The organism is Streptomyces sp. NPDC048636, from assembly GCF_040650655.1.
GTDB lineage: Bacteria > Actinomycetota > Actinomycetes > Streptomycetales > Streptomycetaceae > Streptomyces.
The window spans coordinates 1-56564 of the sequence record NZ_JBEZHR010000016.1 but is presented as its reverse complement, the minus strand read 5'-3'; the positions used below and the strand labels follow the sequence as shown (position 1 = coordinate 56564).

At 71.5% G+C, this 56564-nt stretch carries 53 protein-coding genes (1 of these 53 running past the window's edge); 29 read left to right on the top strand and 24 right to left on the bottom strand.

What is annotated here, in order from left to right; translation table 11 throughout:
• Positions 1–805 carry the 3' portion of an FAD-binding protein gene (locus AB0C66_RS30935; RefSeq protein ID WP_362445983.1) on the top strand. The gene continues 572 nt to the left of window position 1, outside the view, so only the last 805 of its 1377 coding nucleotides appear in the window; the start codon falls outside the window, past its left edge; its stop codon occupies positions 803–805.
• Positions 806–887: 82 nt separating this feature from the next.
• Here AB0C66_RS30935 and AB0C66_RS30930 read toward each other — a convergent pair whose 3' ends face one another.
• Entirely contained in the window at positions 888–1454 is a 567-nt protein-coding gene (locus tag AB0C66_RS30930; RefSeq protein WP_362445980.1) for a snapalysin family zinc-dependent metalloprotease, read from the bottom strand.
• 253 nt (positions 1455–1707) lie between these two features.
• Here AB0C66_RS30930 and AB0C66_RS30925 point away from each other — a divergent pair, with 253 nt between their 5' ends.
• The gene (locus tag AB0C66_RS30925) at positions 1708–2256 is read left to right on the top strand and encodes a YceI family protein (RefSeq protein WP_362445977.1); all 549 of its coding nucleotides are present in this window, start codon (positions 1708–1710) and stop codon (positions 2254–2256) included.
• Positions 2257–2362: 106 nt separating this feature from the next.
• Positions 2363–4228 (top strand): DNA helicase RecQ, encoded by a 1866-nt coding sequence (gene recQ / locus AB0C66_RS30920; protein WP_362445975.1) that lies wholly within the window; start codon positions 2363–2365, stop codon positions 4226–4228.
• A gap of 39 nt (positions 4229–4267) precedes the next feature.
• Here the strand turns inward: recQ and AB0C66_RS30915 are convergent, their stop codons facing one another.
• A complete protein-coding gene (locus AB0C66_RS30915; RefSeq protein ID WP_362445972.1) occupies positions 4268–6676 on the bottom strand; it encodes a glycosyl hydrolase family 65 protein in 2409 nt (802 codons plus the stop codon).
• 98 nt (positions 6677–6774) lie between these two features.
• Positions 6775–7230: a lamin tail domain-containing protein gene (locus AB0C66_RS30910; RefSeq protein ID WP_362445969.1), complete on the bottom strand. Its 456-nt coding sequence runs from the start codon at positions 7228–7230 to the stop codon at positions 6775–6777.
• A 374-nt stretch (positions 7231–7604) separates the two neighbouring features.
• On the opposite strand from AB0C66_RS30910, the gene AB0C66_RS30905 reads away from it, so the two are divergent.
• Positions 7605–9185, top strand: coding sequence for a fatty acyl-CoA synthetase (locus tag AB0C66_RS30905; RefSeq protein WP_362445966.1), 1581 nt, complete (start codon positions 7605–7607; stop codon positions 9183–9185).
• Positions 9186–9188: 3 nt separating this feature from the next.
• Here AB0C66_RS30905 and AB0C66_RS30900 read toward each other — a convergent pair whose 3' ends face one another.
• The 7 genes from AB0C66_RS30900 to AB0C66_RS30870 all read right to left on the bottom strand — a co-directional run bounded on the left by AB0C66_RS30900 (position 9189) and on the right by AB0C66_RS30870 (position 18118).
• Positions 9189–10172, bottom strand: coding sequence for an SRPBCC family protein (locus tag AB0C66_RS30900; RefSeq protein WP_362445963.1), 984 nt, complete (start codon positions 10170–10172; stop codon positions 9189–9191).
• A gap of 13 nt (positions 10173–10185) precedes the next feature.
• Entirely contained in the window at positions 10186–10773 is a 588-nt protein-coding gene (locus AB0C66_RS30895) for a hypothetical protein (protein WP_362445960.1), read from the bottom strand.
• 102 nt (positions 10774–10875) lie between these two features.
• Complete coding sequence (locus AB0C66_RS30890) at positions 10876–12021, bottom strand: glutathione-independent formaldehyde dehydrogenase (protein WP_362446222.1); 1146 nt, start codon at positions 12019–12021, stop codon at positions 10876–10878.
• A gap of 206 nt (positions 12022–12227) precedes the next feature.
• A complete protein-coding gene (gene glpK / locus AB0C66_RS30885; protein WP_362445957.1) occupies positions 12228–13745 on the bottom strand; it encodes a glycerol kinase GlpK in 1518 nt (505 codons plus the stop codon).
• Between the two features lie 36 nt (positions 13746–13781).
• Complete coding sequence (locus AB0C66_RS30880) at positions 13782–14630, bottom strand: MIP/aquaporin family protein (RefSeq protein ID WP_362445954.1); 849 nt, start codon at positions 14628–14630, stop codon at positions 13782–13784.
• Between the two features lie 101 nt (positions 14631–14731).
• A complete protein-coding gene (locus AB0C66_RS30875; RefSeq protein WP_362445951.1) occupies positions 14732–17119 on the bottom strand; it encodes a phosphoketolase family protein in 2388 nt (795 codons plus the stop codon).
• A gap of 117 nt (positions 17120–17236) precedes the next feature.
• A complete protein-coding gene (locus tag AB0C66_RS30870; RefSeq protein WP_362445949.1) occupies positions 17237–18118 on the bottom strand; it encodes a universal stress protein in 882 nt (293 codons plus the stop codon).
• Positions 18119–18332: 214 nt separating this feature from the next.
• On the opposite strand from AB0C66_RS30870, the gene AB0C66_RS30865 reads away from it, so the two are divergent.
• From AB0C66_RS30865 to AB0C66_RS30825, 9 genes are all read left to right on the top strand, one after another.
• Positions 18333–19004 (top strand): CBS domain-containing protein, encoded by a 672-nt coding sequence (locus AB0C66_RS30865; RefSeq protein WP_362445946.1) that lies wholly within the window; start codon positions 18333–18335, stop codon positions 19002–19004.
• On the top strand, positions 19001–19903 hold the full coding sequence (locus tag AB0C66_RS30860; protein ID WP_362445943.1) for a universal stress protein: 903 nt from the start codon (positions 19001–19003) through the stop codon (positions 19901–19903). Before AB0C66_RS30865 ends, AB0C66_RS30860 begins: the two co-directional genes overlap by 4 nt.
• A 385-nt stretch (positions 19904–20288) precedes the next feature.
• Entirely contained in the window at positions 20289–20636 is a 348-nt protein-coding gene (locus AB0C66_RS30855) for a hypothetical protein (RefSeq protein WP_362445942.1), read from the top strand.
• A gap of 229 nt (positions 20637–20865) precedes the next feature.
• On the top strand, positions 20866–21720 hold the full coding sequence (locus AB0C66_RS30850; RefSeq protein ID WP_362445939.1) for a universal stress protein: 855 nt from the start codon (positions 20866–20868) through the stop codon (positions 21718–21720).
• Positions 21721–21748: 28 nt separating this feature from the next.
• A complete protein-coding gene (locus AB0C66_RS30845; protein ID WP_362445936.1) occupies positions 21749–22816 on the top strand; it encodes an alcohol dehydrogenase catalytic domain-containing protein in 1068 nt (355 codons plus the stop codon).
• A 73-nt stretch (positions 22817–22889) separates the two neighbouring features.
• A complete protein-coding gene (locus AB0C66_RS30840) occupies positions 22890–23735 on the top strand; it encodes a universal stress protein (RefSeq protein WP_362445933.1) in 846 nt (281 codons plus the stop codon).
• Positions 23736–23802: 67 nt separating this feature from the next.
• Positions 23803–25230 carry a nicotinate phosphoribosyltransferase gene (locus AB0C66_RS30835; protein ID WP_362445930.1) on the top strand — a complete coding sequence of 476 codons (1428 nt, stop codon included), beginning with the start codon at positions 23803–23805 and terminating at the stop codon, positions 25228–25230.
• Between the two features lie 61 nt (positions 25231–25291).
• Entirely contained in the window at positions 25292–25750 is a 459-nt protein-coding gene (locus tag AB0C66_RS30830) for a cyclic nucleotide-binding domain-containing protein (RefSeq protein WP_362445927.1), read from the top strand.
• A 32-nt stretch (positions 25751–25782) separates the two neighbouring features.
• A complete protein-coding gene (locus AB0C66_RS30825; protein WP_362445924.1) occupies positions 25783–26448 on the top strand; it encodes a CBS domain-containing protein in 666 nt (221 codons plus the stop codon).
• Between the two features lie 45 nt (positions 26449–26493).
• On the opposite strand, the gene AB0C66_RS30820 is transcribed toward AB0C66_RS30825, so the two are convergent.
• On the bottom strand, positions 26494–27072 hold the full coding sequence (locus tag AB0C66_RS30820; protein WP_362445921.1) for a hypothetical protein: 579 nt from the start codon (positions 27070–27072) through the stop codon (positions 26494–26496).
• 238 nt (positions 27073–27310) lie between these two features.
• On the opposite strand from AB0C66_RS30820, the gene AB0C66_RS30815 reads away from it, so the two are divergent.
• On the top strand, positions 27311–28054 hold the full coding sequence (locus tag AB0C66_RS30815) for a response regulator transcription factor (RefSeq protein WP_362445918.1): 744 nt from the start codon (positions 27311–27313) through the stop codon (positions 28052–28054).
• Between the two features lie 136 nt (positions 28055–28190).
• Complete coding sequence (locus AB0C66_RS30810; protein WP_362445915.1) at positions 28191–29189, top strand: hypothetical protein; 999 nt, start codon at positions 28191–28193, stop codon at positions 29187–29189.
• Between the two features lie 26 nt (positions 29190–29215).
• Here AB0C66_RS30810 and AB0C66_RS30805 read toward each other — a convergent pair whose 3' ends face one another.
• Together AB0C66_RS30805 and AB0C66_RS30800 are read right to left on the bottom strand one after the other, a co-directional pair.
• Complete coding sequence (locus tag AB0C66_RS30805; protein ID WP_362445912.1) at positions 29216–30928, bottom strand: GAF domain-containing protein; 1713 nt, start codon at positions 30926–30928, stop codon at positions 29216–29218.
• Positions 30929–30988: 60 nt separating this feature from the next.
• Positions 30989–31516, bottom strand: a complete 528-nt coding sequence (locus tag AB0C66_RS30800; RefSeq protein ID WP_362445910.1) for an NUDIX domain-containing protein — start codon at positions 31514–31516, stop codon at positions 30989–30991.
• A 192-nt stretch (positions 31517–31708) separates the two neighbouring features.
• Between AB0C66_RS30800 and AB0C66_RS30795 the strand changes: the two genes are divergently transcribed.
• The 5 genes from AB0C66_RS30795 to AB0C66_RS30775 all read left to right on the top strand — a co-directional run bounded on the left by AB0C66_RS30795 (position 31709) and on the right by AB0C66_RS30775 (position 35505).
• On the top strand, positions 31709–32206 hold the full coding sequence (locus AB0C66_RS30795) for a DUF2267 domain-containing protein (protein ID WP_362445907.1): 498 nt from the start codon (positions 31709–31711) through the stop codon (positions 32204–32206).
• A gap of 33 nt (positions 32207–32239) precedes the next feature.
• On the top strand, positions 32240–32764 hold the full coding sequence (locus AB0C66_RS30790) for a GNAT family N-acetyltransferase (protein ID WP_362445904.1): 525 nt from the start codon (positions 32240–32242) through the stop codon (positions 32762–32764).
• Positions 32765–33027: 263 nt separating this feature from the next.
• Positions 33028–33675 carry a peptide deformylase gene (def, locus tag AB0C66_RS30785; protein WP_362445901.1) on the top strand — a complete coding sequence of 216 codons (648 nt, stop codon included), beginning with the start codon at positions 33028–33030 and terminating at the stop codon, positions 33673–33675.
• A 247-nt stretch (positions 33676–33922) separates the two neighbouring features.
• Positions 33923–34678, top strand: coding sequence for a GNAT family N-acyltransferase (locus tag AB0C66_RS30780; protein WP_362445898.1), 756 nt, complete (start codon positions 33923–33925; stop codon positions 34676–34678).
• A complete protein-coding gene (locus tag AB0C66_RS30775; protein WP_362445895.1) occupies positions 34675–35505 on the top strand; it encodes a lysophospholipid acyltransferase family protein in 831 nt (276 codons plus the stop codon). Before AB0C66_RS30780 ends, AB0C66_RS30775 begins: the two co-directional genes overlap by 4 nt.
• 68 nt (positions 35506–35573) lie before the next feature.
• Here AB0C66_RS30775 and AB0C66_RS30770 read toward each other — a convergent pair whose 3' ends face one another.
• The 5 genes from AB0C66_RS30770 to paaI all read right to left on the bottom strand — a co-directional run bounded on the left by AB0C66_RS30770 (position 35574) and on the right by paaI (position 39483).
• A complete protein-coding gene (locus AB0C66_RS30770) occupies positions 35574–35927 on the bottom strand; it encodes a tetratricopeptide repeat protein (RefSeq protein ID WP_362445892.1) in 354 nt (117 codons plus the stop codon).
• Positions 35924–36913 carry a pirin family protein gene (locus AB0C66_RS30765; protein ID WP_362445889.1) on the bottom strand — a complete coding sequence of 330 codons (990 nt, stop codon included), beginning with the start codon at positions 36911–36913 and terminating at the stop codon, positions 35924–35926. The genes AB0C66_RS30770 and AB0C66_RS30765 overlap by 4 nt, the downstream gene beginning before the upstream one ends.
• A gap of 146 nt (positions 36914–37059) precedes the next feature.
• A complete protein-coding gene (locus AB0C66_RS30760) occupies positions 37060–37641 on the bottom strand; it encodes a TetR/AcrR family transcriptional regulator (RefSeq protein WP_362445886.1) in 582 nt (193 codons plus the stop codon).
• Between the two features lie 112 nt (positions 37642–37753).
• Positions 37754–39013, bottom strand: coding sequence for a phenylacetate--CoA ligase PaaK (gene paaK / locus AB0C66_RS30755; RefSeq protein WP_362446220.1), 1260 nt, complete (start codon positions 39011–39013; stop codon positions 37754–37756).
• 44 nt (positions 39014–39057) lie between these two features.
• Positions 39058–39483 (bottom strand): hydroxyphenylacetyl-CoA thioesterase PaaI, encoded by a 426-nt coding sequence (paaI, locus tag AB0C66_RS30750; protein ID WP_362445883.1) that lies wholly within the window; start codon positions 39481–39483, stop codon positions 39058–39060.
• Between the two features lie 255 nt (positions 39484–39738).
• Between paaI and AB0C66_RS30745 the strand changes: the two genes are divergently transcribed.
• Positions 39739–40278 carry a hypothetical protein gene (locus AB0C66_RS30745; protein ID WP_362445880.1) on the top strand — a complete coding sequence of 180 codons (540 nt, stop codon included), beginning with the start codon at positions 39739–39741 and terminating at the stop codon, positions 40276–40278.
• On the opposite strand, the gene AB0C66_RS30740 is transcribed toward AB0C66_RS30745, so the two are convergent.
• Positions 40279–41751 (bottom strand): AlkA N-terminal domain-containing protein, encoded by a 1473-nt coding sequence (locus AB0C66_RS30740; RefSeq protein ID WP_362446217.1) that lies wholly within the window; start codon positions 41749–41751, stop codon positions 40279–40281. It abuts the gene before it with no gap.
• 88 nt (positions 41752–41839) lie between these two features.
• Positions 41840–42307: a hypothetical protein gene (locus AB0C66_RS30735; RefSeq protein ID WP_362445877.1), complete on the bottom strand. Its 468-nt coding sequence runs from the start codon at positions 42305–42307 to the stop codon at positions 41840–41842.
• A 751-nt stretch (positions 42308–43058) separates the two neighbouring features.
• On the opposite strand from AB0C66_RS30735, the gene AB0C66_RS30730 reads away from it, so the two are divergent.
• The 3 genes from AB0C66_RS30730 to AB0C66_RS30720 are packed head-to-tail and all read left to right on the top strand — an operon-like array spanning position 43059 to position 46151.
• The gene (locus AB0C66_RS30730) at positions 43059–43709 is read left to right on the top strand and encodes a DUF4142 domain-containing protein (protein ID WP_362445874.1); all 651 of its coding nucleotides are present in this window, start codon (positions 43059–43061) and stop codon (positions 43707–43709) included.
• Between the two features lie 13 nt (positions 43710–43722).
• Positions 43723–45237, top strand: coding sequence for a DUF1996 domain-containing protein (locus tag AB0C66_RS30725; RefSeq protein ID WP_362445871.1), 1515 nt, complete (start codon positions 43723–43725; stop codon positions 45235–45237).
• Positions 45237–46151, top strand: a complete 915-nt coding sequence (locus AB0C66_RS30720; RefSeq protein ID WP_362445868.1) for a sigma-70 family RNA polymerase sigma factor — start codon at positions 45237–45239, stop codon at positions 46149–46151. The genes AB0C66_RS30725 and AB0C66_RS30720 overlap by 1 nt, the downstream gene beginning before the upstream one ends.
• Positions 46152–46292: 141 nt before the next feature.
• On the opposite strand, the gene AB0C66_RS30715 is transcribed toward AB0C66_RS30720, so the two are convergent.
• Complete coding sequence (locus AB0C66_RS30715) at positions 46293–47471, bottom strand: helix-turn-helix domain-containing protein (protein ID WP_362445865.1); 1179 nt, start codon at positions 47469–47471, stop codon at positions 46293–46295.
• Positions 47472–48023: 552 nt separating this feature from the next.
• On the opposite strand from AB0C66_RS30715, the gene AB0C66_RS30710 reads away from it, so the two are divergent.
• The 4 genes from AB0C66_RS30710 to AB0C66_RS30695 all read left to right on the top strand — a co-directional run bounded on the left by AB0C66_RS30710 (position 48024) and on the right by AB0C66_RS30695 (position 52082).
• The gene (locus tag AB0C66_RS30710; RefSeq protein ID WP_362445862.1) at positions 48024–48740 is read left to right on the top strand and encodes a hypothetical protein; all 717 of its coding nucleotides are present in this window, start codon (positions 48024–48026) and stop codon (positions 48738–48740) included.
• A complete protein-coding gene (locus tag AB0C66_RS30705; protein ID WP_362445859.1) occupies positions 48737–50248 on the top strand; it encodes an NADH-ubiquinone oxidoreductase-F iron-sulfur binding region domain-containing protein in 1512 nt (503 codons plus the stop codon). The genes AB0C66_RS30710 and AB0C66_RS30705 overlap by 4 nt, the downstream gene beginning before the upstream one ends.
• A 193-nt stretch (positions 50249–50441) precedes the next feature.
• Positions 50442–51434 carry an SCO0930 family lipoprotein gene (locus AB0C66_RS30700; protein WP_362445856.1) on the top strand — a complete coding sequence of 331 codons (993 nt, stop codon included), beginning with the start codon at positions 50442–50444 and terminating at the stop codon, positions 51432–51434.
• Between the two features lie 81 nt (positions 51435–51515).
• Positions 51516–52082 (top strand): hypothetical protein, encoded by a 567-nt coding sequence (locus tag AB0C66_RS30695; protein ID WP_362445854.1) that lies wholly within the window; start codon positions 51516–51518, stop codon positions 52080–52082.
• A 48-nt stretch (positions 52083–52130) separates the two neighbouring features.
• Here AB0C66_RS30695 and AB0C66_RS30690 read toward each other — a convergent pair whose 3' ends face one another.
• Positions 52131–52808 (bottom strand): HAD family phosphatase, encoded by a 678-nt coding sequence (locus AB0C66_RS30690; protein ID WP_362445851.1) that lies wholly within the window; start codon positions 52806–52808, stop codon positions 52131–52133.
• Between the two features lie 333 nt (positions 52809–53141).
• Entirely contained in the window at positions 53142–54074 is a 933-nt protein-coding gene (locus AB0C66_RS30685) for a ScbA/BarX family gamma-butyrolactone biosynthesis protein (RefSeq protein WP_362445849.1), read from the bottom strand.
• Positions 54075–54164: 90 nt separating this feature from the next.
• Between AB0C66_RS30685 and AB0C66_RS30680 the strand changes: the two genes are divergently transcribed.
• The gene (locus tag AB0C66_RS30680) at positions 54165–54857 is read left to right on the top strand and encodes a ScbR family autoregulator-binding transcription factor (protein ID WP_362446214.1); all 693 of its coding nucleotides are present in this window, start codon (positions 54165–54167) and stop codon (positions 54855–54857) included.
• 9 nt (positions 54858–54866) lie between these two features.
• On the opposite strand, the gene AB0C66_RS30675 is transcribed toward AB0C66_RS30680, so the two are convergent.
• Positions 54867–55616, bottom strand: coding sequence for an endonuclease (locus tag AB0C66_RS30675; protein ID WP_362446211.1), 750 nt, complete (start codon positions 55614–55616; stop codon positions 54867–54869).
• Between the last annotated feature and the right edge of the window lie 948 nt (positions 55617–56564).

The window sequence follows — 56564 nt, the reverse complement described above, 5'->3', positions numbered from 1 at the left end:
CGGCCGCCCCGCACCGCGCGAGGAGGTGGTCGACGCGGGGATCGGCTACTCCACCCAGATGTTGCGGCCCGCCGAACCCCTCGAGATGGCGATGGTCGTCGAGCCGCGGCCCAACTGCCCGCGCGGCGCGGCGTGGTCCCCGGTCGAGTACGGCAACTGGCTGCTGACGCTGGCCGGGGTGCGCGGTGAGCATCCGCCGACCGACGGCTCGAAGGTGCTGGACTTCGTGGCCTCGCTCGACGAACCGCATCTGCATGAGCATCTGCGCGGCTGCGAACCGGTGTCCCCGCCGTTCGCCTATCGCGACACGGCCAACCGCCGCCGCTACTACCACGCCCCGGGCGGTGTGCCGGAGGGCTTCATCGCCGTCTCGGACGCCGCGTGCACCTTCAACCCCATCTACGGCCAGGGCATGTCGGTGGCCGCGCTGAGCGGTCTCGCGCTGCGCGAGTGTCTGGCCGAGGGGGGTCCGCGGCCGGGCTTCGCGGCCACGGCGCAGCGTGCGGTGGCGCGTGCGAGCGACACCGCGTGGCTGACCGCGGTGGGCGCGGACCGGCCCTACGCCACGGGGGCGGACGCGACCCCGCCCGGCGCCGCCGAGCGGATCCAGACCTGGTACTTCGGCCGTCTGGTCGCGCGGGCGACGGTCGACCCGGTGGTCGGCGCCGCCTTCCGCGACCTCACCCACCTCGCCGCGCCCACATCCCGGCTGCTCTCCCCCGCCGTCGCGCTGCGCACGGTTCTGCTGCCACGCCGCGGCGGACTGCCGACGCCGCCGCTGCGGATCGAGGGCGCGGCGGGGTGATGCCCGGAGCGGCGTGATGCCGGGGCGGGTCGTAGGGGTCATCCGACCCGCCCCGGCGAACCGCTCGCTGTCAGCGTGCGGGTCAGTCCGCGTACACGGCAGTGGCCCGTGCCGCGCCCGACGTCACCGACGAACCACCGAAGTTGTCCTCGACCTCGGCCTTCTCGGAGGCATCCGGGTTGGGGTTGGTGCACGATGTCCCGGCCGTGGAGCCGGACATCAGACTGGAGCACGGGCCCGGTTTCCTATCGGGCAGCCCCAGGATGTGGCCGAGCTCATGGGAGGCGATCCGCACCGTGTTGTAGCCCTCGTCCACGGCCTCGCGGCCGAAGTAGACCGTGCCGCTGCCCAGTCCGGTGGGCATGGCGCGCGGCCAGCCGTCGTCCGCGACGATGGTGATGTTCGCCTGCTGCCCGGATGTGGCGGGCTCGAGCTGGACGTTGGTCACGTTCTCGTTCCATACGGCCACGCCCTTGGTGACCGCGTCCTTGAACTCGGCCGCCCCGGAGGCGTCGTAGGTGACCACACGGGCGGCGGCGCGCCCGGCCGGCGCGGAAGTGGCGGGGGCGGCCACGGCCTGTCCGCCGGCCAGGACGAGAACCACCGCCGCGGCGGCTGGCAAGGCACGCAACAGTCTGCTGGATGTCACAATCGGCCTCCTTGTGGGGGAAAGGAACCTTTTGACGTATCGGACATGGGCATGGCGAACCGCCATGCCCATCGGCCACCATGCCCACCCCGGCCCCGGTCCAACCGGAAGCCATGCCACCGGGGAGGGATGCCACCAGGAACACACGCCACGGGGAACGTGTGCCGCCGGGCGGAGGAACGCCGCCGCGCCAGATCGCCGCGGGCTGTTTAGCCTTCAGGGACATACGCCGTCTGCGAAGGACGTGAGCGCCATGGCGGACACCGCCGGTACCAACCCCACCGCATCCACCCACCCCGCCGCCCCCACCGCGGGCCTCTGGGACCTGGACGCCGACCGTTCCTCGGTCCGGCTCCGGCACCGGACCATGTGGGGACTGGTCAACGTCAAGGGTTCCTTCACCCGGGTGGCGGGCCAGGGCGAGGTGCGTCCCGACGGCTCCGCGCACGGCACCCTGACCGTCGACGCCGCCTCGCTGGACACCGGCAACGGCAAACGCGACACCCATCTGCGCGGTCCGGACTTCTTCGACGTGGGGACCCATCCGCGGTTGGTCTTCACGGTGACCGAAGCGGCCCCGGAGGGCACCGGCGCGGCGCGGGTCAACGGCGAGCTGACCGTCATCGGCCGCAGCCGCCCGCTCGCCTTCACCGCGCGCCTCGACGAGGCGGTCGCGGACGCCGTCACCCTCACCGCGGAGGTCGTGATCGACCGCAAGGACTTCGGGATGACCGCGAACCCCGGCGGGATGATGACCGGCGCGGCCACCGTCTCGGTCACCGCCCGCTTCACCCGCCGCTAGGCCCCGTGCACCCGCCGCCGGCCGTACGGGCGCCCGCCCGTCGGCCCGGTCGGCGGACCGGGCGCACGCGTGACACGGGCCCCGCGCGGCCCCCTAGAATCGCCTGATGGCTCTCCCGGAAAACGGTCCCGAACCCGGCAACGGTCCCGACGGCAGCGAGGCGGAGCGCGTCCTGCGCCGCGTCTTCGGCTACGACGCGTTCCGGGGAGGTCAGCAGGAGATCATCGAGCATGTGGTGGCCGGTGGCGACGCGCTGGTCCTGATGCCCACCGGCGGCGGCAAGTCGCTGTGCTACCAGATCCCCGCGCTGGTCCGGAAGGGCGTCGGGGTGGTCGTCTCACCGCTTATCGCGCTGATGCAGGACCAGGTGGACGCCCTGCGCAACCTCGGGGTGCGGGCCGGTTTCCTCAACTCCACCCAGGACCTGGACGAGCGGCGCCTGGTGGAGGCCGAGTTCCTCGCGGGCGAGCTGGACCTGCTGTACCTGGCGCCGGAGCGGCTGCGGGTGGAGTCCACGCTGCGGCTGCTGGACCGGGGCACGGTGTCCCTGTTCGCCATCGACGAGGCGCACTGTGTGGCGCAGTGGGGGCACGACTTCCGGCCCGACTACCTGGCCCTGTCCGAGCTGCACGAGCGCTGGCCGAGCGTGCCCCGGATCGCGCTGACGGCGACCGCCACCGAGGCCACCCACACCGAGATCGCCTCCCGGCTGAAGCTCCAGGACGCCCACCACTACGTGGCCAGCTTCGACCGCCCCAACATCCAATACCGGATCGCGCCCAAGAACGACCCCAAGCGGCAGCTGCTGGAGCTGCTGCGCTCCGAGCACAAGGGGGACGCGGGCATCGTCTACTGCCTGTCCCGCTCCTCGGTGGAGAAGACCGCCGACTTCCTGGTGAGCAACGGGATCGAGGCACTGCCGTACCACGCGGGGCTGGACGCGCGGATCCGCGCCGAGCACCAGTCGCGCTTCCTGCGCGAGGAGGGTCTGGTGGTGGTGGCCACCATCGCCTTCGGCATGGGCATCGACAAACCGGATGTGCGGTTCGTGGCCCATCTGGACCTGCCCAAGTCCGTCGAGGGCTACTACCAGGAGACCGGCCGCGCGGGGCGGGACGGGCTGCCGTCCACCGCCTGGCTGGCGTACGGGCTCCAGGACGTGGTCCAGCAGCGCAAGATGATCGACACCTCGGAGGGGGACGACGCCCACCGGCGGCGGCTGGGCGCCCATCTGGACGCCATGCTGGCGCTGTGCGAGACCGTCGAGTGCCGCCGGGTGCGGCTGCTCGACTACTTCGGCCAGCAGAGCGGTCCGTGCGGCAACTGCGACACCTGTCTGACCCCGCCGGAGTCCTGGGACGGCACCGTCCCCGCGCAGAAGCTGCTGTCCACCGTGGTGCGGCTGAAACGGGAGCGCAACCAGAAGTTCGGCGCGGGCCAGATCATCGACATCCTGCTGGGCAAGAAGACGGCGAAGGTCATCCAGTTCGACCATGACGCGCTGTCGGTGTTCGGCATCGGCACCGAGCTGCGCGAGGCCGAATGGCGCGGTGTGGCACGGCAGTTGCTGTCGCAGGGGCTGCTCGGTGTCGAGGGTGACTACGGCACGCTGGTGCTCACCGAGGGCAGCGCCGCGGTGCTGAACCGGGAGCGTGAGGTCAGGCTGCGGCGGGAGCCGGAGAAGCCCGCCCGCGCCGCGAAGTCCGCCAAGACGTCCAAGGGCAAGGGCGCCGAGGCGGCGGCGGAACTGCCCGAGGAGGCGGTGCCGGTCTTCGAGCGGCTGCGCGCCTGGCGCGCGGCCTCCGCGAAGGAACAGGGTGTCCCCGCGTATGTGATCTTCCATGACGCCACCCTGCGGCAGATCGCCACCGAGCACCCCGCGACGCTGGAGGCGCTGGCCACGGTGGGCGGGGTGGGTGAGAACAAGCTGGCGAAGTACGGACAGCAGATCCTGGACACCCTGGCGGAGTAGCGGGGCCGCGAAGCGGGCGGAAAAGGGGCGCCGCGGCCGTCAGCCGGACGGCAGCGGCAGCCAGACGGACTCGCCGGGCGCGAGCGTCAGGGTGCGGTCGGCGAGCCGCACCTCGATGGGCGGCTCCTCGGAGTCCGGCACCCTGATCCAGAGCCGTCCGGAGCGCAGCCGCAGCACGATCCCCCAGTGGCCGCGGTAGCACACGGAGACCGCGTACTCCGAAAGCTCCGGCAGCGGTACCGGGTCCAGCCACAGGGCTTCCTCGCGGGTCTCCAGACCGGTGAGGCCGCGCTGCACCAGATCGAGGGTGCCGCCCATGGCACCGAGGTGGATGCCCTCGCCGGTGGTGCCGCCCTGGATGTCGGCGACATCGCCGGTCAACGCCTCCTGGCAGTAATGCCACGCCTCGGCGCGGCGGGCCCGCGCCAGCACCCAGCCGTGCACCAGCCCGCTGAGGGTCGAACCGTGGGTGGTGCGGCGCAGGTAGTACGCGACCGTGGCGTGCCAGGTCTCGTCGTCGAGGCCGTAGCCGAGCCGCCGGAAGAGCCCGGACAGTTCGGCGGGCGAGAAGAGATAGCCGAGCATCAGCACATCGGCCTGTTTGGACGCCTGGTAGCGGTTGACGGTGTCGCCCTCGGACTCCAGGATCCGATCCAGCCGGCGGATGTCGCCGTAGCGTGCGCGGTAGCCGTCCCAGTCCAGTTCGGCCAGGTCCTGGTAGCCGTCGAACTGGCTGATGACACCCCGGTCGAAGGGGATCCGCAGCCGCCGGGAGACATCCTCCCAGCGCTCCGGTTCCGCGCGGTCCAGGCCGATGCGCTCGAACAGCTCGCGCCGCCGCGGTTCGGGCAGGGTGCGGACCAGCTCCAGGGCGCGGGTGAGCACCCAGGCGGCGGTGACATTGGTGTAGGCGTTGTCGTCGAGACCGGGCTGCCGGGCGCCGGGGTAGCCGTCGTGGTACTCGTCGGGGCCGACCACCCCGCGGATGCGGTAGCGCCCGAGGTCCGGGTCGAGGACGGCGGCGTCCGCCCAGAACCGGGCGATCTGCACCAGCATCTCCGCGCCCTGGGTGTGCAGGAAGTCGGTGTCCCCGGTGGCCTGGCAGTACTGCCACACGTTGTACGCCACGGCCGAGCCCACATGGTGCTGCAACCGTGAGTGATCGGGCAGCCAGCGGCCCGAGCGCGGGTTCAGATGGAGGGTCTGGGTCTCCTCGCTGCCGTCGCTGCCGCTCTGCCACGGGTACATCGCCCCCGCCCGCCCGGCGTCCGCCGCCGCGCGGCACGCCTCCGGCAGCCGTCGGTGCCGGTAGTGCAGCAGCGCCCGGGACACCTCGGGGAAGGTCAGGTTCAGATACGGCAGGACGAACAACTCGTCCCAGAACACATGGCCGCGGTACGCCTCACCGTGCAGACCGCGCGCCGGTACGCCCACGTCCAGCTCCGCGGTGTGCGGGGAGAGCGTCTGGAGGACGTGGAACAGATGGAGCCGCAGGATACGGCCCGCCTCGCCCGGCACCTCCAACGCGCCCTCGCGCCACAGGTGTTTCCAGGCGGTCTGGTGGGAGGCCAGCAGTCCGGCGTAGTCCGGGGCGCGCTCCACCCGTTCGACGGCGGCGCACAGCGGATCGGCGATCGCCGCGTCCCTGGAGGTGTGCACCGCCACCGTCTTCTCCACCGTGACGGGCGACCCGGAGGTGATCGGCACGGTGAGCGCGCGGACGGCGTCGGTCGCGGTGAGCCGCTGTCCCGCGGTGGTGGACGCGCCCTCGGTCACCCGGGTGCGCGCGGCCATGGCCACCCGTACGTCGGAGGCGGCGGTGCGGCAGCTCAGCCACACCGTGTCGGCCGCGGCGGCGCCGGTGGTCAGCCCGGTCAGATGGTGTCCGGCCAGATCGCGGTAGCGGGCCACTCCCGCGTTGGTCACCGCACCGTCGAGCGCTGACTCGATCTCGACCGTGCCGGACCAGCCCACGGCGGTGAAGGTGGTCCGCTGTGCCGCCAGATGGGGATCGCCCATGTGGACCAGCCGCCGCTGTTCCACGACGAGCACCCGGTGGTGGCGGTCGGTGAACCGCAGCCGCCGGGTGAGTGTGCCATGCCGCAGATCGAGGACCTGCCGGTACTCGGTCAGCTCCGCACTGTCGGGGGTGAGCCAGGGTCCGGGGCCGGGTGCGGCGGGGTCCGGCCCGGTGAGGCGGTAGCGCAGCGGGAGCCAGTTCGGCAGGTTGACCAGGTCCTCGTTCTCGACCTGGCGTCCGGCGACCTCCGACACCAGCCGGTCGTAGCAGCCCGCGGCATAGGTGCCCGGGTAGTGCACCTCGTCGGCCGCGGTCTCGGAGGCCGCGCCCCGGGTGGCGATATAGCCGTTGCCCAGGGTGCACAGCGACTCCCGCAGCCGCTCCCGCGCGGGCTCGTAGCCCTCGTACTCCCACACCCAGTCCGACACGGCCGCTCACCGGCTCTCGCTCCTCGACATCCCCATTGTCCTCGGAGGAGGCACGGTTCACCGGTTGGCCGGGCCACCGGGGTGGCCCGGCCCCGTCGTCAGCAGATCTTGTAGTCGGCGCGGCTGCTGTTGTACGCGCAGGTGTCGACGGTGGATCCGCTGCTCTTGCGCAGCGTGGCCTTGTCGCTGGTGTTGTTCCAGACGTAGGCCCGGCGGTCCTGGTACTTGGTGGCGGAGGTGTCCGAGCCGGTGCCGGTGCGCACGGTCACCGTCTTGCCCGCGCCGAGGGTGTAGCTCGAGAAGGTGTACTTGTGGTTGCTGGCGTCCACCAGCACCCAGCCCTTGAGGGCGACCCCGCGCGAGGTGGAGTTCTTGATCTGGACGTACTCGGCGTTGAGGCTGGAGTTGCCGCGGTTGTCGCTGCCGGGAGAGTCGTAATAGATCTTGGACAGGTGGACCGAACCGGCGGCTCCGGCGGGTGCCGCGGGGTACAGCAACGCGGCGGCACAGCCGACGGCGAGCAGGGCTCCGGTGCGGACGGTGGTGCGGGACATACGTCTCCCCCTTGCGTGTGGTGCTGATGAGCGTGATGGCACAGGACGGACGGGCGGCCGCGCCCGAAGATGGTTTGGAGTCGATGAGATGACTCCTTCGGTGCGGCCGCCCGTCCGTCTTCCCCCACTTTGTGTGGGCCCCCAGCCTGGCGTGCCGCCCGGCTTGGCGGCAGGGCTGCGCGGCCCCTGATCCGGGGCCGTCCGGCCCTAGTCCGGCGGGGCGCGTTATGGGCCGTGGTGAGCCGGTCCGGGCCGGTGGGACAGCACGCGGCGGCGTTCCTGTGACACCGTCACTCTTGAAGCCCGCTCCCCGCCGTGTCAGCGTGGCGATCCGTCCTTCCGTCCCATCCGCCCCGCCACCTCGGGAGACACCGGTGACCGCATCCTCCCTGCCCGTGGACATCGTGCGCGCCCGCCGCCACGGCATCGCCGATCTGCTGTCCCGCACCGCGCTGCGGCTGCCGCACAAGACCGCGGTGGTCGACGGTCCGCTGCGACAGACGTTCGCCGGACTCGACGCGGTGGTGGACCGGACCGCGGGCGCGCTGGCCGCGCGCGGGGTGGCCCGCGGCGACCGGGTGGTGCTGTACGCGCGCAACTCCCACGGCTTCGTGGTCGCCTTCTTCGCGCTGGCCCGGCTGGGCGCGGTGTCGGTCCCGGTCAACTTCATGCTGACGCCGCCCGAAGTCGCCTATGTCCTGGAGCATTCGGGAGCCGTGGGCATCATCGCGGGCGCCGATCTGCTCGACGCCGCCGACGCCGCGCTGACGGAGGCGGCGCCGCCACGGTTGGTGGTGCGCGCGGCGATCGGCGGCGGACACGGGGAGTGGGAGGACCTGGCCGAACTGGGCGAGGAGGACGGCCACCGGATCCCCGACCCGGCCCTGACCGATGACGATCCGGTGCAGCTGATGTACACCTCGGGCACCGAGTCCCGCCCCAAGGGCGCCATCATGACCAGTCGCAATCTGATCTCCCAGTATCTGACGGCGATCGTGGCCGGTGATATGTCCGCCGACGATGTCGAGATCCACGCGTTGCCGCTCTACCACTGCGCCCAGCTGCACGCCTTTCTCACCCCGGACATCTATCTGGGCGCCACCTCCCTGGTGCTGCCCGGCCCCGACCCGGCCGTTCTGCTGGCCACCATCGAGGCGGAGCGGGTGACCAAGCTGTTCGCGCCGCCCACGGTGTGGATCGCGCTGCTGCGCCACCCGGAGTTCGGCACCCACGATCTGTCGTCGTTGCGCAAGGGCTACTACGGCGCGGCGTCGATGCCGGTCGCCGTACTGGCCGAACTGCGCCACCGGCTGCCGGGGCTGGCGCTGTACAACCTCTACGGCCAGACCGAGATGTCCCCCATCGCCACCGTACTGAGCCCCGGCGACCAGCAGCGCAAGGCCGGGTCCGCGGGGCGGGCCGCGCTCAACGTCGAAACGATGGTGGTGGACGAGGACGACCGCCCGGTGCCGCCGGGCACGGTGGGCGAGATCGTGCACCGGGGCCCCCACACCATGCTCGGCTACTGGCGCGACCCCGAGCGCACCGCGGAGGCGTTCCGCGGCGGCTGGTTCCACAGCGGCGATCTGGGCGTGCTCGACGACGAGGGGTACCTGACCGTCGTCGACCGCAAGAAGGACATGGTGAACAGCGGCGGGGAGAATGTGTCGGGACGTGAGGTGGAGGAGGTCATCCACACTCATCCGGCGGTCACCGAGGCCGCGGTGTTCGGGGTGGCGCATCCGTACTGGATCGAGGCGGTGACGGCGGTGGTGGTGCCCCGCCCCGGTGAGACGGTGGACGTCGAGGACATCCTCGACCACTGCCGCTCCCGGCTCGCGGGCTACAAGGTGCCGAAGTACGTGGCGCTCGCGGAGTCACTGCCGAAGAATCCCAGCGGCAAGATCCTCAAGCGTCAACTGCGCACGTCCTACGCCTACTTGGGCGACATCTGACCGTCAGCGGCGTGAGCGCCGCCGGGGCGCCTCGTCCTCCCCGTCCTCTTCGTCTTCGTACTCTTCGTCCTCGTACTCGTCTTCGGCGTCCTCGTCCTCGTCGCCCTCTTCGCCCTCGTCCTCTTCTTCGTCCTCTTCTTCGTCCTCTTCTTCGTCCTCTTCTTCGTGCTCTTCTTCTTCGTCTTCCTCGTCGACGACCTCGCTCTCGCGGATCTCACCGCGCCAGCCCTCGATCTCATCGGGGTTGAGCAGCACTTCGGCCATCAGATGGCGGCGGAAGTGCTTCAACTCCAGGCGCACCCGGCGGCCCTGGGCCCGCCAGATGTTCCCGGTGCGCTCGAAGAAGCCCTGCGGGTAGTACTGGAGGACCAGCATGATCCGGGTGAGCTCGGGAGCGATCTCATGGAAGGTGACCGCGCCGTTCACATGGCCCTTCTCGGCCCGTGAGGTCCAGATGATGCGCTTGTCCGGGACCTGCTCGACGATCTCGGAGCGCCACTTGCGGTGCGACCAGAAGACCTGGGCCTTCCATTCCATCTCGGTCTCGGACTCCTGCGAGACGTCCTCGACCTTCTTCATGAAGCTGGGGAAGTCCTCGAACTGGGTCCACAGGTCATAGGTGAGCGACAGCGGCGCGCCGACGTCGATCTGCTCGACGATATTGGTGACCTTGAGCTTCTTGTCGCGGTCGCCGCCCTTGCCGCCGTCCTTGCCCCCGCCGAGGCCCGGGACCACGTCCTCGGCCTTGTCCACCGCCTTGTCCTTGACGGTCTCCAGCCCGGCCTTCACCATCGGCTTCATCGGGACGTCCGGACCCTCTCCGTCCTTGCCGAGCCCCTTCTTACCGAGTTCGGTCACCGAGGACAGGGCCTTCTTGCCCAGGGCGCCGGCAAGGTTCCGCGCCTCGTTCTTCAGGCGATCGATGGGCAGCTCCTGGGCGAGGCCGCCCAGCCCTCCCGAGCCTCGTTCATCCGCCTTCTGTGCCATGGCCCCTCACCCCTCACCCCTGGCTCCGTCGTCCGGACCCGCCGGATCCGCCCTGTTTCCGGGTCTTCGCCGGGCGGTCGGCGGCCGGTTTCCGCCGCCGGTCCTCGCCCTGGTTCCGCTCCCCGCTCCGGCTCCGCCCGCCGGAACGGGGAGCGGAAGTGTCCTTGCGCTCCCGCGCCTTGGCCTTGGGCTCGCTGGACTTGCTGTCCTTGGCCTTCGGCTCGCTGGACTTGCTGTCCTTGGCCTTGCTCTCCCGCTTCCCGGAGGGCTCCCGCTCCTCGGAGGAGTCCGGCTCCTCCGCACCGTCCCCGCCAGGGCGCAGGGTGCTGGTCCGGCGCTCCATCCGGTCACTCAGGGCGTCCATGCGATTACTTGCCGCCGATATCGCGGCGGACCGGCCCGCGGAGACCAGCTTGCCGCGGACCGCACGACCCACCTTGCCGATCTCGGCCGTGGGCAGGGCATCGGTGTTCACGGGAAGGCGGCCGGACGCCAGACGCTTGCCCGCCGCCATACCGGCGAGCGCGACGGCCCACCGCACCTTGCGGCGGCGGCCCAAGAGGTAACCGCTGGCGAAGGCCAGCGCCGCCTCGCTCTTCATGATCGGTCCTCCTCACCGCCGCCGGAGCACGGCCTCATGCGAGCCCAGTCACGGGCCTCACTTTCGAGTATGTCTCATTCGCACCATTTACGAATTATGCGATCACGCCGCGAGCGCCGGGTGCAGCACGACCTTGGTGTAGCCCTCGATCCGCTGGTCGAACTTCTCGTACGCCAACGGCGCCTGGTCCAGCGGAAGTTCATGCGAGACCACGAAGCTCGGCGTGGCACGACGGGCGATGATCATGTCGCGTAGCTGGCGGTTGTACCGCTTGACGTTGCACTGACCGGTGCCGACCCGCTGCCCCTTCTCAAACATCCGGCCGATGGAGACGAGGAGCTGACCCTGTTTGGCGTGTTCATCGGGGCCCCCGGGGTCGGAGGGCACATACAGGCCCGGCACCCCGAGCATTCCGGTCGGCCGTACGGTGTCCACGAGCGCGTTGAGGACGATCGCGGGCTCCTCATGGCTGGCGTCGCGGGACTGGGCCTGGTAGCCCACCGCGTCCACGCCCTTGTCGGTGCCCTCACCGCCGGTCTGGTCCGTGATCTGCTCGGCCGGATCGCCCTTGGTGAAGTCGATGGGAATCGCGCCTATCTGCTCGGCCTTGGCGAGCCGTTCGGGCACCCGGTCCACCACGAACACCTTGGCGGCGCCACGCAACAGGGCCGAGTACGCGGCCATCAGCCCCACCGGTCCGGCGCCGTAGACGACCACACTCTCGCCCGGGGAGACCTGCGCCAGCTCACAGCCGTGGTAGCCGGTCGGGAAGATATCGGCGAGCAGGACGAAGTCGGTCTCGAACTCATCGCCCCCGGGCAGCTTCAGACAGTTGAAGTCGGCGTAGGGCACCCGCAGTCGCTCCGCCTGGCCACCGGTGTACGGGCCCATCGCCACATAGCCATAGGCGCCGCCCGCGAAGCCGGGGTTGACCGTCAGACAGAAACCGGTGTTGCCCGCGAGGCAGTTCTTGCAGAACCCGCAGGCCACGTTGAACGGCATCACCACGCGGTCGCCCTTGGACAGCGAGGTGACGCCCGAGCCCGTCTCCTCGACGATGCCCAGGTTCTCGTGTCCGAAGACGATACCGGGGCTGGCCGCCGTGCGGCCCTCGTACATATGCAGGTCGGAACCGCAGATCGCGCTGGAGGTGACCCGTACGATCACATCGTTGGGATGCTCGATCCGGGGATCGTCGACATCCCGCACTGCCACGGTGAAGGGCTTCTCATAGACGACGGCTTTCACCTCGAACACCTCCGCGTCGGTCGCCTGTGGACCGGCGGCGGACAAGGCGGGCGTGACGGCGGAGGGGCCGGTACGGGCCCGGGTCACGCCATGGGCCCCGGTGCGATGACACTTCACCGCCGGGTACGTTCCCAGGTAACCGCCGTCCGGCGGGAGCCGCAACCGCGCGCCGGACCGGCAGACCCGGCCCGCCACATCTCGGCCCTCTAGGACACCTTCACCCAGTCCAGGGTGCGCTGCACGGCCTTCTTCCAGCCCGCGTAGCCCTCCTCGCGCCGCTCGGCGCTCCACTCCGGCTCCCAGCGCCTGGACTCGCTCCAGTGGGAGCGCAGCTCATCGGTGTCCCGCCAGAAACCGGTGGCGAGACCGGCGGCGTAGGCGGCGCCCAGCGCGGTGGTCTCGGCCACCACCGGGCGGCTGACCGGCACCCCGAGCACATCGGCCTGGATCTGCATGCACAGCTCGTTCTCGGTGACACCGCCGTCCACCCGGAGCACATCGAGGTGGATTCCGGCGTCCTTCTCCATGGCCTCCACCACATCGCGGCTCTGGTAGCAGATGGCCTCCAGAGTGGCGCGGGCCAGATGGGCGTTGGTGTTGTAGCGGGTGAGGCCGACGATCGCGCCACGGGCGTCGGAGCGCCAGTACGGGGCGAACAGACCGGAGAACGCGGGCACGAAGTACACCCCGCCGTGGTCCTCGACGGTACGGGCCAGCCGCTCGCTGCCCGCGGCATCCTCGATGATCTTCAGCTGGTCGCGCAGCCACTGCACGGCCGAGCCGGTCACCGCGATGGAGCCCTCCAGGGCGTACACGGCCGGGCTGCCGTCGAACTGGTACGCCACCGTGGTGAGCAGTCCGCTGGTCGAACGGACCAGCTCCGCACCGGTGTTGAGGACCAGGAAGTTGCCGGTGCCGTAGGTGTTCTTGGCCTCGCCGGGGTTGAAGCACACCTGGCCGACGGTGGCCGCGTGCTGGTCGCCGAGGACACCGGTGATGGGGGTCGCGGTGCGCAGCGGGCGGCTGGTGCGGGCCTGGCCGTACGCCTCGGCATGGGACGAGGGGTTGATCGTCGGCAGCATGGCCCGTGGGATGCCGAAGATCTCCAGCAGTTCGTCGTCCCAGTCCAGCGTCTCCAGGTTCATCAGCATGGTGCGGCTGGCGTTGGTGACGTCGGTGGCGTGGATCCCGCCGCCGGGGCCGCCGGTGAGGTTCCACAGCACCCAGGCGTCGGTGTTGCCGAAGAGCGCGTGGCCGCGTTCGGCCGCCTCGCGGACGCCCTCGACATTGTCCAGAATCCACTTGATCTTGCCGCCGGAGAAGTAGGTGGCGGGCGGCAGTCCGGCCTTGCGGCGGATCACCTCGCCGTGGCCGTCCCGTTCGAGGGCGGCGGCGATGGTGTCGGTGCGGGTGTCCTGCCACACGATGGCGTTGTAGTACGGCTGGCCGTTGCGCGGATCCCAGATGACGGTGGTCTCGCGCTGGTTGGTGATGCCGATGGCGGCCAGGTCGGAGGGGGAGAGCCCGCCGGTGCGGATGGCGTTCTGCATCACGGAGTTGGTGCGTTCCCAGATCTCCACCGGGTCGTGTTCGACCCATCCCGAGCGCGGCAGGATCTGCCGGTGCTCCAGCTGGTACTTCGCCACCTCGCCGCCGTCGTGGTCGAAGATCATGAAGCGGGAACTGGTGGTCCCCTGGTCCACCGCTCCGACGAATTCCGGCATCCTTCGGCCGCCTCTCGTGGATGGGTCCGGCCCGGCTCAGCTCTCGGGGGCGGGAGTGCGTCCCACTTCCTGCTGTCCGGCGACCGGGAGGAAGCGGCTGATCAGGAGCTTGTACAGGGCCGCGCCGACCAGTCCGCCGATCAGCGGTCCGACGATGGGCACCCAGAAGTAGAGATTCCCGTACTGGTCCCGCCACGCGGTGTCGTATCCGGTGAGATAGCTGGCCAGCCGGGGGCCGAAGTCACGGGCCGGGTTGATGGCGTATCCGGCGTCCGCGCCCCACGCCATGCCGATCGCGACCACGATGAGGCCGATGATGAACGGCCCCAGGTTGGCCTGCGGGGGCGAGTTCAGCAGATCGGTGACGGCGAAGATGAGCAGCACCAGGATGGCGGTGCCGATGATCTGGTCGCGCAGCGCTCCCCATTCGCTCACCGGCAGCGAGCCGTTGCCCGGGAGGGTGGAGAACACGAACTGGGTCTTGAAGGTGTGCTTGGGGTCGGCGCCCGCCAGCACCTCGGTGTAGTTCCAGCGCACCAGCAGGGCGGCGACGAACGCACCGAGCGTCTGGGCCAGCATGTAGGGCGCCACCTTGCTCCAGGGGAAGCCCTTGAAGGCCGCGAGGGAGAGGGTGACCGCGGGGTTGATATGCGCACCGCTGAGCCGTGCGGCGACATACACGCCCAAGGTGACACCGAGCCCCCAGGCCCAGGCGATGGAGTCGTGGTCGCCGAGCGCGCCCGGTGGCTTGGTGAGGGCGCCACCCGCCACCACCTGTGCCACCACACCGCATCCGAAGAGGATGAGCACCATCGTCCCGGCGAACTCCGCGGAGAGTTCACCGATGATTCCCGTGCGCCGGCCCTGACTCTTCTCCTCCGTCATGGGCCCATGGTGTGCGTGGCGCGGCCGGAACGGCCTGTCCTGCTGGGCCGTACGGGGCACGGGGGCACCGGCCACGGCTTCCGGTGCCCCCGCGCGGTGGCTCAGCCGCTCCAGGACCACTCCGCCACTTCGGGCATATCGGTGCCGTGTTCGCGGATCCACGCGTGGTGGCGGGTGCGCGCGTCCTGCATCCGCTGGCGTACGGCGGCGGCGCGCACCGCGAGGCCCGGGGTGCGGTCGATGACGTCCATCACCAGCCGGTAGCGGTCCAGGTCGTTGCGGACGACCATGTCGAAGGGTGTGGTGGTGGTGCCCGTCTCCAGATAGCCGCGCACATGCAGCCCCGGGTGGACGGCCCTGCGGTAGGCCAGCCGGTGCACCAGCCATGGATAGCCGTGGTAGGCGAAGATGACGGGCCGGTCGCGGGTGAAGAGGGCGTCGAACTCGGCGTCCGGCATGCCGTGCGGATGCTCCTTCTGGGGCAGCAGCCGGGTCATGTCGACGACGTTGACGACCCGCACCGACACATCGGGCAGATGGCGGCGGAGAATCCCGGCCGCCGCCAGGACCTCCTGGGTGGGGACGTCGCCCGCGGCGGCCAGCACCACATCGGGTTCGCCGGTGCCGTTCTCGGTGCCCGCCCAGTCCCAGCTGCCGGCACCGCGGGCGCAGTGGGCGCGGGCCTGCTCGAGGTCGAGCCAGTCGAAGCACGGCTGTTTGCCCGCGACCACGACGTTCACGTAGTCCCGGCTGCGGAGCACATGGTCCGCCACACAGAGCAGGGTGTTGGTGTCCGGCGGCAGATAGACCCGCACCACCTCGGGGCTCTTGTTGAGCACATGGTCCACGAAACCGGGGTCCTGGTGCGAGAAGCCGTTGTGGTCCTGCCGCCAGACATGGGAGGTCAGCAGGTAGTTGAGGGAGGCCACCGGGCGCCGCCACGGCAGCGCGCGGGACACCTTCAGCCATTTGATGTGCTGGTTCACCATGGAGTCGACGATGTGCACGAACGCCTCGTAACAGGAGAACAGCCCGTGCCGTCCGGTGAGCAGATAGCCCTCCAACCAGCCCTGGCAGACGTGTTCGGAGAGGATCTCCATCACCCGGCCGTGGCTGCTCAGGTGCTCATCGGTGCCGAGGGTCCGCTCCTGCCACGCCTTTCCGGTGGCCCGGAACAGGGCCTGGAGCCGGTTGGAGGCGGTCTCGTCGGGGCCGACGACCCGGAAGTCACGGCGGTCGCCGGTGTCCTCCATGACCCGCTCCAGCAGGTCGCCGAGGACCCGGGTGGGCTCGTGCAGGGTCAGCCCGGGCTTCTCGACGGGGACCGCGTACCGCTCCAGGTCGGGCACCGGCAGATCACGCACCAGCAGTCCGCCGTTGGCGTGCGGATTGGCGCCCAGCCGCCGCTGCCCCCGGGGCACACACGCCAGCACCTCCGGCCGGGGCCGCCCGTCCTCGTCGAAGAGCTCCTCGGGCCGGTAGGAGCGCAGCCACCGCTCCAGCTGCCGCAGATGCTGCGGGTTCTCCCGTACGCCCGGCAGCGGGACCTGGTGGGAGCGCCAGGTGGCCTCCACCGGCACCCCGTCGACCTCGGCGGGGCCGGTCCAGCCCTTGGGGGTGCGCAGCACGATCACCGGCCAGCGGGGACGTTCGCCGACGCCCTCCTCGCGGGCGGTGCGCTGGAGCAGGGCGATCCGGTCGAGCGCCTCGTCCATGGCCCGGGCGAGGTCCCGGTGGACCTGATGCGGTTCGTCGCCGGACACCTGGATCGGCTCATGGCCGTATCCGCGCAGCAGCTCCTCGAGTTCGGGCCCGGGGAGGCGGGCGAGCACCGTGGGGTTGGCGATCTTGTAGCCGTTGAGGTGGAGGATGGGCAGCACGGCGCCGTCGTGGACCGGGTCGAGGAACTTGTTCGCGTGCCAGGAGCCGGCCAGTGGTCCGGTCTCCGCCTCGCCGTCGCCGATGACGCAGGCGACGAGGAGGCCGGGGTTGTCCAGGGCCGCGCCATAGGCGTGGGCGAGCGAGTAGCCGAGCTCACCGCCCTCGTGGATGGAGCCGGGGGTCTCGGGAGCCACATGGCTGGGCACTCCGCCGGGGAAGGAGAACTGGCGGAACAGGCGCGCCATACCCGCCTCGTCCCGGCTGACGTCGGGGTAGACCTCGGAGTAGCTGCCGTCCAGCCATGAGCCCGCGAGCACCGCGGGACCGCCGTGGCCGGGGCCCCATACGCAGATGGCGTCCAGGTCGCGGGCGCTGATGACCCGGTTGAGGTGGGTGTGGACGAGGTTGAGCCCGGGTGAGGTGCCCCAGTGACCCAGCAGCCGGGGCTTGATGTGGTCGGGGCGCAGCGGCTCCGTCAGCAGCGGGTTCGCCAGCAGATAGATCTGGCCGGCCGCGAGATAGTTCGCGGCCCGCCAGTGGGCGTCCAGGGCGTGGAGTTCGGCGTCGGGGAGCCCGCTCGTCGCCGTGGTCGGTGCGTCGTCCGGCATGGACCTCTCCCTCGTGGTGTCCGGCTCGCGGATGTACGGATGGGTACCCGTCGTCGGACCGCGGCGCGGCCCGCGGCCCGGTGTGCCCGTTCCGTTCCCTTCCATGCCCGCGCGGCGTCATGTCCGCTCGGGGACGACCACCACCGGACACGGGGCGTGGTGCAGCGCCGTGTGGGCGACCCGGCCGAGCTGGAGCCCCGCGAAGTGACCGTGGTGCCTGCGGGCGCCGACCACCAGCAGATCGGCGGTGGCCGCCGCGTGCAGCAGCACCTTGCGGGCCGGTCCCTCGACGGTCTCGCGGCGGACCACGACCTTGGGGTGGTCCCGCTCGGGGACCCGCAGCGCGTCGTCGAGGGCGCGCTCGGCGCGGGCCCAGTGGGCGCGCACCGGATCGCCGTAGATCATCAGGTCGTCCGTGATCTCCCCGGCCGGGCAGCGCCAGGCCCGTACGGCGGCCAGTTCCCGGCCGCCCGCCTCGGCCTCGTGGAAGGCGTACCGCAGGGCGGGCGACGCCTCTCCGGAGGGCTCGGCCACTCCGAGCACGATCCGGCCGAAGGAGCCGCGTCGGTTGGGCGTCCCGCCCCGTACGACGGTGACCGGGCAGGGGGCGCGGGCGGCGACCGTCAGGGCGACCGACCCCAGGAGCAGTCCGGACAGTTCGCCCCGTCCGCGCGCTCCGGTGACCACACCGGACGCCTCCTGGCCCGCGCGCAGCAGCAGGGACACCGGGTCCTCCGGCAGCACCTCGGCGGAGAGCTTCACATCGGGGCCGCGCCGCCGCGCGCGCTCGGCCGCGGCCTCGGTGATCTGGTCGGCCATGACCCGGTCCCAGGGGCGGTCCGGGTCGGTGGCGGGCCGCATGCCCTCGTAGCGCTCCCACAGGGAGCCGTGCACCAGGCGCAGCGGCACCCGGTGCCGGGCCGCGGCGTCCACCGCCCAGTCCACGGCGTTGAGGCTGGACTGTGAGCCGTCGACACCCACGACCAGGGGGAGCGCCATCGTTCCCACCGCCCTTCGCAGTGGTGGTCTTCGCCGTCCGTCGCCCCCACCCTGCCGCCGTCCGGCCCCGGGCGCGAGGGGCGATTCGGCCCCGCCGGGGGTCGTTCGGCCCAGACGCCAGGGGCGGGCCGGTCGGCCCCGGGCGGACCCCGGGCAGCCCAAGAAGGGGCAGGGGGTGGCGTCGGAGGCTGGAGGCAGCGTCCGGGGAGGCAGGATGAAGCACCGCAAGATCGGCAATGTGATGACCGACGATGTCGTCCGCGTGGGCCACGCGGCCTCGTTCGAGGAGGTCAGCCTGGCGCTGGCGCGGCACCGCATCAACGGCGTGCCGGTCGTGGACGAGGACGACAAGGTCGTCGGTGTGATCACCGGTACCGATCTCAGCGAGCTGACGGGCAGCCAGGGGGACGGCCATCCGAGCGGCGGACGGGCCGACCGGGTGCCGCGGCAGCCGCCCGACGGACGCACCGCCCGGCAGCTGATGTCACGGCCCGCCGTGACCGTGCACCCTCAGGACACCATCGTGGACGCCGCGCGCTCGATGGCCCGCCACCGCGTGGAACGGCTCCCCGTCGTGGACGAGGAGGACCGGCTGATCGGCATCGTCACCCGCCGTGATCTGCTGCGGGTCTTCCTGCGCCCGGACGCGGAGATCCGCGCCGAGGTGATCGACGAGGTGCTGGTGCGCTCGCTGTGGCTGCTGCCGCACACCGTCACGGTCACCGTGACCGACGGGGTGGTGCGGCTGGAGGGAGAGCTCGACCGGCACAGCGAGATCCCCATCGCGGTGCGGATGGCCGGACAGGTGGACGGAGTGGTGGCGGTGGTCGACCGGCTCACCTACCGCCTCGACGACTCCCGCGGCCAGGGGGGTGCCGCGTCATGACGGTTCCCGGCAGGGCGGCCCAGGACGGCCGGGTCGTGGTGGGCCTCGATGGCTCGGACAGCGCCTGGAACGCGCTGGACCGCGCGGTCGCCGAGGCCCGGCGGCGCGATGCCACGCTGGAGATCGTGCACGCCTGGCCGTGGGCCCGTACCGATCCGCTCGCCTTCGACATGGACAGCGAACCCCAGCGGCCCCCGGTCGAGGTCGCCCGCACGGTGCTGCGGCTGGCCGTGGCGCGGGCCTCCGAGAAGGACCCCGAACTGCGGATCGTGCCGACGCTCACCGCGCAGGACGCGGTGCCGGAGCTGCTGCGCATCGGGCAGGGTGCCTCGCTGATCGTCATCGGGACGCGCGGCCTGGGGGGCTTCACCGGTCTGCTGCTGGGCTCGGTCGGACTCCGGCTGGCCGCCCACACCCACCGTCCGCTGCTGGTGGTACGCGGCGATGTCCCCGCCGCGTACGGGCCCGAGGGCCACGGCAGGGTGCTGGTCGGGATCGAGGGCGGCGCGGACGAGGCGGCGGCCCGGTTCGCCTTCGAGGAGGCGATCCGGCGCGGGGCACGGCTGCGCGTGCTGTACGCCTGGACGCAGGCCCGCGCCTTCGTCGGCGACCACACCCTGCCCTCGCGCGAGGTCGGGGCCCTGCGCGCGGAGCGCGCGCAGGAGGAGACGTACCGCGTGGTGGCCGGGCTGCGCGAGGAGTTCGGTGAGGTGGGCGTCCGCGAGGACACGGTGCACAGCGCTCCCGCGGAGTCCCTGGTGGAGGCGTCGCGGGCGGCGGACGTCCTGGTCCTGGCCGTCCACCGGCGCACCGCCCGCCTGGGCCTCCAACTCGGCCCCGTCACCCACGCGGTCCTCCACCACGCCCACTGCCCGGTGGTCCTGGTCCCGGTCGGCTGACGGGACGGCGGGCCCACGGCGGCGGGCGTCGCGCCCGCCGACGACACCGCGAGCGCCGTGTTCGTACACCCGCTGTGGCCGGCCCGCGTCCGCGCGAGCCGGCGGGATGCGGTGGCGGCGTGCGTGAGCCGACGGCTCGGCGCCGCCTCCCGGTGCGTCCGGGTCGCGGTGGCCACGCCGGTTCCCATGGTGCCGGGGCCCCGCCCCGCGACCCTCCGCCGAGGTCCCGGCCACCGCGCCGGAGCCGTCGTATCCGGGGCACACCACCGGGAACGACGGGCAGCGGGCCCCACCCCACGGCCCTCCGCCGGGGTCCGGACCCCGGCCCGGCTCAACACCTCCGGGGGCGGCACCCCGCATGTGGCGGACGCGCGGGGCTCCCCCGGTGGCGCCCGCCGCCCAGGCCACCGTCCCGGCGCACCGCCCGGCCGCGCACCATCCCACCGAGCCCCGGACCTCCGCCGCGTACGCACTGCCGGGCGACCGCGCCTACCCCGAGGCGATCACCGCCGATCCGCGCACCGGAACCCTCTACGCCGGGTCGTACGCCGACGGCACGGTCTACCGGACGACCGGGCGGGTGGGTCGCGGTGGCGGCACGGGGTGGATGGGCCGGTTGTCCTGGGGGCGGCCCGGGGGCGGGACCGGTCGGCCCTGGCGCATGGCGGCCGGACGTGGTGCCCTGGAAGTGGCACCGGGGGCATCCAGCAGACGCGGAGAAGCGGACCGGTGAACCGCCGCTGATGTGTGTCACCGACGACCGCGCACCGCGCAATCAGGGCCCGCGAGAAGCGGGCGGCCCCCGGCGCCGCGGAGGTGCCACGGGGCGGGGGCCGCCGGACGGCCCCGCCGCCCCGTCGCCACACCGCTCAGCGAGGACATCTTCCGGCGGGTGTCCCGGGGCCGATGGCCCCGGTGAGCCCGGACGGCCGCTCCCCCGCCACGCCGGAGAGGAGGCAGCGATGGTGCGCCCCGTCACCGCGGGACTGGACGGATCACCCGAGAGCCTGGCCGCCGCCGACTGGGCCGCGCACGAGGCGATGCTGCGCGACGCTCCGCTGCGGCTGGTCAACGCCTGGCCGGGCCCCGAGCAGTTGGATCTGACCCCGGGCCACGAGGCCGCCTGGCACTACTGGGCCGAGCGCGCACTGCGTTCGGCGCGGGCCGAACTGGACGCCGAACACCCGGAGATGCCGATCCTGACCGACCAGATATCCGGCCGTCCCGGACCCGTGCTGCTGGCCGAGGCCGAGCGGGCCGAACTGCTGGTGGTGGGGTCCCGCTCGCTCGGGGCCGTCGCCGGTTTCTTCCTGGGCTCCGTCGGGCTGGAACTGGCCGCCCGCGCCGCCGCACCCGTCGTCCTGGTGCGGGCCGACACACCGGACACCCGGGGCGCCGATGTGGTGGCGGGGGTGGATGCGCGGGGGTCGTGTGACGACGTCCTGGAGTTCGCGTTCGACGCCGCCGCCCGGCGCGCCACGGGGCTGCTGTGCGTGTACGCGAGCAGGATCCCGGCCATCCGGGGTTCCGCGCCGTGGGTGGTGGACGTCGGGCTGACCGACGCCCGCGAGGAGGCGGAGCGCGCACTGGGCGCGGCGCTGGCCCCGTGGCGGGACAAGTACGCCGAGGTGCGAGTCGTCGAGGAGATCGCGTCGGACAGCCCGGCCCGGCGGCTGGTGGCCGCCGCGGAAGGAGCGGCGCTGCTGGTCGTGGGGCGCGGTCCGGGCCGGTCGGGCCTCGGGCCAAGGCTGGGGCCCGTGGCCCAGGCCGTGGCGCACCACGCCGCCTGTCCGGTCGCCGTCGTACCCCAGAGCTGACCAGAGCGGGAACGGAGAGGAAACGGCCATGAAAGCACTCGTCTTCCACGGGCCGGGGCGGTCCTCCTGGGAGGAGGTGCCCGACCCCGACCTCGAGGAGATCACGGACGCGATCGTACGGATCGACACGGTCACCATCTGTGGCACCGATCTGCACATCCTGAACGGCGACGTACCGGATGTCAGGCCCGGTACGGTCCTCGGCCACGAGGCCGTGGGCGAGGTGGTGGAGACCGGCGAGGACGTACGGAGCGTACGGCCCGGGGACCGGGTGCTGATCTCGTGCATCTCGGCGTGCGGCCACTGCCGGTTCTGCCGGGAGCGGGCGTACGGGCAGTGCCGCGGGGGCGGCGGCTGGATCCTGGGGCGCTCGATCAACGGCACACAGGCGGAGTACGTCCGGGTGCCGTTCGCCGATCTGTCGGTGCATCCACTGCCCGGCTCCGCCGAGGGACATGACGCGGTGCTGCTGGCGGACATCTTCCCGACCGCCTACGAGGTGGGGATCCTCAACGGCCGGGTGGGGCCCGGGGATACGGTCGCGGTGGTGGGGGCCGGGCCGATCGGGCTGGCCGCCATCGCCACCGCGGAGTTCTTCTCCCCCGGCCGGATCATCGCCGTCGACTTCCCCGGCGCACGGCTGGACGCCGCCAAGCGGGTCGGCGCCGACGCGGTGGCCGCCGCGGACGAGGACCCCGAGCGGCTGGTCGACGACCTCACCGAGGGGCTGGGCGCCGATGTGGTGATCGAGGCGGTGGGCACCCCGCAGAGCTTCGAGACCTGCACCCGCATGGTGCGGCCCGGTGGCCGGATCGCCAATGTCGGGGTGCACGCCAGGCCGGCCACCCTGCATCTGGAAGAGCTGTGGATCAAGAACGTGACGATCACCACCGGGCTGGTCGACACCTACTCCACACCCACGCTGCTGTCCATGCTGGCCGCCGGGCGGCTGCCCGCGGCCATGCTCATCACCCATCTCTTCGAACTGGACCAGATGGAGGAGGCGTACGACGTCTTCTCGCGGGCCACCGACACCGGTGCCATCAAGATCGCGCTCGGGGGCCCCGCCAGGCCCCTGGCGACCCGGGAGGGGTGAGCGGTGCTGCCCAGAGCGGCGGCTCCGCGCACACGACGGAACACCACAGAGGAAACACATGGAGGTGACGGTTGTGCGACCGCCCATCACCGTCGGCATCGACGGCTTTCCCGAGAGCCCGCCCGCCGCGCACTGGGCCGCACGCGAGGCGCTGCTGCGCGGTCTGCCGCTGCGGCTCGTCCACGCCTGGATCCTGCTCGGGCCCACGGACTCGGATGTGCCGCCCGAGGGGGACATCCCCCGCGCGAACGACCGGAACTACTGGGCGCGGCGGCTGCTGAGCGACACGGTGGGCGAGTTGCGCGAGGCCCATCCAGGGCTGAACGTCACCGCCGAGCTGGTGCCGCGGGAGACGGTGCCCGCGCTGCTGACCGCGGGCCGCGACGCCGAGATGCTGGTGCTCGGTTCACGCGGCCGCGGCACCCTCGGCGGCTTTCTGCTCGGCTCCACCGGTCGGCAGATCCTGGCGCACGGCGCAGGGCCGATGGTGCTGGTGCACGCGGACGACGGCGGCCGGAGCGCGGAGGTGACGGTGGGCCCGGGGCCGCGACGGACGTCCGGCGGGGCGCCCGGGTTCGCGTCCGACGAGGTGCTCGGGTTCGCCTTCGACGCGGCCGCGAGGCGCGGCGGTTCGCTGCGCGCGGTGTTCGCGGGCGGCCGGCGGGCGGACCCCGCGGCCAGGGCCGCGCTCGACGCGGCGCTGCGGCCGTGGCAGGAGAAGTACCCGGGGGTGCCGGTGGCCGAGGACATCACCTCGGAGCGTCCGGGTCCCGGCGTGGTGCGCGCCGCCGCGGGCTCCGGACTGCTGGTGCTGGGCCGCGGCGGCGCCGGGCACGGTGGCGCAGCGCGGCTGGGGGCCGTGCTCCACGCCGCCGTGCACCATGCGCCATGTCCGGTGGCGGTGGTGCCGTGCGGCTGACGCGGACGGCGGGCGCCGGGCGGTTCGCCGCGGTCGAGGACCGGTGAGGACGAGGGAGAGCACGACGATGTCGAACGCGATGACCACGGACCTCTACGAGGCGACGATGGCCCTGTCCTACCTGCGGGAGGACATGACCGCACCGGCCACGTTCGACCTGTACATCCGCGACCTGCCACCCGAGCGCGGCTTCCTGGTCGCCGCGGGGCTGGAACCGGCGCTGGACTATCTGTCCGGCTTCCGGGTCGGGCCGGAGGACGTCGAGGCGTTCGCCACCGCGCTGCACCGCCCCGCGGCCGAGCTGGAACCCCTGCTGGGCCTGGGGTTCGAGGGTGAGGTGCGGGCGGTGCCCGAGGGCCGGATCGTACTGGCCGGGGAACCGCTGCTGGAGCTGACGGCGCCCCTGCCACAGGCCCAGCTGGTGGAGACGTATCTGCTGGCGCAGCTCAGCCACCAGACCACCATCGCCTCCAAGGCGGTGCGGTGTGTGCTGGCCGCCGGGGACCATCCGGTGCTGGACTTCTCGCTGCGCCGCACCCACGGTCCGCAGGCCGGGATGCAGGCGGCCCGGCTGGGCGCGATGGCCGGGTTCGCGGGCACCAGCAACGTGGCGGCGGCACACGCGTACGGGCTGGCCGCCAGCGGCACCATGGCGCATGCGTACATCGAGGCGTTCCCGGACGAGGAGACCGCGTTCCGCGCGTTCGCCCGCGGCCACCCGGGTCCGGTGACCTACCTGGTGGACACCTACGACACCCTGACGGGCGTGGCCACCGCCGCCCGGGTACTGCGCGAACTGGGCCTGGGCGCCGGTTCCGCCATCCGGCTGGACAGCGGTGACCTCGGCGCGCTCGCGGGGCGGGCACGCCGGATCCTCGACGAGGCGGGGCTGGCGCAGGTACGGATCGTGGCCAGTGGCGGTCTGGACGAGTACGCCGTGGAGGAGCTGGTGGGTGCCGGGGCGCCGATCGACGTGTTCGCGGTGGGCACCCGGGTCGGGGTCTCGGCCGACTCGGCGTATCTCGACTCCGCGTACAAGCTGGTCGCCTACGACGGGCGGCCGGTGATGAAGCTGTCGTCGGCGAAGGCCACGGCGCCCGGTGCCAAGCAGGTGTGGCGGCGGCCCGGCTTCGCCGATGTGATCGGCGAGCGGGACGAACCGCCGCCGCGCGGTGGCAGCCCGCTGCTGGAGACGGTGATGCGGGACGGGCGCCGGACCGGGGAGCCCGACACGCTGGCACGGGCGCGTGAGCGCCTCACCGCCGATCTGGCCGGACTTCCGCCCCAGGCCCGCCGGATCCGGGAACCCCTGCCACCGCGTCCGGCCACCTCACCGCCACTGGCCCGGCTCGCGGGCCGGGTGCGCCACCGCCTCGAGCACCGGATCGCTGCGAAGCACCAGGCCGAACGGCCGGGCCCCGGAGCCGAGCGGACCGGGTCGGGGGCCGCTCGGCCCCTGCCTCAGCCGGGTGGCGCGCCCGCACGATGGAGATGACGGCGTCGGCGGCGCCGATGCCCGCCACCCGTGACCCGTGCACCTGTGGAAGGGGCCCTCCATGATCACCAGAAACGGGGTGGTGGCAGCCGTACCGCCGGACCACCGCGACCAGTTCGTCCGTCTCGCCCACGAGGTGTCCTTTCCGATGGGCACCCGCATCTTCGAGGAAGGGGGCCTGGCCGACCGCTTCTGGATCCTCAGCAGTGGAGGGGTGGCCCTCGATGTGCATGTGCCGGGACGCCGGGCACCCATCGTGGACACGCTGGGCCCCGGCGATCTGCTGGGCTGGTCATGGTTGATCCCGCCGTGCCGGTGGCATCTGGGCGCGGAGGCCGTCAGCCCGGTGCGGGCCGAGGAGTTCGACGCGGCCACGGTGCGGGCGCTGTGCCGGGAGGATCCGGTGCTGGGCAGCGCCCTGTCCGCGTATGTGGCGGGTGTGGTGGGGCGCCGTCTGCGGTCGACCCGCAGCCGGCTGCTGGACCTCTATGGACCCTTCAGCGGCGCTTTCGAGGGCTGATGCGACGGCTGGGGGCTGAACGGAGGAAGACCGTGCGACGGAGCGCGCAGATCGTCAGCGATGTGATGACGCATACGGTGGTGGCCGTCGGCCGTGAGGCACCGTTCAAGGAGATCGTCAGAACGCTGGAGCAGTGGCGGGTCAGCGCACTGCCGGTGCTGGAGGGCGAGGGCAGGGTCGTCGGTGTGGTCTCCGAGGCCGATCTGCTGCCCAAGGAGGAGTTCCGCGACAGCGATCCGTCCCGGCCGGCGCAGCTGCGCGATCTGCCGGAGATGGCCAAGGCGGGCGCGGTGTCCGCGGAGGAGCTGATGACCTCCCCGGCCATCACGGTGCACGCGAGCGCCACGCTGGCGGAGGCGGCGCGCGTCATGACGCACACACGCGTCAAACGGCTGCCGGTGGTCGACCACGAAGGCCGTCTGGAGGGCATCGTCAGCCGTGCCGACCTGCTGAAGGTCTTCCTGCGGCCGGACGAGGAGATCGAGGAGGAGGTGCGCCGCGAGGTGGTGGCCCACCTCTTCCCGGGCCCGGTGCAGACGGTCCGGGTCAGCGTCGACGAAGGCGTGGTCACCCTCACCGGGCGGATCAGGGACGCCGTTCTGGTACCGGCGGCGGCCCGGCTGATCCGGGCGGTCGAGGGCGTGGTGGACTTCGACAACCAGCTGACGACGGCTCCGCCCGCGGCACAGCGGTCGTAGCGCGTCCGCACGCGTTGCTTCCCCCGCGGCGCCCGGTCAGGCCGGTCAGAGGTGGCGGCTCCAGCGCGGCTCGACCTCGGCCCAGGCACGCTCCCACTCCCGGGCCCTGCCCCGGTCCAGCCGCCACCGCAGCACACCGCGCCCGGCCAGCGCCACCGCGGCCACTCCGGCCGCCGCCGACGCACCGGCCAGCGAGGCACGGGTCGCGACCTGCTCCTCGGTGGGCGGAGCGGGGACGAGCCTGCCGCGGCCGTCGACCCACACCGGTGTGGTCGCACCGGCCCGCCGCCCCTCGTGCACCAGGGCGGAGCCGGTCTGCACCGCGCCGTCGGGAGCGGTCCACCGCACCGGGGTGCGCACCTGGTCGGTGTCGGTGCCATCGCCCGTGGGCGGTACGGCGGGGGCGCGCTCCAGCAGCACCGCGGGCACCCGGTAGCGCTCGGCGCGCTCCTGGCGCAGCACCTCGTCCACGGCGCTGCCCGCGACCACACCGGCGGCCGGGCCGCCGATCACCATCACGGCGGTGGTCACCAGCACGGCCCACGCCTCGGCCACGTCGGAGCGGCGCCTGAGCGGACTGCGCCGCCAGCGCCACAGCCACCGCCCCCGCACTTTCGTGCCCATGCCGTGACCGTCGCACGCGCGAAGGCCCGGCACGAGGGCCGGGCAGCCCCCTGTACCGGGGACCTTTCGGTCCCCTCGTCGCCCCGCGGGGGCCCGTTCGGCCCTGGTACGGCCCCGCCGGATGCGCCAGGATCGCCAACGAGAGGGCCGAGCGGGACCACGAGCCCATCGAGCGGAACCACGAGCCGGTGGACACCGGCACAACGGGCGGACACGGACCAGCGGTGCGAGGAGCGCCATGACCGAGACGCGGGAATCCCCGCCGACACCAGGCCCCACCAGCCCCATCAGGGTGTTTCTGCTCGACGACCATGAGGTGGTCCGGCGCGGTCTGCACGACCTGCTGGACGCCGAACCGGACATCGAGGTGGTCGGGGACGCCGGAACCGTTGACCACGCGCTCGCGCGGGGCCCGGCGCTCCGGCCGGACGTGGCCATCCTGGACGTCCGGCTGCCGGACGGGGACGGGATCACGGTCTGCCGTGAGCTTCGCTCCCGGATGCCGGGGCTGGCCTGTCTGATGCTCACCTCGTTCGACGACGACGACGCCCTGCTGGACGCGATCATGGCCGGGGCCGCGGGGTATGTCCTCAAGCAGATCAAGGGCTCCGACCTGGTCTCCGCGGTCCGCACGGTCGCCTCCGGGCAGTCGATGCTCGACCCGGCGACCACCGCCCGGCTGATGAGCACGCTGCGCGGGGACAGCAGCCCGCAGGAGCCGAAGGACGAGGTGCTGGGCGGGCTCTCACCACGCGAACGGGAGATCCTGGCGCTGATCGGCGAGGGGCTGACCAACCGGCAGATCGGCAAACGGCTCTTCCTCTCCGAGAAGACGGTGAAGAACCACATCTCCCGGCTGCTGGCCAAGCTGGGCGTCGAGCGCCGCATCCAGGCAGCGGTGCTGGCGACCCACTCCTCCCCCGCCGCCTCCGATGAGCACACGGCTGACCACGCGGCGCGCTCCGCGCCCCCTGCGCCGTAAGGCGCCCCACGGATGGAGGCCGACGCGTACCGACCGGTCCCTCCCCCGGGACCAACGGCCCCTGCCCCCTCCGCTTTCCCGAGCCGCACGCTGACCGCGCGGGGAGCCTCCCGCGCCCACCGGCGAGGAGAAGACCATGCAGCCCGCAGCACTCGACGCGGCGATCCTGGAGAAACTCATCTCCGCGGCCGTGGCCGCCCCGTCGACGCACCACACCCAGCCGTGGCGCTACCGGCTGAACCCCGACACCGTCACCCTGGAGGTCCGGGCGGCTCCGGAGCGCGCCCTGCGCCAGGCCGACCCGATGGGCCGGGGCATGAGCGTCTCCGCCGGTGCGGCGGTGTTCAATCTCCGCGTCGCGGTGGCCCACTTCGGCTGGGAACCGGTGGTCCGGCTGCTGCCGCAGCGCTCCCAGCCGGATCTGCTGGCCACGGTGCGGCTGGCCGCCTCGCCCCGCGGACGGGCGCATCCGGCGCATGACGAGCTGTACGACGTGATCTGGCGGCGGCACAGCAGCCGACTGCCCTTCTCGGGCCGCCGGCTCCCCCGTCGGCTGGTGTACCAGCTCTCCGACGCCGCCCACGAGGACGGGGCGACGCTGTATCTCGCGGGCCCGGAGGAGACGTCCCACCTGCTGCGGCTGACCGCCGAGGCGGAGCAGCGCGGCACCCATGACCCGCGGCGGGCCGCGGAGAGCCGGGAGTGGGTGCGCGACACCGGCCCGTACGGGATCCCGCCCGCGGCCATCGGCCCGCAGCACACCGGGGGACGGCTGCCGCAGCGGGACTTCCGCGCCGCCGGTGCGGTCGGACAGCAGCCCACGGCGCTGTTCGAGAGCCGTCCCTCGATCGCGGTGCTGACCACCGGCCACGACCGGCGGGCGGACTGGCTACGGGCCGGGCAGGCCCTGGAGCATGTCCTGCTGCTGGCGGCCTCGCGCGCGGTACGGGCCTCCCTGCTGCACCAGGCGCTGGAGTGGTCGGACCTGCGGTGGGCGCTGAGCGACGGCCGCCGGGTGCCCGGCCATGTGCAGATGCTGATCCGGCTCGGCTACGGGCCGACCGGCCCGGCCGGCCCGCGCAGCGGAGTCCATGACGTGCTGGACGGCGACCCGGGCGATCTGGCGAGGCGCTGAGACCGGGGCCGACGGTCGCCGACGGCTCAGGGACCGCGCAGCGGTACACGCCACACCAGCCGGGTGCCACCGCCCGACGGCACCTCGATGGCCAGCCCACCGCCGTACTTCTCGGCGCGCTCCGCCAGATTGCGCAGTCCGCTGCGCCGCCCGTCCTCCGGGATGCCGACCCCGTTGTCGGTGACGGCCAGGGTCAGCCGCCCGGCGGCCACGACGAGCGAGATCTCCGCGGCGTCCGCCTCCGCGTGCCGGGCGGTGTTCGACAGCGCCTCGCCGAGCACCGCGACCATGTCGTCCGCGACCGGACGTGGCACATCGGTGTCGACCAGGCCCTCGGTGCGCAGCGAGGGGGTGAAGCCGAGCGCGGGCACGGCCTCCTCGATGGTCTTGGCGGTGCGGACGCGCAGCCCCTGGACGGCGGGACCCCCCTCATGGGACCGCAGCCCGAAGATGGTCGAGCGAATGATCTTGATGGTGTCATCGAGGTCGTCCACCACCCGCAGCAGCCGTTCGGAGCCCTCGGGGTGCTGGACGAAGCGCAGTGTGCTCTGGAGGGTCATCCCCGCGGCGAACAGCCGCTGGATGGCCAGGTCGTGCAGATCGCGGGCGATCCGGTCCCGGTCCTCCAGCAGGGCGAGCTGTTCGGCGTCACGGCGCCGCTCGGCCAGTTTCATGGCGATCGCCGCCTGGCCCGCGAAGCCGAGCAGGGTGTCCGTCTCGATCTGGGTGAAGGGGGCGCTGTGCACCGCACGGGCCAGCGACAGCACACCGCCCACGCCATCGCTGGTGCGCATCGGCACCGCGACGGCGGGGCCGAGCCCCTCCCAGCGCTGGGGGCCCACCGTGATCCGCGGATCGTTCTTGACGTCGGTGCTGGTGACCGGCTCGGAGGCGGTGAAGGCGGCCCCGGCGAAGGTGCCCCGGCAGGGCAGCACCAGACCGCGATGGGCCTCGGCGTCGATGCCCGACGCGAGCGCGACCTGAAGATCGCCGCTTTCGGTGACGGGCAGCATCAGCACACCGAGATCGGCGGCGAGGATCCGGCGGGCGTGGTCGACGATCAGCTCCAGGACCCTGGTCTCGTCCACACCGGACAGCAGGCTGTTGGTGACCTCCGCGTTCGCCTCCAGCCAGTGCTGGCGGTGCCGGGCCTCCTCGTACAGCCGGGCGTTCTCGATGGCCACGCCCGCCGCCACGGCCAGGGTGGACAGCACCGTCTCGTCCTCGCCGTCGAACTCCTTCCCACCGCGCTTCTCGGTCAGATAGAGATTGCCGAAAACCTCGTCCCGCACCCGGATCGGCACCCCCAGGAACGAGTGCATCGGCGGATGGCCCGGCGGGAAGCCGTACGAGGCGGGGTGCTCGGAGAGCTCGGCGATCCGCAGCGGCTCGGGGTGGCGGATCAGCTCGCCGAGGATGCCGTGGCCGGACGGCAGCTCCCCGATCGCCTCATAGCGCTCCTTGTCGACGCCCACCGGCAGGAACTCCGCGAGCCGCTGGCCCTCGCCGATGACGCCGAGCGCCCCGTACTCGGCGTCCACCAGGATCACCGCCGCCTCCACGATCCGCCGCAGCACATGGGACAGATCCAGCTCACGGCCGACCGAGAGCACGGCTTCCAGCAGGCTGTGCACCCGGTCCTGGGTGCCGCGCACCGCGTCGATGCGGACCTGCAACTCCTCCAGCAGCTCGTCCAGCCGCAGGCGGGGCAGGTACTCCGAACTCCTCGCGCTCTCCATGCCCACCGTGCCTCCGTCGGCTTCAGCGCGCGCGGCGCGGCATCCCCACGGTCTTCCCCTTCACGGTAGCGGCGCCCCGTCGAGCAGCGCGTCGAGCCGGTCGAGGAAGAGCTCCTGCTTGGCCACGATCTTCGTACGGGCCCGTTCCGGATCCAGCCACTCCACCCGGTCGATCTCGGGGAACTCCCGCATCCGGCCGGATCTCCGGGGCCACTCCATGGTGAAGGTGCCGGGGGTGACCTCGGCCGGGTCGAGATCGCCCGCCAGGGCCCAGACGGTCACCAGCTTGCCGCCGGTCTGCCGGACCGAGCCGAGCGGCAGCAGCTCACCGTGGGGCGGCGGCAGACCGAGCTCCTCCTCGAACTCCCGGCGCGCGGCGGCCTCGGGGGTCTCCTCCTCGGTGTACTCGCCCTTGGGCACGGACCACGCGCGCTCGTCCTTGGCGGCCCAGAACGGGCCTCCCATATGGCCGAGCAGCACCTCGAGGGCCGGTCCCGCGCCGCGGAACAGCAGGATTCCGGCGCTGCGCTTCTCGGTGCGCCGTACGGTGCTCTTCTCCGCGCGCTTCTCCGTGCTCTTCTCCGTCACAGTGCCCAGTGTGCGGCCGGAGCGGCCGCGCCGCGCCCCGTTCGGCCGCCGATCGCCGTCCGGGAGCCGGTCCGGGAGGGCCGGTCCGGGAGGGCCGGTCCGCCGATCCGGGCCGGGCCGGACGCTTCGGGGCGGTGGTGCTGGGCACCCGGCTCGAGGAGCGGCCGCCGACCCAGGGAGCGCTGATCCACGATGCGCTACGAAGAACTGACCGACCAGGTCCGGGCGCGGGCCGGGCTGCCGGACCGGCGGTCGGCCGAGCGGGCCGTCCAGGCGACGCTCGAAACCCTCGCCGAGCGGATCCCCGGGGGTCTCGCGGACCATCTGGCGGCCCAGCTTCCGGTCCGGGCGGCGGAGCCGATGCGCCGGGTGGCCGCCTCGTACCCGGGCTCCGCCGAGGAGCGGGCGTACCGGCGCGACCACGGGGAGCGGTTCGACCTCACCGGTTTCGCGGGCCGGATCGCCTGGCGCACCGAGCACACCGAGGAGGAGGCGCTGCGCGAGGCGAGCGCCTTCTTCGAGGTGCTGGACGCCGCGGTGGACCCGGAGCTGATGGAGAAGGTGTACGGGGTGCTGCCGAGTGATATCCGCGCACTGCTCCCGGAGGCGCGGGCGGTACTCGACGACCGCGCCGAGGAGACCGGGGGCGACCGCGGGGGCGCCGGATCGGCGGACCTCGAAACTCAGTGATCATTCCGACCCGTCCCGGCGTACCGTGCTGCCATGCCCGAACTCCAGCGCCTCCGACGCGATCACGCCGCGGCCCTGCTCGCCTTCGAGCGGGAGAACCGCGCCTACTTCGCGCAGACGATCTCCGACCGCGGTGACGACTACTTCACCGACTTCGACGCCCGGCACACCGAGTTGCTCGCCGAACAGGACGCCGGGCTCCACCACTTCCATCTGATCGTGGACGCCGACGGCGAGGTGCTGGGGCGGGTCAACCTGGTCGGCGTGGCCGACGGCACGGCCGAGCTGGGGTACCGGATCGCCGAGCGGGCCGCCCGTCAGGGCCTCGCCACCAGCGCGGTCCGGCAGGTCTGCGTCCTGGCGGCCACCGCGTACGGCCTGACCGTGCTGCGCGCCGAGACCACGCTCGACAACGCGGGCTCACGCGCCGTCCTGGCCCGCACCGGCTTCGTCCCCACCGGGGAGGAGGTCACCCCGGGCGGTCGGCCCGGGCTGGCGTACGTACGCGATCTGACCGACGTCCGGGAGGCGGCGGCCCGGGAGACGGGTGCTCCGTAGCGCACCGCCTCCCACCGCCTCCCGGGCGTGAGGAGCCGCCGCCCCGGGTGCACAACGGGGAAGGCACCGCGGAAGCGGCGGCGTCCCGAGTCGGCGGGACCCGGGTGAGTCCGCGGGGCGTGGGATTCCCCGGCGGCTCATCAGTGAGTACGGGCCACATCCGCATCCTGTTCACCGGCCGCGGACAGGGTCACGCCCGGCTCCGGGCAGCCGCCCCGTCCCACGCATTGCCGCGGCCTGCCCGGCTTGCGAGGCTGTCCCCCATGCCGACCTCCAGCCTTTCCGAACTCGTCGACGAACTGCTCTCCGGCACCCACCCGCTGCCGATCATCTCCGCGGGCGTCCCCGTCCTGCGGCAGCCCGCCCTCCCCTACGAGGGCCAGCTCTCCACGGCCCAGCTCGACCGGCTGCTGCGGGCGATGCGGGACACCATGCACGCCGCGCCCGGTGTGGGCCTGGCCGCACCGCAGATCGGCGTACCGCTGCGGCTCGCGGTGATCGAGGACCCGGCGGAGGTGACGGCCGAGGTGCGGGAGGCGCGCGGCCGGGTGCCCCAGCCGTACCGCGTCCTGGTCAACCCCTCCTACGAGGGCGTGGGCGACGGCCGGGCGGCGTTCTTCGAGGGGTGCCTGAGCGTTCCCGGCTGGCAGGCCGTGGTCAGCCGCCCCGAGCGGATCCGGCTGCGCGGCCAGGACGAGACGGGGCGGGAGCTGGACGAGGAGTTCACCGGCTGGCCCGCCCGGATCGTCCAGCACGAGACCGACCACCTCGACGGTGTGCTCTATCTGGACCACGCCGAGACCCGTTCGCTGGCCTCCGCGCAGGCCGTCACCGACTACTGGTCGCAGCCCACGCCCGCCACCGCGGCCCGATCCCTCGGCTTCCCGCTGCACGGCACCGACGCGCCCTGACACCATGGCGCTCGGTGGCAACGGCCCGGCCGCCCGTGTCGGACCGCGGCATGCGTTCGTCATCGACTGGCAGTCGCCGAATCACCACGCGGACACTGTGGCGTTCGCCGCCACGGCGAGACTGGGGTGAACGCGAGCGGTGCGCACCGCTTCCCGCGCACCGCGTCGGCGGGCGGGCACTCTCCCCGCCCGCCCCTCTCCTCCCCCTCCCCGCCGCTCCTGACTTCCCCCTGAACGGAGAACAGGAATGTCCGTGCTCACGACGTCCCCGGTACCGGCGTCCACCAGCTCGTACGTCACCTCCATCGCCCACACCGAGGAGCAGGTGCACGCCGCACAGCGGCTGCGCTACCAGGTGTTCGGTGAGGAGCGGGGAGGCCGGTTGTCCTCCTCCGACGGGCGTGATGTGGACGAGTTCGACGCGCTGATGGACCACCTGATCGTCACGGACACGGCGACGGGCAGCGTGGTCGGCACCTACCGGCTGCTTCCCCCCGGCCGCGGCGACCGGCTCTACTCGGACACCGAGTTCGATCTGCGCGGCCTTCCGGAGGAGGTCCGTTCCGCCATGGTGGAGGCGGGACGGGCATGTGTGCACGCCGACCACCGGTCGGGCGCGGTGATCAATCTGATGTGGGCCGGACTGGCGCGTTATGTCCTGCTCTCCGGCCACCGCTATCTCGCGGGCTGTGCCTCGGTCCCGCTCGGCGACGGCGGACAGGCCGCGGCCAACGCCTGGCTGCTGGGCACCACCCGGCACGCTTCCCCCGCCGAGCTGCGGGTACATCCGCTGGACCCGTGGATCCCGACCCGCACACTGGACGCCGAGCCGAGCTACGCCGGACTGCCTCCGCTGCTCCGCGGCTATCTGCGGGTCGGCGCCTGGATGTGCGGTTCCCCGCAGCACGACCGCGACTTCGACGACGCCGACTTCTTCGTCCTGCTGGACACCGAGCGGATGAACGACCGCTACCGCCGCTACTTCCTGGGCGAACCCAAGTGACCGTCTCGGCACCGCTGAATCCCCCGGCGCACGCATGGGCCGCGTGGTCCCCGTGCGATCCGGGATGTGTCTCCCACGCCACCGGCCGGATACCGGCCACCCGCACGCTGCGGCGCACCGCGGCCTTCGGCCGGGCGCTGGTCGGCGCGCTGACCCGGGGCGAGCGGATCGCCGAGCCGGAGACCCTGCGCTCCACCGCCGCCGGGCTGCTGACCGCGCTGGGCATCCGGCTGGAGGTGGCGGGCGATGCCACGCTCAGCGCACCGGGCGCCACCGGCACCCTCGTCGTCGCCAATCACATCTCCTGGCTGGACATCGTGGCACTGCTGGCCGTCGAGCCGGTGGTCATGCTGGCGAAGCGGGAGGTGGGTGACTGGCCGGTGGTCGGCCCGATGACCGGACGGGCCGGGACGATGTTCCTCGACCGGGCCAGTCTGCGCCAACTGCCCGATGCCGTAAGGGAGATGTCGGACCGGCTGCGCGACGGACAGTCGGTGGTGGTCTTCCCGCAGGGCATCACCTGGTGTGCCGGGACGGGCGGCTCCTTCCGGCGGGCCACGTTCCAGGCGGCCATCGACGCGGGCGCGCCGGTGCGCCCGGTGGCCCTGGAATACCTCCAGCACTCCGTCCCGACCACGGTGGCGGCGTTTGTCGGCGAGGACGACTTCGGCAGTTCGCTGCGCCGGGTGCTGCGCGCGGACGGGCTGACCATCCGGGTGCGCAACCACCGGCCGCTGCTGCCCGTACCGGGGAAGGACGACCGCCGTACGCTCGCCGCGCGGGCACAGGCCACGGTGGACGGGGCGCGACGCCCCCCGCACAGCTGACCCACTCCCCCCGGCCCCGGGCACGAGTGGCCAGGGCCGGACGGGGTTGAGTGGTGCGGCTCGGCGGATCAGTGCGATGCGGCCGCGGCGAACTCCCCGTGGAGCGCGTCCGCCACCCGCAGCGCACCGGCCGCCTCCCGGTCCCGCCCCTGGCGCTGAAGGGTGCGCCCCAGCATCAGATGGGCGTAGGACTCGACCGGATCGCGGGCGATCACCTCGCGCAACTGCTCCTCGGCGCGCCACAGCTGCGCGGAGTGGTAGTAGGCGCGGGCCAGCAGCAGCCGCGGGGCGATCTGCTCCGGCTCGTCCCCCACCACGGTGGCGAGGATGCGGGCGGCCTCGGCGTACTCCTTCGCCTCGAAGAACAGCCCGGCCCGCGCCCAGCGCTCGGCCAGGGTCTCCTGGGGGACGTACACGGTCATGGCGTCTCCTCTCCGGGGGTGGTGTGCGGAATGCGCTCGGCGGGGACGGTCCCGAGCCGGCCACCGCGGAAGTCCTCGATGGCTTGGGCGATCTCCGCCTTGGTGTTCATCACGAAGGGTCCGTAGTGGGCGACGGGCTCACGGATCGGCCGACCGCCGAGGATCAGCACATCGAGGCCGGGGGTACGGGCGTCCGGACGGTCGGTGGCGGCCACGCCCAGCGCCCCGCCCTGGCCGAGGACGGCGAGCTGATGGGTGTCGAGCGGACGGTTCTCGGCGCCGACGGTGCCGCGCCCGGACAGGCTGTACACCAGCGCGTTGAAGTCGGGACGCCAGGGCAGCTCGAGCCGGGCACCGGGGCTGAGCGTCGCATGGACCATGGTGATCGGAGTGAAGGTGCCACCCGGCCCCTGATGGCCCGCGATCTCCCCGGCGATCACCCGCACCAGCGCACCGCCGTCGGGCGAGGACAGCAGGGCGGCCTGTCGGCCCTCGATGCTCTGGTACTTCGGCGGATTCCACTTGTTGGCGCGCGGCAGGTTGACCCACAGCTGGATGCCGTGGAACAGCCCGCCCGACACCACCAGGTGCTCCGGCGGGGTCTCGATATGCAGGATCCCGCCACCGGCGGTCATCCACTGGGTGGCGCCGTCGGCGATCAGACCGCCGCCGCCGTTGGAGTCCTGGTGCGCCATCTCGCCGTCGATCATGTAGGTGACGGTTTCGAAGCCGCGGTGCGGATGCCATGGGGTGCCCTTGGGCTCGCCCGGCGCGTACTCCACCTCGCCCATCTGATCCATGTGGATGAAGGGGTCGAGATCGCGCAGCGAGGCACCCGCGAAGGCCCGGTACACCGGGAAGCCCTCCCCCTCGAACCCCTGCGGTGCGCCGGTCACGGAACGGACCGGGCGCGCCGGGGCGGTCCGCGGGTCGGGGGCGGGGACGCGGGGCAGGTCCAGCGTGTTGTCGACGGTCACGGCGGGCATGAGGCACTCCTCCTTGCGGACGGCGGCCGGTCGGCCACGGCGGCCGACCCTGAGACATCTAGTTGAACAGTGAACTATCTGTCTTCATTCCCACCCCGCACCGAGCCACCCCACGGACGGCCGCGATCAGCCCGCGAGGGCCGGGATCAGCCCCGGGAAACAGCCGGGGACGCCACGGCCGACGCCTCCAGCAGCACCCGCGCGGCGTCCTCGGCCTGCCGGGCGGGCTCGGCCGATCCGGAGATGGCGGCCGTGGTGATGGCGCCCTCGGCGAGCAGGGCCAGCTGCCCGGCGAGCGCGGCGGGCCGCCCGGCACCGGCCACCAGCCCGCCCAGATACGCCCGGAACGCCTCCTTGTGTGCGCGGGCGGCGTCCGCCACCGCGGGGGTGGTGGCGCCCAGCTCACCGAAGGAGTTGATGAATCCGCACCCCCGGAAGTCCGGCTCCGCGAACCAGCCGTACAGCCAGTCGAAGACGGCCAGGATGCGCGCCCCGGGATCCCCCTCGGCCTCCGCGTGGCGGGCCAGCGCCTCCCGCCACCGGAGGTCGCGCCGCTTCAGATACGCCTCGACCAGCTCACCCTTGGAGGGAAAGAGCTGATAGAGGCGCTTGAGGGAGACCTGTGAGGCGTTCCGGATCTCATCCATGCCCACGCTCTGCACCCCGCGGCCGTAGAACAGCTCCTCCGCGGCGTCGAGCACACGGGTCCTGATCGGTTCCTGGTCCATCGCGGGCCACCCTCACCTGAGAACTGTCGTTCTCATACGGTACCGCGCCCGCCGGACCGGCCCGCCGGGCGCGCACCCCTCGCGCCCGGCGGCCCTCCTCCTCGCGCCGGCCCTACTTCTCGCGCAGGTCCCTGACCCGGCGGATCTTGCCCACGGAGCGCTCCAGGGTCTCCGGATCCACGACCGCGACCTCGGCGGTGACCCCGACCCCGTCCTTGATCCCCCGGGCGATCGTCGCGGCGGCGGCCGTACGCTGCCCGTCGGCGGTTCCGGGGCGGGCCTCGACACGGACCGTCATCCGGTCCATCCGGCCGGCCCGGGTCAGCTCCACCTGGAAGTGCGGCGCCACCGCCGGAACCCGCAGCACGATCTCCTCGATCTGACTGGGGAACACATTCACCCCGCGCACGATGAGCATGTCGTCACAACGGCCGGTGATCTTCTGGATACGGCGGAACGCGGGACGGGCGGTGCCGGGCAGCAGCCGGGTGAGATCCCGGGTGCGGTAGCGGATGACGGGCAGCGCCTCCTTGGTGAGTGTGGTGAAGGCGAGTTCACCCTCCTCGCCGTCGGCCATCACCTCATCGGTGAGCGGGTCGACGACTTCGGGGTAGAAGTGGTCCTCCCATACATGCAGACCGTCCTTGGTCTCCACGCACTCCTGCGCCACCCCGGGCCCGATCACCTCGGAGAGCCCGTATATGTCCACCGCGTGGATGTCCATGCGGTCCTCGATCTCCCGGCGCATCTCCTCGGTCCACGGTTCGGCACCGAAGACACCGACCTGGAGGGAGGTGGTCCGCGGATCCACGCCCTGGCGCTCGAACTCATCGAGGAGCGTGAGCATATAGGAGGGCGTGATCATGATGATCTCGGGCTTGAAGTCCTGGATGATCTGCACCTGACGTGCCGTCATACCACCGGAGGCGGGAATGACGGTACAGCCGAGCCGCTCGGCCCCGTAGTGCGCGCCGAGACCACCGGTGAACAGGCCGTAGCCATAGGAGACATGGACCTTGTGCCCGGGGCGGCCGCCCGCCGCGCGCAGCGAACGGGCCACCACATCCGCCCACATCGACAGATCGTTCTCGGTGTAGCCGACGACGGTGGGTCTGCCGGTGGTGCCGCTGGAGGCGTGGACGCGCCGCACCCGGCTCTGGTCCACCGCGAACATCCCGAAGGGATAGGTGTCCCGTAGATCGGCCTTGGTGGTGAAGGGGAAACGGGCCAGGTCCTCCAGGGTGCGGCAGTCCTCCGGGACCACTCCGGCCTCGCGGAACTTCTTGCGGTACAGCTCCACATTGTCGTACGCGTGGCGCAAGGTGGCGCGCAGCCGGGTGAGCTGAAGGGCCCTGAGCTCCTCCCGGCCCATCCGCTCGGCGGCGTCCAGCAGTTCGGGGGGTGGTGGTGTGCCGGTCACGATCCCTCCACCGGCTCGGTGGTCCGGCGGCCCAGGGTGCGGCTGCGGCCACGGAACTCCGCGATCACCTCGTCGCCGCGGCGCACCGTCACGTCGTAGACACCGCTGCGCCCGTACCTGGTCCGCTCCTCGGCCGTCGCCTCCAGCACATCGCCCTCACGGGCGGGGGCGACGAAGGTGATGTCGGCACCGGCGGCGAGGGTCATCGGGCCATGGCTGTTGCACGCGCAGGCGAACGCCGTGTCCGCGAGCAGGAAGACGAAACCGCCGTGGGCGATGCCGTGTCCGTTCACCATCGAGGCCGTCACGGTCATCCGGAGCACCGCCGAGCCGTCCCCGGTCTTCAGCAACTCGATGCCCAGTCCGCGGGACGCCTCGTCCGCGGCGAACATCGCCTCCGCCGGACCGACGGCCGCGTTCATGGAGCCTGCCACCTGTTTTCCACCGCCTTCAGGGACCGACCGAACATTCGGTTTACGTCAGAGTGCGCACCAGTAATCCAGGATCCGCCCAGGCTGTCAAGGGTTCACACATCGCGCCGTCCGCTCGCGCGCAGGTGGCGGTGCGGGCGCCGCCGGACGTGGTGAACACTCCGTCCCATGCGTCCGTATCCGTGGGTGGTACGCATACCGCCGCCCACGCGATCGCCAATCGGACACGCCACGAGAGGGCCCCTCATGGACGCTTCCCCCCGACCGGTCACCACGGTCACCACCCGGGCCGGGCGCACCCCGTTCCGCCGCGGCCCGCGGCTGGCCCCGGTGGTGGCGGCCGTATGCGGACTGCTCACGATCGCGGGCTGCGGTGGCGGCGGGGCGGGGGACGCCACGACGGAGACCACACGGCACGGTACGGACCGGCCGAGCGCGAAAGCCACTCCCCGACCGGCGACGGTGGAGAAACTGGCCTCGGCCATCGGCGGCTGCACACCGAAGTTCACCGTCGACGTCGACGACTACCGCCAGGCGGTGTGCACGACCTCTGGTGGCAAGTACCTCCTGCTGGACTTCGTCACAGCGAAGGGGCAGCGCGACTGGCTGGAGACGGCGCAGATGTACGGAGGGGTGTATCTCATCGGCAATCGCTGGGTGCTCTCGTCGTCCCCACGCAAGAACATGGAGAAGATGCGCGAGCGGTTCGGCGGCACCATCGAGGACACCAGCTCGCACGGCTCCGGCTCCGGCTCCGGCTCCGGCTCCGGCTCCGGAGAACAGTGATCACCCGGCGGAACCGCCCGGGGCACCGCCCGCTCGGACAGCGTCACCCCATAGATAGTGGGTGGCGTACGAGCGCCAGGGCCGCCAGCCCGCGGCCACCTCCGGCGCCACGGATACCGCGGAGGGCAGAAGCAGCACATCGGGGTCGCCCAGCGCGCGCATCCGGAGATATCCGGCGGTGCGCGGTCCGATGCCGTCGAGGTTGAGCAGTTCCTTCTCCGCCCGGTCACGGTCGGCCCCGGCGTCCAGTGACACCACACCGCCCGCGAGCGCGACGGCCAGCACGCGCAGCGCGGTACGCCGTGGTCCGGGCAGTTCCACCTCTTCCAGCGAGACCCCGGCCAGGGTGTCGGCACGAGGGAAGAGATGGCTGAGCCCACCGCTCGGGCTCGCCAGCGGCTGCCCGTACGCCCTGACCACGGCGGCGGCATGAGCCCGCGCCTCATCGGGCGGAAGCCGTCTGCCGAGCACGACACGGACGGCCAGTTCATGCGGATCGGCGGCGCCCGGGGAGCGCAGCCCCGGCCGGGCGGCCACCAGGGGCGCCAACAGCGGGTCGGCGCCGAGGTGTTCGGCGACCGCGTAGGGATCGGCGTCCAGGTCGAACAGCCGCCGCATCCGCTGGGTGGCCGTGGTGAGATCGCGTAGCTCGGTCAGACACAACCGGCACTCCAGCCAGCCGCCTTCGCCGAGGCGTTCGTCGACCTCGGCGATGCCATGGCCGTGCGGCAGCCGCAGGGTGCGCCGGTAGGTGCGGGCGCCGGGCGCGCCGATGACCTCCTCCACACCGGGGACGGTATGACGGGCGAGCTGGTCGAACAGGTCGGCCGCGGCGTACGGTCCGCGATAGGCCAGCCGCAGGGGCACCCCGCCGTAGAACGAGCGCGGTGCGACCGGACCGAAGCGCGAGGAGTGGCCGGGCCGGGCGGCGCGCAGCCCGGTCGGGGTGATGGCGTAGATCTCCTTGATGGTGTCGTTGAACTGGCGCACGCTGGAGAATCCGGCGGCGAAGGCGATCTCCGCGGTCTGCATCCGGGTGGTCTGGAGAAGGACCCGGGCGGTGTGGGCGCGCTGGGCGCGGGCGAGTGCGATGGGTCCGGCGCCGAGTTCGGCGTTGAGCTGCCGCTGCACCTGGCGGGCGCTGTAGCCCAGCCGGTCCGCCAGCCCCGCCACACCCTCGCGGTCCACCACCCCGTCACCGATCATCCGCATCGCACGGCCGACCACATCGGCACGCGCGTTCCACGCGGCAGAACCCGGTACGGCGTCGGGGCGGCAGCGACGGCACGCCCGGAACCCCTCACCCTGCGCGGCCGCCGCCGTGGGAAAGAACCGCACGTTCCGCCGCCGCGGCGTGGTCGCGGGACAGCTCGGACGACAGTAGATACCGGTCGTGGCCACCGCGAAGAAGAACTCCCCGTCGAACCGCGCATCGCGGCCACGCACGGCCTCGTATTTACCGTCTTCCGTCATCACACTGTCCACCGTGCCCCGGTCCGGGGCGTGGCGCTGGCGGAAAACGGACAGGACGTTCGGCCCCGCCCGGCCATCCGCCTGGAGGTCAGGACCGCTGAGCCAGCCGGGCGGCCAGCTGTTCCAGTTCGCGCTGTTTGCGCAGGCCCTTGCGGAGCATCAGCAGGAGCGCCGTCACCAGAAGGGTGAAGAACACGATCGGAGCCAACAACACATGGGCATCGGTCCGCACCGCCTGCACCGCCATGGCGACGATGCCGAAGACCATGAAGACGAGGACCAGGATCAGCTTGGGGAGATTACGCTCACCCCGGATCATCTCGGCGTGGTTCCGGGCGGCCCGCGCACTGGATCCGTGGAACGCCGGATGCCGGGCCACCACTTCGACAGGACTACCGGGTGCGACCGCCTCCTGGCGCGCCGCCGGGTCAGGGTCCGGTACGAAGATCCGGTACCGGACCGCCTTCTGACCCCGGGTGCGCAGATAGCGATAGCCGAAGGCGGTGGCCAGTTGGATGGCCTCGTCCGGCAACAGCTTGACGTTGGCGATCTCCACCTGCGGGCGACCGTCGAAGAGAGGGGCACAACGCTCCCACCGCTCCCGACACACCCGCTGATTCGGCTCCGGCCCCGTACCGCGCCGTTCGCCCCCCGCCATGTGCCGCTCCTCACCGTTGTGCCCGGCCTTCCGGGCGCCTGTGCGCGGCACAGGCTACCTTCGCGCCGAACGGGGAGACGCACCAGGTCAGGGAGTGGCGGCAGGGCCGGCACCGGAACGGCTCGGTGGATCGCACACTTTCCGAGGGAGTGCGACACACGGTCCGCGGGCCGATGTCCGGCACATGGAGACGCCGTGACACATATAGGGGACAGCCAGTACGCCCTGGACGAGTGGGACACCTCCTGGGACACCGGATGACGGGGCCCGGCCACAGGGGATCCGGACCATCGGAACCGAGGGGTCAGCTTGGGTGGTTGACGAGGACACACGCGTATTGGCGGGCCGGAGGGGAGCGGACTCCGGCCCGCGGGGGTAACAGTTCGGAGATCCATGCCGCTGTTCGCATCACAGATGCCCTTCGGACGGGGACGGCTTCTCCCTGTCATACGGACGCCGCCGACGAGGTGCTCAACGCGGAGGAAAAAACTTCTGGCAACGCCACGAAGGTGGCGGCCGAAGTTGAGCCGCGCAGAGTACCAGTCGGTAGCGATGGTTGTCCCGGGTTTATTGGTTAGTGATGAGGTCTCCACGTCCGGGCCACACCAGGTACTAGCGTCCGGTGTCACTCCGAAGCAAGGAGGGCGCTGTGCGATCAGCAATCGTCAGCAGATCCATCGCATCTGGCCGTACCATCGGCACCGGCCTCATCATTGGGGCACTCGCCATGACACTCGCGGCGATCCTCGTCCCTGTTCAGCTGTTCGGCGAGAGCAGCGCCGCTACGTCACTGCCCCCCGGGGTCATTGACGACGGCAAGGGCACGGTCAGCACCCAGTACGGCCCACTCACCGCCCTGGACCGGGACTTCGTCCGCAAGGTGAAGCTCGCCGGGCTCTGGGAGCTTCCCTCGGGACGGGAGGCGCAGGAGCGCGGCACCCGGGACTCGGTGAAGACCGCTGGTGAGCACCTCATCGAGGGCCACACCGAGCTCGACCGCCGGGTGAACGAGGTGGGCCGGGCGCTGGGGGTCGATCTGCCCAGTCAGCCCAACGAGCAGCAGCAGGGCTGGCTCAATGAGATGAACAACGCGTCCAGCAGCGCCGAGTTCGAGCGTGTCTTCGCCAACCGGCTCCGCGCGGCACACGGGAAGGTGTTCTCGCTCGTCGCCCAGATCCGGGCACAGAGCGAGAACTCCATGGTGCGATCACTGGCCACCCGGGCCAACACCATCGTTCTCGACCACATCACGGTCCTCGAGAACACCGGGCTCGTCGACTTCGACGCCCTCAACAACTAAGTGAAGTGATCTCATGAGGCAACAGACCCACAAGCGCGGCAGGTTCTCGAACAAAACGGTCGCCATCGTCGCCGCGCTGGCACTGGGCGGCGGTGGAGCCGCGATCATCGCGGCGAACGCGTCCGCCAGCGGCGACAACAACGACTCCGGCCAGAACCGCACGGTGTCCGCCGGATCCTGGACGATCCGCTGCCCCGATGTGGGCCAACAGCTGTCGTCCGTGCCGCGCAAGGCACAGCCCGCGGTCGACAAGAACCTCGCCGAGCTCGACTCCCAGGTGGCCAAGGCGTACCAGCGGATGTCCGAGGGCGGGGCGTCCAACGACACGGTGCTCTCCTCGCTGGAGCGGGAGCGGGGGGAAACCCTCGACAACATCGGGGACGCCATGGACGAGCAGGGGCAGCGCCCCGACGACCTGGACTCGATGAACAACTGCCAGATGCAGCAGGCCAACAACGGCGGTGACCAGAACGACCAGCAGGGCGACGGCCAGCAGCAGGGCGACGGCCAGAACGACCAGCAGGGCGACGGCCAGCAGCAGGGTGGCGGCGACCAGCAAGGTGGCGGCGACCAGCAGGGTGGCGACCAGCAAGGTGGCGAGGGCGCCAATGAGGTGCCCGGCAACGCCGGCGGCCAGGCGGGCAACGGCCCGTCGCAGGACGACTTCGTCGACATCACCCAGGTGCAGCCGAACGTCCAGGACGAGCCCCAGACCCAGCAGAACGGCTCCGACGGTACGTTCACCTCGGAGTGCGGCGTCGGCGACGCGGACCTCCGCAACAGCGACAACGTGATCGTCGCGCCCGGTGTGGGCAACGGCGCACACCACACGCACGACTACGTGGGCAACGACAGCAACGACGCGTTCGCCAACAACCAGACCTTCGAGCAGGCCGGGACTTCTTGCAGCAACGGCGACAAGTCGACCTATTACTGGCCCGTGGTACGCGCTCAGGACGGCAAGGACGAAGCGGACGCCAATGACCTCGGCGGTGGCCAGGAGGGCAATGTCGGCACCATCCTGACGCCCAAGAGCTCCACCATCGAGTTCCAGGGCAACCCGCAGAACAAGGTCGTGGCGATGCCGAAGTTCCTGCGCATCATCACCGGTGACGCCAAGGCGTTCACCAACGGCGACAAGAACGCCAACGCCTCCTGGAGCTGCACCGGCTTCGAGGACCGGCAGCTGACCGACAAGTACCCGCTCTGCCCCGAGGGCAGCTCGCTGACGCGCACCTTCGACTTCCAGAGCTGCTGGGACGGCCAGAACATCGACAGCGCCAACCACCGTGACCACGTGGCCTTCGCCAACGAGGACGGCTCCTGCCCCAACGGTTTCCAGGCCATCCCCAAGCTGGTGAACACCATCACCTACGATGTACCCGCCAACACTCCGTTCGCCCTGGATGGCTTCCCGGAGCAGTTGCACAAGCCCATCACCGACCACGACGACTTCATCAACGTCATGCCGGACGACCTGATGAACAAGGCGGTGGACTGCATCAACAACGGCCAAAAGTGCAATTGATGACACACGAGATCCCCATGGCGCGCGTCGGCCACCAGGTCGGCGCGCGCCGCGCTGCGACCACCCACCAGACGGCCGGACCGTCGGATCCTCGCGCCGTGGAACATCCCGGATCAGTGGGTCCTGGACATACCGACCGCCCGGTCCGCTCCCTCTCCGACCCGGAGCTGACCCGGTTGCTGCTGGAGGGCTACCGCTCGGGCACCACCAGCCCGGCCGCGGGCGAAATGCTCTACCGCCGCCACCACGCGGCCACCCTGTCGTACGCCCGGACCTGCTGCCGCGCCCTCCATGACGCGGAGGACCTGGCTTCCGAAGCGTTCATCCGCACCTTCCAGGCGGTTCGGGCCGGTGGCGGACCGCGCGGGCCCTGGCGGCCGTACCTGCTGACGGTGGTGCGCCACACCGCGGTCGAGTGGAGTGCCGGGGAACGGCAGATCCTGCTCACGGCCGACTTCGCGTCCTGGCGGCAGCTCGCGTCCTCGGCCGACCCACAGCAGCACCTGGTGGCCAGGGAGAACCGCCAGTTGCTCATCCGCAGTTTCCGCAGACTGCCCGAACGCTGGCAGACCGTGCTGTGGCTGACCATCGTCGAGGACGATACCCCGCACCAGGTGGCCACCGTGCTGGGGATTTCCCCCAGTGGTGTCACCTCACTTGCCTTCCGGGCCAGGGAGGGGCTGCGCGAGTCCTACCTCCAGGCACATCTGGAGTCCGCGCGGGACGACCGGTGCCGCCACTTCAGCGCGATGATCGGCGCTTCGGTGCGACGTGGCGGGGTCCGTGGCCACGCGCTCGCCCGGCATCTGGCGTCCTGTGCCTTCTGCGCCCACGCGTACAACGAACTGCTCGGGCTCAACGCCGCGATGCGCACCGCGGCCCCGGTCGGGCCGCCCCTGGGTGCTCGGCACTGACCTGCCAAACACCCGAAACAGCCGCGTCGGCAGACAAACTTCGACAGATGGCCGCCGCGCTGGACCTCCCCACACAAAACTGCCGACCGCATGACGCGGCCGGCAGTTCCGGTGTGGTGGTCGGCACAGCGACCACCCGGCTCACAGTCCGTTGACGCGGGCCTCCCTGGCGATTCCGAGCGGCCGGATCCCGGGGGCCGCACCGGTCCGGGTCCTGCGACCCACCCGTGAGGCATGCCGGCGTATCCGGTCCATCTGGGCCATCAGCCGCCGCCCGCGCAACGCCATCTCCAGCTCGAAGCGTATGCGCGGATCCCGCAGCCCCGGACCGAAGAGCTTCTCTATCTGCCGCAGGCGGTATCGCACGGTCTGCGGATGCACTTTGAGCGCCTTCGCCGCCTCCGGCGCGCCACCGCCCTCGAGCCACGCCAGCAGGGTCATCTGGAGCCGTTCGCTCTGCCGGGGTGTCAGCCCGACCAGCGGTTTGAGCCACCGCGAGGCCAGCGCCCGGACCAGCGACTCGTCCTGGAGCAGCAGCAGCATCGACAGGTGGTCGTCGACGAAGAGCACCCGGGCCTCGGGGCCACTGCGCGCGGGGGCCATGGTCAGCAGCTTCCGCGCCCAGCGCACCGAGGACGCCGCGTCGTTGAGCGGCACCACATGGCCGACCGCGGCGGTGCGGCCGCGCAGCGCGGTTTCCAGCGCGCCACGTGTGCCGGGGTCCACGGGCGGTTCCCGGTCCGGGTCCCGCTCGCCGTCCGGAATCCGGTCGGCGGCAGTGTCCGGCACGGGATCGGTGTCCGCGTCGGGGTCCGGGATCAGCAGGCACAGCTCGTCGCCGACCGCGCCGATGAGGGTGTCTCCCAGCACGGCGGCCAGTTGCGGCGCCTCGCCCGGAGTGGGCAGGGCGATGGCCTGGACGGTTTCGGGGAGCGGCCAGCGGGCGGCCCGCGAAAGCTCCGCCAGGGTCCGTTCGGGGACCGCCACTTCGCCGGTGAGGGCCTCGAACAGCTCGCGGCGGGCCCGCTCGGGGGGTACCTCCGCCATCCGTTCGTCACTGGGGTGGACCGGTGCGGAGGCGACCAGTTCCCCGGTCCCTTCCTCGCCGGTCTTCCGGTAGCCCAGTGCGGTCAGGAGAGCCTGCTCGACTCCCCATCGGACCTTCTCTCGCTCAGAGTCCTCCAGGAGTTCGGAGAATCCCGGGAGTCTGTGCCGAAGGGTCTCAACCACCTCGTCGGCCAGGGACGGGAGTTCATTGCGCAGAACGCGGGTCCACTCGCCACGGGGGCGGGACCACATGCGATTCACGAGTTCGCCCATCATTACCTCGTTCTTGCCGGGGGGAGGGCCTGGCCGTTGGGGGGTCGGTCAGGCCCGTGGAGGTTGCCTCCGTCTCCGGTTCGTCCAGTCCGGATAGGGAGTCGAGGGTCCTCCGCTACGTCATAGAGGACCCCCACCCCCTTCGGTCCCGGCATTTTGCCGTTTCTTTACCATGGAGATGGCAACGGATCGACAGGAGACGGTGTGGGCACGGTTTCTCCACAAGAAGTTGTCACGTTACGACAAATCTTATGGAGATCACGTGTAGTTCCGAGAAGCTGCTGACCCCAAGACGACTTTGACGTATCTCGTCACCCGCGCGAATCCGCGCGATCGGGAGGCTCCATGTCCATGTCCCAGATGCCGACTCCCCGCTCCCAGGGGCCGCGCCGAAGGGGACGTCACACCGGATCGGTTCCCGCGGGAGCCCTCGGAGCACCCGGCGGCCGACGAGCCGACCGACGGTCTCGGACGCGTGCCCGGCCTGGCGGTGGCCAGTCCCGGCACCTTCGTCTCTACGCTATCGGTGCGGCGGTGTTGTTGTCCCTCGTTGTGGCGAACAACGTGGGCGCCTTCACGAAGACCTGGGCTTTTCTGGACTTCGGGGCGGGTGTGCTCGCTCTGGTCTCGCTCACCGCGGCGGTGCTGTGGGGGCTCGCGGCCACCGACCAGCTGCTGCTGCGCAGCAACCACCGGCTGATCGCCCAGGGTGTCCACCGGGCCGCCGCCGTCGGGGGTTTGTGCTTCCTCGCCCTCCATGTCTGGGTGAAGGTGGCGGAGAGCCACACGCCCGCCGCGGCCATCGTGATACCGTTCGCTGACGCAAATCGGCCTGTGCTCATCGGCCTTGGAACCATCGCCGCGTATCTCTTCACGACGGCGGCGGTGACCGGAGCGGTGCGCAGTGCCTTCGCCTCCACCGGCAAGTCGCGCTGGCGCTACCGTTGGTGGCGGGTGCTGCATGTGGCCGCGTACCCGGCGTGGTGTGCCGCGCTGATCCACGGCCTCAAGGCAGGACGTGCGGCCAAGGACTGGGCCACGGCGGGATATGTCATGGCCCTGGCCGGTGTGGCGGTCGCGTTGTGGATCCGGCTCGCTTCCCGGCGGGCTCGGCACGGTGAGAGGACGGACGGCATCGAGGTGAGGAATCCCCCCGCTCTCGGTCGGCAGGATGGACGGACCACGCCGGGCGTACCCCGTCCGCGCTCCGCGGAGCCCGACCGGCAGAACGATGAGCCGCTCGGCGCTTCCCGCGGGTGGGGCCGGTGATCACAGCAAAGCCCCGGCTGGCCTGCATTGATCCGCCCCGGCTGCTCGCCGGGCTGGACGAGGCGTACCGGCTGGACCGCGTCGGCCATCTGACGGTGCACGGGCAGATGCCCGCTCTGCGCGCCGATGAACTGGTGGCCCTCGCGGAGAACATCGACCTGCGCGGCCGTGGTGGCGCGGGATTCCCGTTCGCCAGGAAGCTCACCGCCGTCATCGAGTCGGCGTACGCGCGGGACGGCCGCAGCGCCGTCGTGGTCAACGGCAGTGAGGGCGAGCCCAGCTGTCTGAAGGACACCGCACTGCTGCTGCACACTCCGCACCTGGTCATCGACGGCGCCATGCTGGCGGCCGAGGCGATCGGCTCCGAGGAGGTGTGCATCGCGGTGCACCGGCCGGATGTCGAGGAGTCGATCGCCACCGCCATCGCCGAACGTGGCCCGAGCGGGCCCCGGCTGCGGGTCTCCCGCACCCCGGACCGCTTTGTCGCCGGTGAGGGCGGTGCCGTCATCAACGGCATCAGTGGCGCCCCGGCCATTCCCAACGGCCGGAAGATCCGCACCAGTGACAGCGGGCTCGGGGGGCTGCCCACCCTGCTCTCCAACACCGAGACCTTCGCCCAGCTCGCCGTGGCGGCGCGGATGGGCGCCCTGCCGTACCGCTCGGTGGGGCTGCCCACCGAACCGGGCACCACCCTGCTGACGGTGGCGGGAAAGTTCGTCATGGAAACCCCCACCGGGGTGCCGCTGACCTACATCCTGGAGCTGTGCAACCTCACCCCCGGCCAGGGCGTTCTGGTCGGCGGGTACCACGGCAAGTGGCTGGACCCGAACAGCATCAACGCCACCACCATCTCCCGCGAGTCCATGAAGAAGCACGGCGCCCGGCTGGGTGCCGGAGCGGTGCTGCCGATCCCCGAGGACACCTGCCCGCTGGGTGAGACCGCCCGGGTGACGCGCTGGCTGGCCGCGGAGACGGCAGGTCAGTGCGGGCCCTGCTTCATCGGGCTGCCCGCGCTCGCGGACGCGCTGGGCCAGGTGGAACGCGGTGGCGGCCAGACCGCCATCGACAATGTGCGCGCCTTCATCAACTCGGTGAAGAAGCGGGGGGCCTGTAGCCACCCCGACGGTACGGCCGGTTTTGTGACCACCGCGCTGGACGCCTTCCCGGAGGAGATCGAGTCCCACGCGCTGGGGATGGGCTGCGGCCGGCCGACCCTCGGTGTGCTTCCGCTGCCCGAGGACTCCCAGCCGCTGGCATTGCCCCCGGGCCCGTCCGCGGCCGAGCCCCGGCGCGAACGGGAGCCGCGGGGACGGATGGAGCAGCTCATCGTGGACTGGTCGCTCTGCCAGGGCCACGGGCTCTGCGCGGACATCATCCCCGATGTGCTCCAGCTGGGCATCGACGGCTATCCCGCCTCGGCGAAGATGGATGTGCCACGTCAGCTGCGGGCCCAGGCGGTCCGTGCGGTCCGGCGCTGCCCGGCGCTGGCGCTGCGCATCGAGGAATAGCCACCCCGCGTACCCCACCACCCACCGACGGCCGTGAGAAACGGCCGTCGACTGCTGTGCGCTCGAGGATCCCGCGTTTTTTGCCTCAGATGACAAATTCCGGGTCCGCTGAACGTCGCTCGGCACCGGCTCCGTATGCACATGGCGTCGGCGCGAACACCGCCGGACCGAGAGAGATTGCAGAGGAATGGTCATGGAGAAGCGACGTCAGATCGCATTCGCCGGAGTGTCCGTCGCGATGGTTCTGCTGACGGCGGCGTGTGGCGCAAGCAAGGACTCCGCCCAGAGCTCCAATGTCCAGCCCGCCGGCGGTGCCCAGAACGTGGGATCGGGCTCGACCCCCGGCGCGGCCGGTGCGTCCTCCGGTGCGGCGGGTGGCTACCAGGCGGGCGGCGACACCGGCGCGGCCGCGGGCTCCGGCGACACCGGCAACTCCGGCGCGGCCAAGGAGCTCACCGCCAAGAAGGACGCCAAGCTGGGCGAAATCGTCACGGATGCAAAGGGCTGGACGCTCTACCGGTTCGACGAGGACACCGCCAAGCCCGCCAAGTCCAACTGCAACGACGCCTGTGCCACCAAGTGGCCGCCGGTGCCCGCCAGCGCCGCCAAGGCCGGTACCGGGATCGACAAGTCCAAGCTGGGCTCGGTCACCCGTTCCGACGGCACCAAGCAGCTGACACTCGAGGGCTGGCCGGTTTACCGTTACGCGGGTGACACCAAGGCGGGCGACACCAAGGGCCACGGCGTGGGCGGCACCTGGAACGCGCTGGCACCCGACGGCAAGCCGGCCGGTAAGAAGGCCACGGGTACGGACGAGAGCCTCCAGCTGATGGTGAACAACAACGCCAAGCTCGGCAAGATCGTCGTGGACGGGAAGGGCATGACGGTCTACCGGTTCAACAAGGACAGCGCCTGGCCGATGAAGACCGGCTGCCTCGGCGCCTGCCTGGACACCTGGAAGCCGGTCAAGGCCGTGAACACCTCCAAGGTCGCCGGGCTGAACGCCTCGAAGGTCACCTCCTTCACCCGTCCCGACGGCAGCAAGCAGGCCGCCTTCGACTGCTGGCTGCTCTACACCTTCACCGGTGACACCAAGCCGGGCGACATCAACGGTCAGGGCAAGGCCGGCCAGTGGTTCGCCGTCACCGACCAGGGCAAGAAGGCGGGCGCCGCCGCGGCGCAGTAAGAAGCAATACGGTCACCGCAGCGGGGGGCCCGAGGCCGCAGAGGACCCGGGCCCCCGCCGGACCCTCAACGGGAGGTTGTAGTGTCACCCGCACTCCGAGCCACCGCGCTGTGCGCGGCTCTGCTGTTCCTGGGCGGCTGCGCCGGGAGCAGCGAGGCGCACGACGCCATGAAGCATCCGCGGGAGAAGGCGGCCCCTTCCGCCAAGGAGTTCGGCAAACCCGGCAAACCCGCCCAGCTGACCGGAATCGCCGACGCCATCGGCTGCAAGGCGAAGGTCATCACCGAGGCGGAGGAGCTGCGGCAGGGTGCCTGCACCTCGGGCAAGAACCGGTACACGATGGTCACCTTCGCCTCCGAGAAGGGCCAGGACGACTGGCTGTCGACGTCCAAGGACTACGGGGGCACCTACCTGGTCGGCAAGCGCTGGTCGGTGACGGGTCTGTCCACCGGCTCGCTCAAGCCCCTGCGGGAGAAGATCGGCGGGGCCATCGAGCACGGGATGTCCATGTCCCACGGAGGCTCACACGGAGACTCGGGTTCACACGGCGGCTCCGGCTCCAAGGACGACTCCCACTCCAAGGGCGGGTCCGGATCGCACGGTGACTCCGGTTCGCACGACGGGATGGACGGGATGGACGGGATGTGAACCGCGCCGCCGACCAGGTGGCACCGGGTGGCGAAGCGTTTCAGCTGGTCATGCCACCCTCGTCTCGGCCCATCTGACCAGATCGGGGTCGGCCAGGGTGTCCACCCACAGGTCCACCGGGGGGCGTTCGTCCACCGGCTGCCGCGGGCCGACTCCGAGGACTCTCAGCCCGGCGCGTGAGGCGGAGAGAAATCCACAGTGGGAGTCCTCCACCGCGAGGGTGTCGCCCGGGGCCGCACCGCAGAGACGGGCGGCCTCCAGATAGACGTCGGGATACGGTTTGGGCCGCATCTCGCCCTCCGGGACCAGCACATGGCCGAAGTGGCGCAGCAGTCCGGCCTTGGCGAGCCCGTCCTCGACCACGTCACGCGGACAGTTGCTGGCGATGGCCAGCGGTGCGAACGCCGCGGCCTTCTCCACCAGTTCCGGCGCACCGGGCATGGTGACCGGGTTCTCGGCCACCAGGGTGCGGAAGGCGTCGAGCAGTTGGGCGGTCATCTGCTCGGCGAGCTCGGGGTGGCCCGCGAATTCGGCCAGCATACGGCCGCATTCGGTGTAGTGGAGTCCCTTGGTGCGCTGGGCGAATTCTTCGGTGGGGGCGGTGCCGTGCTCTCTGAGCACCATTTCACGCGCCTCCTCCCAGTGCCGTTCGGAATCCATGAGGGTCCCGTCGCAGTCGAAGACGATGGCGGCTGGGGTCCATGCGAGGAGCTTTTCGGCTGTCATCTGCCTGCCGTTCCATGGGAGGTGGAGGAATCGGCGCAGGGGGTGCCTGTACCTGCGGGGAGCAGCGCAGTGGATTTCCTGGCGGCTCGATGCGCGAATGCGTTGACCGCTGCTGTCCGATGCCCGAGCGCCTTTTCGCGTACGCGGCATGGGAGGCCGTACAGACGGAGAATCCGCCTGCCCGAAACATAACGATCACTACGTTAATTGGATGACCCGGAGTAAGCAAGGGATCACGCACTGTCGGCGGTTTGTTCGCCGCCGCGCGCGTTCGTCACTCAACGCGTTCGTCGCACAGGGCGTTTGACGGTCAGACGTACGACACAGGTGCGGTCAGAGGTACTGGAGCACTCCGACCGCCGTGCAGATCTCCGCCTGGCGCAACCGGAAGACGCAGGTCCTGCCGTGGGAGGTGCACTCGACCACGGGAGGCGGATAGGACTCGGTGAAGGTGATCGCCTTCAGCCGGCAGGCGACGGGCCGGATCAGCGTCCCGTCGGTGGCCAGCGCGGCGGCCTGCCGGGCGCTCTCCAGCAGGACCAGGCCCGGCACATGGTCGCTCCAGTGGTCGTAGAAGAACGGGTGGCGGGAGTCGGCGGGATCCAGGTACACCACTCCCCCGTCCTGGACCACCAGCACGTCCCGGGCGGCGGGAACGCCCAGTTGACCCGGGGAGGGCCGGACCGCGGCCCGCAGTCTGCGGCGTGCGGTCTGTCCCGAGGCCGCCGAGCGGGTCTCCGCGTAGGAGGTGCCGTCGAGGAAGCGCGCGGTGCCCCCGGCCCAGGCGAACCGTCTGCCGCTCGCGGAGAGGGCGATATCCAGCCGCATCCCGGACACGAACTGCCCACAGGGTGTGGTGCGGAGGTCCGTGACGGCGGCGTGGCAGGTGATGTCGGTGGCGCCGTGCGGCGCGCGCGGCTCGGCCTCGGGGTCGAGCCGGTAGAACAGGTCGCGGATCAGGAAGTGCGCGCCCGCGGGCACCGCGTAGTACCGGGTGGGGAGGTAGATGCCCAGCTCCCGCAGGGTTTCCGCGATCATCAGCGGATGGTGTCTGCCGTCCCCGCCGTGCGGGAAGGTCGGATGGGAGCGGGGCCACTGGGCGGCGGCCACGAAGCGGTTGTCACCCAGCGTACGGACGTCGGTGAGCAGCACCTCGGCCACCGAGACCCGGTGCACGGCCTCGCGCTCCACGGTGCGGGACCAACTGAGCGGCCGCCCGGTGGTACCGGACGGCTCCGAAAGGCCGCGAGCCTCACGAACGATCACTATAAAATACTAATAATGTTTGACCTGTCTCGCCTCATCTCCATGGTGAGGCGGAATTCCGCTAAGTTCGATCCGTACCCGAAGCTGCTGATGAAGGACGGCGAACACGTGCAAGAGCGGGCCGAGCAGACGCGCCGATCTCTTCTCGAGGCGGCCGCATCCCTCTTCAATGAACGGGGATACGCCGGAACGAGCATCAGTGACATCACCCACCGCTCCGGGCACACCAGCGGCGCCATGTATTTCCACTACACGAGCAAGGAAAGGCTCGCACTCGCCGTGGTGGAGGAGCACTTCGCCACCTGGCCGGCGCTGATCGCACAGCACACCGCCATTGCCGCCCCCGCGCTGGAACAACTTGTCCGGCTCAGCTTCGCGGTGGCGCGTGCCTTCCGCGATGACATCGTGGTGCGGGCGGGAGCCCGGCTGTGGACGGAGCGCACCCTGATCGAGGCACCGCTTCCACCGCCCTTCGTGGGCTGGATCGACGCGGTGGGAAAGATGCTGGAGCAGGCCCATTCCGAGGGCGAGCTCGCCGCCCATGTCGAGCCGCAGGCCGCGGCCCGGACCGTGGTGTGCGCCTTCTTCGGACTGCACACCGTCTCGGAGGCGCTGGACGGCCGGCGGCTGGTCGAGGACCATCTGACCGATCTGTGGACGCTGCTGCTGCCCTCGCTCCGGGCCCGCCCCGGCTCCACCGCCGAACTGCTGGCGGCGGTCCGGAGCACGGACCCGGTACCGCTCCGCGCCGACGGCGGGGCCGTCGGCGCGGAGGAGGCGTGAGCGGCTGCCTCACTTCCAGATCTCGCCCACCCACTCCGGGTGGTCGACGAACGGGTTGCGGTTGTGCTGGATGGTGTCGAAGATGACGTCGTTTCGGTGCTTCTCGAAGGCGTCCGGCGGGTCCTCGTCGTTCCACTTCTTCAGCACCGACAGCCGCCCGAGGTTGGGCTGGCTGCCGTTGCCCGCCTTGTCGTTGACCTCCAGGTCGGGGAAGTCGTCGTCGCCCTCGTAGCGCACGGACATGTAGAGGACCATCCGGGCCACATCGCCCTTGACCTGGTCCCGCGGCTCGAAGGAGTCGTCGTCGGTGCGGTTGCCGGGCGCTCCCTCGACCTCGGAGCCGCCCTCGTCGAAGTCCTTGTTGCCACGGATGCTGTTGACGGTCACATTGGCCGGACGCAGATGGTGGACATCGGTCCCGGGGCCGGTCGCGGTGCCGAAGTCGCCGTGCGACTTGGCCCAGACGTGCTCACGGTTCCACTGGTCGGGTCCGGAACCGTTCGCCTCCTTGCTCTGTGAAGTCCCGGTGTAGAGCAGGATCACATTCGAGGAGTTGTCCGGGTCCTCGTCGGTCTTCTTGAGGGCGTCCCAGACCTCGTCGTACGACAGCTTGGTGACGTCGGTGCTGATGATCGTGTGCAGGGCGTCCTTCAGGGGATCGCCGGTCTTGCCGATCGCGTCCTTGTAGTAGGTGTCGTCGTACGGCGTGGAGACCGCCGTGACCTGGGCGGTTGCCGGAGCCTGTGCCGTGACGGCGATGGTGGCGACACCGGCCAACAGGGCCAGTGCTTTCCATCGGTGGGGGGTGACGTGCACGGGTGGGTGTCCTTTCCCAATTTACGACCGTTGTTCGATCCCCGAAAGCGTGTCAGACACACGATCGTACGATGGTGAACGATATGAAGAGGTTCTGTGTCAGGGCCATGACGAAACAGGGTCGCCCAACGGAGCCAACGAAAGCTCCGGGTCAGCGCACCAGCCCCTCATACGGGCCGAGTTCGGCGATCCGGTCCCGCGGCTCGACCTGCCGTTCGCGCGACCGCCGCCCGCGGTCGGACACAGGGACAAATGCGGTGGAGAACGCCCGGACAATGGGAATTCATCTGATCACCGGCAAGCCGTAGCAGATAGGGTGAAGATGAGCGCAGGTCCGGACTTCCGGATTCGGGATCGGGGTCGCACGACGAGGGCGACGCCCGGGGCGCCGGGTCCATCGCGCGGGTGAGTTTTCCGTGTACGGCGTGGGGCCATGCGTGGACGGCAGGGCATGGGGCACCCGCCCCACAGATGACGTGGCCACTGTCGTACGACTTTTGGGAGGACACCGTGGCACGGCAGACCGACCCGATTCCCCCGCACCCGGGGCTGCGTGACCCCGGGCCGCCGTCGCCCACTCCATCACCCGGTCCGGGCGGCCCGGAGCCGGGTCCCGCACCGGGACCGGTGCCCGGCCCGCCGCCGGGACCGCCGCCCGACCCGGTCCCCACTCCGCCGCCCAGCCCGCCGCCGAGCCCCACACCGGGGCCGCCGCCGGGACCGTCCCCGGACCCGGTGCCCCATCCGCCCGGCCCCGATCCGGTCCCGGATCCGTCCCCGGCCCCGGGGCCGTTGACCTAGGTCGTGTCGTTTGGATCTTCGCGGATCAGGCCGCGGCGTCGGATGCGGTGCATCGCAAGGCGGAGCCTGACCCGCGTACTGGGCGTACTC

Coding starts and splice junctions, on each gene's coding strand:
- AB0C66_RS30925 (WP_362445977.1), top strand. CDS start 1,708: ATGGCGGACACCGCCGGTACCAACCCCACCGCATCCACCCACCCCGCC.
- recQ (WP_362445975.1), top strand. CDS start 2,363: ATGGCTCTCCCGGAAAACGGTCCCGAACCCGGCAACGGTCCCGACGGC.
- AB0C66_RS30910 (WP_362445969.1), bottom strand. CDS start 7,230: ATGTCCCGCACCACCGTCCGCACCGGAGCCCTGCTCGCCGTCGGCTGT.
- AB0C66_RS30900 (WP_362445963.1), bottom strand. CDS start 10,172: ATGGCACAGAAGGCGGATGAACGAGGCTCGGGAGGGCTGGGCGGCCTC.
- AB0C66_RS30895 (WP_362445960.1), bottom strand. CDS start 10,773: ATGAAGAGCGAGGCGGCGCTGGCCTTCGCCAGCGGTTACCTCTTGGGC.
- glpK (WP_362445957.1), bottom strand. CDS start 13,745: ATGCCGGAATTCGTCGGAGCGGTGGACCAGGGGACCACCAGTTCCCGC.
- AB0C66_RS30880 (WP_362445954.1), bottom strand. CDS start 14,630: ATGACGGAGGAGAAGAGTCAGGGCCGGCGCACGGGAATCATCGGTGAA.
- AB0C66_RS30875 (WP_362445951.1), bottom strand. CDS start 17,119: ATGCCGGACGACGCACCGACCACGGCGACGAGCGGGCTCCCCGACGCC.
- AB0C66_RS30870 (WP_362445949.1), bottom strand. CDS start 18,118: ATGGCGCTCCCCCTGGTCGTGGGTGTCGACGGCTCACAGTCCAGCCTC.
- AB0C66_RS30865 (WP_362445946.1), top strand. CDS start 18,333: ATGAAGCACCGCAAGATCGGCAATGTGATGACCGACGATGTCGTCCGC.
- AB0C66_RS30860 (WP_362445943.1), top strand. CDS start 19,001: ATGACGGTTCCCGGCAGGGCGGCCCAGGACGGCCGGGTCGTGGTGGGC.
- AB0C66_RS30850 (WP_362445939.1), top strand. CDS start 20,866: ATGGTGCGCCCCGTCACCGCGGGACTGGACGGATCACCCGAGAGCCTG.
- AB0C66_RS30845 (WP_362445936.1), top strand. CDS start 21,749: ATGAAAGCACTCGTCTTCCACGGGCCGGGGCGGTCCTCCTGGGAGGAG.
- AB0C66_RS30835 (WP_362445930.1), top strand. CDS start 23,803: ATGTCGAACGCGATGACCACGGACCTCTACGAGGCGACGATGGCCCTG.
- AB0C66_RS30830 (WP_362445927.1), top strand. CDS start 25,292: ATGATCACCAGAAACGGGGTGGTGGCAGCCGTACCGCCGGACCACCGC.
- AB0C66_RS30820 (WP_362445921.1), bottom strand. CDS start 27,072: ATGGGCACGAAAGTGCGGGGGCGGTGGCTGTGGCGCTGGCGGCGCAGT.
- AB0C66_RS30815 (WP_362445918.1), top strand. CDS start 27,311: ATGACCGAGACGCGGGAATCCCCGCCGACACCAGGCCCCACCAGCCCC.
- AB0C66_RS30810 (WP_362445915.1), top strand. CDS start 28,191: ATGCAGCCCGCAGCACTCGACGCGGCGATCCTGGAGAAACTCATCTCC.
- AB0C66_RS30805 (WP_362445912.1), bottom strand. CDS start 30,928: ATGGAGAGCGCGAGGAGTTCGGAGTACCTGCCCCGCCTGCGGCTGGAC.
- AB0C66_RS30795 (WP_362445907.1), top strand. CDS start 31,709: ATGCGCTACGAAGAACTGACCGACCAGGTCCGGGCGCGGGCCGGGCTG.
- AB0C66_RS30790 (WP_362445904.1), top strand. CDS start 32,240: ATGCCCGAACTCCAGCGCCTCCGACGCGATCACGCCGCGGCCCTGCTC.
- def (WP_362445901.1), top strand. CDS start 33,028: ATGCCGACCTCCAGCCTTTCCGAACTCGTCGACGAACTGCTCTCCGGC.
- AB0C66_RS30780 (WP_362445898.1), top strand. CDS start 33,923: ATGTCCGTGCTCACGACGTCCCCGGTACCGGCGTCCACCAGCTCGTAC.
- AB0C66_RS30770 (WP_362445892.1), bottom strand. CDS start 35,927: ATGACCGTGTACGTCCCCCAGGAGACCCTGGCCGAGCGCTGGGCGCGG.
- AB0C66_RS30765 (WP_362445889.1), bottom strand. CDS start 36,913: ATGCCCGCCGTGACCGTCGACAACACGCTGGACCTGCCCCGCGTCCCC.
- AB0C66_RS30760 (WP_362445886.1), bottom strand. CDS start 37,641: ATGGACCAGGAACCGATCAGGACCCGTGTGCTCGACGCCGCGGAGGAG.
- paaK (WP_362446220.1), bottom strand. CDS start 39,013: ATGGGCCGGGAGGAGCTCAGGGCCCTTCAGCTCACCCGGCTGCGCGCC.
- paaI (WP_362445883.1), bottom strand. CDS start 39,483: ATGAACGCGGCCGTCGGTCCGGCGGAGGCGATGTTCGCCGCGGACGAG.
- AB0C66_RS30745 (WP_362445880.1), top strand. CDS start 39,739: ATGGACGCTTCCCCCCGACCGGTCACCACGGTCACCACCCGGGCCGGG.
- AB0C66_RS30740 (WP_362446217.1), bottom strand. CDS start 41,751: ATGACGGAAGACGGTAAATACGAGGCCGTGCGTGGCCGCGATGCGCGG.
- AB0C66_RS30725 (WP_362445871.1), top strand. CDS start 43,723: ATGAGGCAACAGACCCACAAGCGCGGCAGGTTCTCGAACAAAACGGTC.
- AB0C66_RS30720 (WP_362445868.1), top strand. CDS start 45,237: ATGACACACGAGATCCCCATGGCGCGCGTCGGCCACCAGGTCGGCGCG.
- AB0C66_RS30715 (WP_362445865.1), bottom strand. CDS start 47,471: ATGGGCGAACTCGTGAATCGCATGTGGTCCCGCCCCCGTGGCGAGTGG.
- AB0C66_RS30700 (WP_362445856.1), top strand. CDS start 50,442: ATGGAGAAGCGACGTCAGATCGCATTCGCCGGAGTGTCCGTCGCGATG.
- AB0C66_RS30690 (WP_362445851.1), bottom strand. CDS start 52,808: ATGACAGCCGAAAAGCTCCTCGCATGGACCCCAGCCGCCATCGTCTTC.
- AB0C66_RS30680 (WP_362446214.1), top strand. CDS start 54,165: ATGAAGGACGGCGAACACGTGCAAGAGCGGGCCGAGCAGACGCGCCGA.